Origin of the sequence: Streptomyces sp. NPDC005811, from assembly GCF_040630405.1 — a bacterium.
In the GTDB taxonomy this organism is placed as follows: Bacteria; Actinomycetota; Actinomycetes; order Streptomycetales; family Streptomycetaceae; genus Streptomyces.
Genome location: NZ_JBEXXK010000017.1, coordinates 112,339 through 168,581, shown reverse-complemented (window position 1 = coordinate 168,581; position 56,243 = coordinate 112,339). Strand labels below are relative to the sequence as shown.

The following is a 56,243-nucleotide window of genomic DNA, read 5'->3' as shown; positions in this document are numbered from 1 at the left end:
TCACACGACGCCGTGGCGGTTCGTGCTGCTGGAGTCGCAGGAGTCGCGGACCCGGCTGCTGGACGCGATGCGGGACGCCTGGATCGCGGATCTGCGGCGGGACGGGAAGTCCGAGGAGTCGATCGCCAAGCGGGTGCGGCGGGGGGACGTCCTGCGCAACGCGCCCTATCTGGTGGTCCCGTGTCTGGTGATGGACGGCTCCCACACCTACGGCGATGCGCGCCGGGACGGGGCCGAGCGGGAGATGTTCGTCGTCGCGACCGGGGCCGGGGTGCAGAACTTCCTGGTCGCGCTGGCCGGGGAGCGGCTGGGGTCGGCGTGGGTGTCGTCCACGATGTTCTGCCGGGACGTGGTGCGGGAGGTGCTCGCACTGCCGCAGGGCTGGGACCCGATGGGGGCGGTGGCCGTCGGACACGCGGCCGAGGAGCCCCGGGAGCGGGGCGCGCGTGAGGTGGAGGGGTTCATCGAGGTGAGGTGAGACACGGGGTCGGCGGGCAAGGCTTTCACCGGCTCCCTTCGACTCCCACTGACTCCCATCGGCACTCCGGATTCGGGACGGGCATCGTGGCAGGACGTTTCGCACCCAGGTCCACGCGTACGACCGTGCGCGGCGGCCATGTCCCCGTGCCCGCGCGGACGGTGGCGCGGGATGCCGGCGGGCCGGGGCGGGTGCGGGAGTGGGTGCCGCGGGGGCCGGTCGATCTGGGGCTGGTGCTGGGGCCGTTGCGACGGGGGCCCGGGGATCCGACGTTCCGGGCGATGCCGGACGGGTCGGTGTGGCGGGCCACTCTGACGCCCGCCGGGGCGGGGACCCTGCGGGTGTCGGTGGTGCCCGGCGGGGGTGCCGTACGGGGAGAGGCGTGGGGGCCGGGGGCGGAGTGGCTGCTGGACGGGCTGCCCGCGCTGCTGGGCGCCGGCGACGAGCCGGAGGTGTTCGTGCCGCGGCATCGGGTGGTGGCGCACGCGTGGCACCGGCGGCCGGGGCTGCGGTTGACGCGGACCGGGCTGGTGCTGGAGTCGTTGATACCGTCGATCCTCGAGCAGAAGGTCACGACCGACGAGGCGTACCGGGCGTGGCGATTGCTGGTGCGGAAGTTCGGGGAGCCGGCGCCGGGGCCCGCGGCGGGCGGGCGGCTGTGGGTGATGCCGGCGGCGCGGACGTGGGCGTTGATCCCGTCGTGGGAGTGGCACCGGGCGGGGGTCGACAACAAGCGGGCGTCGACGATTCTGCGGGCGGTGCGGGTGGCGCGGCGGATGGAGGAGGCGGTGGGGATGCCGGCGGAGGAGGCGCGGGCCCGGCTGGAGGTGGTGGCGGGGATCGGGCCGTGGACCTCGGCGGAGACCGTGCAGCGCAGTCATGGGGCGGCGGACGCGGTGACGGTGGGGGATCTGCATCTGCCGGGGATCGTGGGGTGGGCGCTGGCCGGGGACCGGGAGGCGGACGACGCGGCGATGCTGGAGTTGCTGGAGCCGTATGCGGGGCAGCGGCATCGGGCCGCCCGGTTGATCCTGCTGAGCGGGCGGGTGCCGGAGCGGAGGGCTCCGCGGATGCGGCGGGGGGACATCGGGGCGCTGTGAAGGGGCTCCGCCCCGTCGGCCCCGATGCCAGGGGGCTGCGCCCCCTGGACCCCGGTGGAGCCCTCCGCCGCTCGGGTTACCGGTCCGAGGAGAAGCGGACCGCTCCCGCCGGGATGCGGGCGTCGCACCAGACGCGGGCGCCCTCGCGGAGTTCGTTGTCGGGGCCGACGACCGCGCCGTCGCCGATGACCGTGCCCGTGAGGACGGAGCGTTCGCCGACGCGGGCCCGGGTGCCGATGAGGGAGTCGGTGATGACCGCGCCGGGTTCGATGACCGCGCCGGGCAGGATCGTGGAGCCGAAGACCCGCGCGCCCTCCGCCACGAAGGCGCCCTCGCCGACCACCGTGCCGCCGGTGAGCTTGGCGTCCGCGGCGACCCGGGCCGTGGGGAGGATCAGCCGGTCGCCGCAGCGGCCGGGGACCGCGGGGGACGGGGCGCGTCCGAGGACGAGGTCCGCGGAGCCCCGTACGAAGGCCGCGGGGGTGCCCAGGTCCAGCCAGTAGGTGGAGTCCACCATGCCCTGGAGGTGGGCCCCGGCCGCCAGCAGTCCGGGGAACGTCTCGCGTTCCACCGAGACCGGGCGGCCCTGCGGGATCGTGTCGATCACCGAGCGGCGGAAGACGTACGCGCCGGCGTTGATCTGGTCGGTGACGATCTCCTCGGGCGTCTCGGGCTTCTCCAGGAACGCGAGGACCCGGCCCGTCTCGTCCGTGGGGACCAGACCGTAGGCCCGGGGGTCGGTCACCTTCGTCAGGTGCAGCGACACGTCCGCCGCCGTCTCCTGGTGGGTGGTCACCAGCCTGCGGATGTCCAGGCCCGTGAGGATGTCGCCGTTGAACACCAGCACCGGGTCGTCGGGGGCCGAGTGCAGGCGGGACGCCACGTTGCGGATCGCGCCGCCGGTGCCGAGGGGCTCGTCCTCCGTCACGTACTCGATGTGCAGGCCCAGGGACGAGCCGTCGCCGAAGTACGGTTCGAAGACCTCCGCGAGATAGCTCGTCGCGAGGACGATGTGGTCCACCCCCGCGGCCTTCGCCCGCGCCAACTGGTGCGTGAGGAAAGGCACCCCCGCCGCCCTGACCATGGGCTTGGGCGTGTGCACCGTGAGCGGGCGCAGCCGGGTGCCCTTGCCGCCGACCAGGAGGATCGCTTCTGTCACCTTCGTCTCTGCTTCCTGCCGGGACCGGCCGAACTTTCATTCGACCGGCCAGTGTATGCAGACCGTCGTGTGGCGCTTTCCAGGCCGTGCGGTGTTCCGTCCCAGTCCCGAGGAGACTGTCCCCCCGACGGCTGATGAAATATGCCCCCACCTGGATGTGTTCTCCGGCCGTTCGGGTGTGGTTCCGATGCGGTGCGGTGCGGGCCGTCGCGGTCCGTTCCGGGGGCCTCCCCCGACCCCCGGGGCACCCGGCCGCGGTCCCGCCCTCAGCGGCCCTGGTAGGTCGCCGCGGTCGAGCGGGCCGTGCCGAGCTTGCCGTAGAGCTGCTTGCCCGGGCATTCCGTGGCGAACCCGTCACGGTGACCGGAGATCACATTCAGTCGTACGTTCTTTCCCTTGGCGTACAGATTCCCACCTCCGGACTTCAGGTAGGTCTTTCCTTTCGGATTCGCCCCGAAGAGACCGAGTTTCCATGCCGTCAGACGCGCGATGGCCTTGACGGTGGCCGAGTTCGGCTTGGCGGAGGTGAACGTGCCGAGGACGGCGACGCCCATGCTGTTGGTGTTGAAGCCGAGGGTGTGCGCGCCCATGACGGCCTTGGCGACCCCGCCGGCGCGGCCCTCGTAGATGGTTCCGCACTTGTCGATGAGGAAGTTGTAGCCGATGTCCCGCCAGCCCATGCTCCTGACGTGATAGCGGTAGATGCCGCGGATCACGGACGGGGCCTGTGCGCAGGTGTAGTTGTTGCCGGTGGCCGTGTGGTGGACGAAGGCGGCCTTCACCGTGGTGGTGTAGCGGAAGCCCGCCTCCCGCAGGCCCTCGTCCGCGCCCCAGCCCCGGCGGGTGACGATGGCCGGACGGGGGCCGATGTAGGGGGCCGCGCGGCGCTGTTTCGTGGTCAGTTCGCGTCTCGTCCGGTCCCGGTTCAGGGCGGTGATCCTCGTGGCGCCCAGCGGGGCGAGGGGCGCGTTGGCGGCGGAGGCCGACCGCTCGGCCGTGGACAGCGCCGGGGGTGCCGCGGCCGGGAGGGCCCGGCTGCGCGGCGCCACGGGGACGTGCACGGGGGCGGCGGCCCCGGGGTCGACCAGCTCCAGGCGCAGGCCGGCGGGGAGGGAGGCGTCGGGGTGGACGCGGACCTCGACGCCGTCGGAGTCGCCGACCCACAGGGGGGCGGTGGCGCCGTGGACATGGCCCGAGGTGCGTTCGGCGGTGCCCGGGTCGGCTCCGTGGTCGGCGTTGTGGGTCTCCACCTCCTGCCAGCCGGACCAGGCCTCGCCGCCGGCCGGGCGGGTGCGGACCTGGACGCGGCCGTGCAGTTCGGCGTCCGGGTCGTCCCAGACGACACCCAGGAGGGAGAAGCGGTGGACGTCCGTGCGCTGCGTGCCGCGGTCGGCGGAGCCGAGGGCGCGGTCGCGGGTGAGGGGGGTGAGGGGCAGCGACTGGGTGCTGCCGGGGAGGGCGGCCGCTCTGGCGGCCTCGGTGCCGGCCTCCGCGGTCGGCGCCGGTCGCACTGCCGCCGCCGTGGCGGGCGACGTCAGTGGCAGGGCGAGGGCGGCCGCACAGGTGACACCGATCGAAGTAGCTAGCAATCCACGCATGCGAACGATCCTGGACAGAGTCATACATATCTGTCCATCGGGGATGTGACGGGCCGTCGGGAGCGTTCCGCCGAACCGGTGGCGCCCGGGCGCCGGGCGTTCGGCCGAACCGGTGGCACGGCGGCGGGTCCGGGGCCTGGGCGGCGCGTACGCTTGCGCGGGTGAACGTCACCGATCGCACCCCTGCCGACCTGCTGCGTTCCGCGCTCGCCGCGGATCCCGCGCGTCCCCTCGTGACCTTCTACGACGACGCGACGGGCGAGCGGGTCGAATTGTCCGTGGCCACCTTCGCCAACTGGGTGGCCAAGACCTCCAACCTCCTCCAGGACGGGATGTCCGCCGAGCCCGGCGACCGGGTCGCGCTGCTGCTGCCCGCGCACTGGCAGACGGCGGTGTGGCTGCTGGCGTGCGCGTCGGTGGGCGTGGTCGCGGACGTGGACGGGGATCCGGCGCGGGCGGACTTCGTGGTGGCCGGGCCGGGGCGGTTCGAGGCGGGGCTCGCGTGCGGCGGGGAGCGGTACGCGCTCTCGCTCGCGCCGCTCGGGCGGCGGTTCGTGCCGGGGCCGCCGCAGGGGTACGCCGACTACGCCGTGGAGGTGCCGACGTACGGCGACCGGTTCATGGCGTACGCGCCCGTCGATCCCGAGGCGGCCGGGCTGGTCGTGGCCGGGGCGGAGTACAGCGGGGCGGAGATCGTGGAGCGGGCCCGGGACGGGGCGGCGGGGCTCGGACTGACGGGGCCCGGGTCGCGGTTGCTGTCCGGGCTGCCGTACGACACCTGGGAGGGGCTCGCGGCGGGGCTGTACGCGCCGCTGGCCAGTGGGGGGTCCGTGGTGCTGTGCCGGAATCTGGAGCAGGCCGGGGAGGAGACGGTGGCTCGGCGGATCGAGAGCGAGCGGGTGTCTGCGACGGCTCGGTAGGCGGGGTGGTTTCGCCTCCCGTACCAGGGGGCTCCGCCCCCTGGACCCCCGATCGGCCCTGAACGGGCCTCGTCCTCAACCCCCCCAGAGGGGGGACCCCCAGACGGGCTGAAAGACCTACAGGCGCCCCTTCACCCGTTCGGCCCACCCCCGCCCCGCACCCCCGCCCCTCTCGCGTCATCGTCGTAGGAGCGGCACTGCGCTGGAGGGGGTGGGACGGATGAGGCGGCGGCGTCGACGGTGGGTGGCGTACGGGGTCGGGGTGCTCGCCGTGCTGCTGGTGGGCAGCGGTGGGGTCGGGTGGGTGCTCTACACCCAGCTCGACGGGAACATCACGCCCGACGAGGCGGCCGCGGCCGAACTCGCCCGGTATGCGAAGGAGCGGCCCGCCGCCCTCGTCAAGGACGCGCAGAACGTGCTGGTCATCGGGTCGGACTCGCGGGCCGGGGACGGCAACGGGCGGTACGGGACGGACTCGGGCACCGAGCGGTCGGACACCACGATCCTGCTGCATCTGTCGGGCGGGCGGCACCGGGCGACCGCGGTGTCCCTGCCCCGGGACCTGATGGTGGACGTGCCGGCCTGCCGGCGGCCGGACGGGTCGCGGACCCGGCCGGTGTTCGCCATGTTCAACCACGCCTTCGAGACCGGCGGGTCCGCCTGCACCGTGCGGACCGTGGAGAAGCTGACCGGGGTGCGGGTCGACCATCACGTCGTCGTCGACTTCAGCGGGTTCGAGGACATGGTCGACGCGGTGGACGGGGTGAAGGTCTGTGTCGCCGAGCCCATCGTCGACAAGGCGGCCAAGCTGCGGCTGCCGGCCGGGGAGGTGACGCTCGACGGGAAGCAGGCGCTGGGGTACGTCCGGGCCCGCAAGTCCCTCGGGGACGGCAGCGACACCGAGCGGATGGACCGGCAGCAGCGGTTCCTCGCGGCGCTCGTCGACAAGGTGCGCAGCGACGGCGTCCTGCTGAATCCGGTGAAGCTGTATCCGCTGCTGGACGCGGCCACGTCCGCGCTCACCACCGACCCGGAGCTGGCGAGTCTGCGCGGCCTCTATGAACTGGTGCGCGGTCTGGGCGACATTCCTGCCGAACATGTGCAATTCCTGACCGTTCCGCGGGAGTCGTACGTCTACAACGCCAATCGCGACCAACTGGTCGAGCCGGCGGCGGAGAAACTCTTCGAACAGCTGCGCACCGACGGGCCCGTGGCGGTTTCTAAGAAACTTCCCATGAATTCAGGGAGGGTGGAGTCGGGTGAACACGGTCCGTACATCCTGAAGGGCCCGTCCCCCTCCCCACCGGCCCCGACGTTCCGCGGCAGCACCGCCGCCGACGGCGGTTGCGGGTAAAGCGCTTGCCAAGTCGAGGCCCCTGGATGAAGACAGGTCCAGGGAATTGAGGCGGATTGCCCGCTTGTAGGGACGTGGAATGTGTCACGGCCGTCGCCCCATGTCGAACCGGGCGGATAGTGTGAGCGATCCGGTGCACCCGGCCGCTTGGTCTGTCCTGGGGTCGTGCACTGATGTGACCGAGTTGTGACTGAGTGACCGAGACGACCCGAGCGCCTGGAGGGGGAAAGGCGCCGCGTGGCCCCGACGGAGGATTCGACAGACCGTGGACGCGCAAGGCCGTGGGCGGGCGGACAACATCGATCCCGCAGACCAGTGGGTGCTCAATCCGGACACCGGCGAATACGAACTGCGACTGAGTACTTCCGCACCGCAGTCGGCGGTCCCCGGACCCCGTAGAGCGGCCTCCCGTGCGGCGGCCCCGGCCGGCGCGTCCGGCGGGGCGCGCGGCCGGACGGCGGCGCCGGAGCGGGAGTCGCCGGAGGAGGCGCCGGAGCGGGTTCCCGGGCCGCGCCGCAGGCGTGGGGTGCCCGAGGAGCCGGCGAACCGGCGCGGGCGCCGGCCGGTGAAGAAGAAGTCGAAGGCGAAGAAGGTCCTGTTGTGGACCGGCGGTGTCATGGCCTTCGTGCTGGTGGGCACCGCCGCCGCGGCCTACCTGTATCTCGAGCACCTCAACGACAACATCACCGCCGTCTCCGACGACGGCGCGAGCACCGGTGGCTTCAGCAAGGACAAGGCGATCAACATCCTGCTGATCGGCACCGACAAGCGCACCGGCTCCGGCAACAAGGGCTACGGCGACACCGACAGCGTCGGCCACGCGGACACCACGATCCTGCTGCACGTCTCCAAGGACCGTACGAACGCGACCGCGTTGAGCATCCCCCGCGACCTGATCGTGGACGTCCCCGACTGCCCCACCACGATGGAGGACGGCACCAAGAAGGTCATCCCCGGCGAGGACGGCGTGCGCTTCAACACGAGCCTCGGGCAGGAGGACCGCACGCCGAGCTGCACCGTGCGCACGGTCACCGAGCTGACCGGGATCCAGGCCGACAACTTCATGGTCGCCGACTTCAACGCCGTCAAGACGCTGACCACGGCGGTCGGCGGCGTCGAGGTGTGTCTGGCGAAGGACATCGACGACGCGGACTCGCATCTGAAGCTGTCCAAGGGCACGCACACCATCGAGGGCGAGCAGGCGCTGGCCTTCGTGCGGACCCGGCACTCGGTGGGCTTCGGCGGCGACCTGAGCCGGATCGAGATCCAGCAGCAGTTCCTCGGCTCGCTGATGCGCAAGCTGAAGTCGAACGACACCCTCACCAGCCCCACCAAGATGATCAAGCTGGCGGAGGCGGGCACCGAGGCGCTGACGGTCGACTCCCAGCTCGACAGCATCACCAAGCTCAAGGACCTGGGCCTGGAGCTCGGCAAGCTCAATGTGAAGAACCTGACCTTCACCACCGTGCCGGTGCTCGACAACCCGGCGGAGAAGGTCAAGGCGACGGTCGTCGTCAACACCTCCACGGCGCCCACCGTCTTCCAGATGATCCAGGACGACGTCTCCTTCACCGCGGTGAAGCAGAAGGCCAAGGAGTCCAAGAGCGCGGCCGCCGCCGAGGCCGCCGCCCGGCTCAAGGGCACCAAGTCCGCCGCCTCCGAGGTCCGGGTACAGGTCATGAACGGCGGAGCCCCGGCCGGCAGCGCACAGGAGACTCTTAACTGGCTGCAGAATGATGAGGGCGTGACGAAGTCCGAGAACGCGGGCAACGCGCCGGAGGAACTGAGCAACACGACGCTCGAGTACGACCCCGACCAGGCCGATCAGGCCCGCAGGCTGGCCGACATCATGGGGCTGCCGGGCACCGCGCTGAAGCCGGGGAAGAGCGTCACCAACGCCCAGGGGCTGCCGACGATGACGCTGACGCTGGGCAAGGACTTCAAGGGCGCGGGCGTTTCGCTCACGGCAACCACGAAGGTGCCGGACTCGGTCCAGAAGTCCACGGCGGACAAGGTCCAGTGCGCGAAGTAGGTAACCCGAAGTAGGTAACCCTACGGGCCCGTCGTGCGTCTGACTTGACGCGGGACGGGCCCGTGTCAGGCGCACGGCGTGGAGGGGCTGGGGAATTGGCGACGACGAGCGGGGTGCGGGGTGAGGTTCCCGCGGTCGAGGACACGATGTCCCTGACCCCGGTGGACAAGGACGCGTCCGACGACGAGGGCGGGGCCGGAGGCGACGGCGGCAACGGCACGGCCCGGGGGCGCCGCAGACGCAGAGTGCTGCGCTGGTCGGCGACGGTGCTGGCGCTGGTCATACTCGGCGGCGCGGGTGCCGGCTATCTCTACTACGAGCACCTGAACGCCAACATCAAGAGCGACGACCTCAACCTGGGCGACTCCAAGGACCGGGCGGCCAAGACGCAGGCGAACTCGGCCGGCCAGACCGCGCTGAACATCCTGCTGATCGGCTCCGACGCGCGGGACACCGCGGAGAACCAGAAGCTGGGCGGCGCGAAGGACACCTACGGGGGCCTCCCGCTCGCGGACGTCCAGATGCTGCTGCACGTCTCGGCGGACCGCAGCAACATGTCGGTGGTGAGCATGCCGCGCGACACGCTCGTCGACATCCCCAAGTGCACGGACCCCGACACCAAGAAGACGTACGCGGCGAGCACCCGGTCGATGACCAACGAGTCGCTGGGCCGCGGTGGCCCCGGCTGCACGGTGGCCACCTGGGAGAAGCTCACCGACATCCACATCGACCACTTCATGATGATCGACTTCTCGGGTGTGGTGTCGATGGCGGACGCCATCGGCGGCGTCCCGGTGTGCGTGGACGCCAACGTCTACTCGCACACCAGCACGGGCAAGGGTTCCGGTCTGAAGCTGGCGGAGGGCACCCACTCCATCAAGGGCAAGCAGGCCCTCCAGTGGCTGCGCACGCGCTACGGCTTCGAGGACGACACCGACCTCGCCCGCGCCAAGGCGCAGCACATGTACATGAACTCGATGGTCCGTGAGCTGCGCGCCAACGCCAAGCTGACCAACCCCAACAAGCTGCGCAAGCTCGCCGAGGCCGCCACGAAGGCGATCACCGTCGACGACGGCCTGGACACCATCACCAAGATGTACGACCTGGCCACCGAGCTCCAGAAGGTGCCCACCGAGCGCATCACGATGACGACGATGCCGAACGCCTACGACACGGTCCAGACCGGCCGGGTGGTGCCCACCGAGGACGCCACCAAGCTGTTCCGGCTGGTGCGCCAGGACATCGCGCTCGACGGCAAGGACGAGAAGAAGACCACGGCCAGCCCCTCACCGACGGTCACCGACACGGCCGCGGCGGACGACGCGATCGCGGTGCAGGTCCACAACAGCACCCGTACGGGCACGCTCGCGCCGGTCGTCGGCCGGGCGAGCACGGTGACCGACCTGCTGCAGGCCAAGGGCTTCGACGGGGCCGTCGCGGACACCTCCACGGCCACCTCGGAGGAGACCACGGTGATCCGCTACCCGAGCGCCGACCTCCAGGCCGACGCGCTGCGGGTGGCGAAGGTCCTCGGCGTCCCGACGAGCCAGGTGAAGAAGTCCACCGACGTCTCCGGGGTCACGCTCTACGTCGGCGGGGACTGGCGGTCGGGGAACAAGTACACGGCGTCCGCGAAGGAGGAGGACGACGACAAGACGCCCGCGTCGGCGCAGGCGATGAACGGCGCGGACGACTCGCAGTGCATGCACGTGGACCCGAACTACACCTGGTAGTCCGGGTCCGGGCCGGGCGCACAGCGGTGCGTCCGGTGGTGCGTACGGCGGTGCTCAGCTCGACGAGCCGCTGAGGACCGCCGGGCGGCGCGAGGCGATGACCTTCCTGGCCAGCGACTTGGGACTGGTCAGGAAGCCGAACCCCCACGACATGTGCATGGTGGCCAGGGCGACGGGGATCCGGAGCCGCGCCTTGAGCGGCAGCCCCTTGCCGGCCGGCACCGACCCGGCGACGATCGCCGCGAGGTAGCCGCCGGGGACCAGGAACCCGAGCGGGGTGAGCACGGCGCCCACGACCAGGCCGGCGGCTATCGCGCACACCGCGGCGGGTGGGGCGAGGTAGCGCAGGTTGATGGAGCCCTCGTGGTAGCGGGCGACGACGTGCCGCCAGCGGCCGTAGTCCTTGTACTGCTTGGCGAGCGCCTTCACCGAGGGCCGCGGGCGGTACGACACCCTCAGCTCCGGCGAGAACCAGATCAGCCCGCCGGCCTCGCGGATGCGGAAGTTCAGCTCCCAGTCCTGGGCGCGGATGAACTCCTCGTTGTAGCCGCCCTGCTGCTCGAGGGCCTCGCGGCGGAACACCCCGAGGTACACCGTCTCGGCGGGGGCGGCCTGCCCGCCGGTGTGGAAGGCGGCGTTGCCGACGCCGATCTTCGAGGTCATGGCGGCCGCGACGGCGTGCTCCCAGTCGTTCTCGCCCTCGGCGTGCATGATGCCGCCGACGTTCTGCGCGCCGGTCTCCTCAAGGAGGCGGACGGCGGTGGCGATGTAGTTCGGGGAGAGGATGCCGTGCCCGTCGACGCGGACCACGATCGGATGGCGGGAGGCCTTGATCGCGGCGTTGAGGGCGGCGGGCGTACGGCCCGTGGGGTTCGGGACGGTGTGCACGCGCGGGTCTTCGGCCACGAGCTCGGCGGCGATCTCGTCCGTGCGGTCCTTGGACGGACCGAGGGCGATCACGACCTCCATCTCGCCGGCGTACTCCTGCGCGAGGATCGCTTGGACGGCTCCGCGCAGATGCCGCTCCTCGTCGAGGACGGGCATGATGACGGACACGGCGGGGAGCTGCACGTCGGGCTTGGCGTTCATAGGACGCTCACGTTACCGCGAACGGGGGACACCGGTGCGCGCCGCCGGGGGCGCCGCACCGGGCGACAGATCGTACGGGCCTACGGTACTCACGGCTTCCCCCGCCCCGGAGGTGTCCTATGCCCACCCCACCGCCCCGGACCCGGCGCCGTCCGCCGCGCCCCCCGATCCGCCCCGTACGGCGCAGACGTCCGCGCTGGGCCATGCGGGCGGCGACCACGCTCTCGGTGGTCGTCCTGGCCTCCGCCGGGATCGGGCACTCCCTGGTCGCTGGCCTCGACGCGGACATCGCCCGGGTCGATCCGTTCAAGGACATGAAGAACCGGCCGCGGGCCGGGCACGGGATGAATGTGCTGCTGGTCGGCACCGACGGCCGGGACAAGGTCACGGAGACCGAGCGGCGGCGGTTCCGGCTGGGCGGGGCGCCCTGCCACTGCACCGACACGATCATGATCGTGCACATCTCGGAGGACCGGGAGCGGGCCAGCGTGGTGAGCCTGCCGCGCGACTCGTACGCCGAGACGCCTCCGCACACCGAGCAGGTCGGCGGGCGGGAGCACCGGGGGCACCCGATCAAGCTGAACGCGGCGTACGCGGAGGGCGGTCCGCAGCTGACCGTGCGCACGGTGGAGAACATGACCCATGTGAAGATCGACCACTATCTGGAGGTCGACTTCACCAGCTTCATGAAGACCGTGGACGTGCTGGGCGGCGTGAAGATCTGCACCGCGCGGCCGCTGCGGGACACGTACACGGGTCTCGATCTCGGCCCGGGCGAGCACACGCTGAAGGGCGGGGCGGCGCTCCAGTACGTCCGGGCCCGGCACGCGGACGGCTCCTCCGACCTCGGCCGGATGAAGCGTCAGCAGCGGTTCCTGGCCTCGCTGGTGGACCGGGCGACGTCCTCGGGGATCCTGCTGAACCCGCTGAGGTTCCGGGACGTGACCCGCGCGGTGCTGGGGTCGGTCCGGGCGGACCGCGGCTTCGGCACGGACGAACTCCTCGGCCTCGGGCGGGCGATGCGCACCTTCTCGCCCGGGTCCTCCGAGTTCACGACGGTGCCGATCGGCCGGCTCGGGTACGTGGTGCCGGGCATCGGCTCGACCCTGAAGTGGGACCCGGTGCGGTCCGAGCGGGTCTTCCGGGCGCTGCGCGAGGACAAGCCGCTGGAGTCCGCCCCGTCACGGCCGGAGCCGAGCCCGAGCCCGCGGGACCCGCGGGTGGAGGTGGCGCCGCAGCGGATCCTGGTCCAGGTGGAGAACGGCACCTCGACCGAGGGCCTGGGCCGGCGGGTGGACGAGGCCCTCGCGGCGGCCGGCTTCCGCACCACGCACCGCCCGGTCGACTCCGCCACCCGGGACGTACGGCGCACGGTCGTCGTCCACGACCCGCGCTGGGACCGCTCGGCCCGCTCCCTGGCCGCCGCCCTGCCCGGCAGCGAACTGCGGGCCGCCCCCGGCCTCGGCCCGACCCTGAAGGTCGTCGCGGGCACGGACTTCCGGGAGGTGCGCGAGGTCCGCGGTCCGCAGCCGGCGGCCGCGGAACCGGAGGTGGTGCGCGGGAACGAGGTGGGGTGCGCCTGAGGGTGCACCCGCGGGCACAGCCCGGATGGCGGGTAGGGCCGAGGGGGCGTAGGAACGGTAGTGCACGGGGCCTGCCCCGGGCCCCTCAGCCCTCCAGGAGGAGCCATGACCCAGCAGCAGTCGTCCATGACGGCGATGAGCAAGGAGATGCAGGACTGCGTCCAGGCGTGCATGGCCTGCCACACCGTCTGCGAGGAGACCATGAGCTCCTGCATGCAGATGGGCGGCCAGGCCCAGATGCAGATCATGCGCGCGCTGATGGACTGCTCCGAGATGACCCGGATGTGCGCCGACATGATGATGCGGCGCTCGCCCATGTCGGCCGAGATGTGCGCGATGTGCGCCAAGGCCTGTGACATGTGCGCCGAGGCGTGTATGTCCATGCCGGACGATCCGCAGATGATGCGCTGCGCACAGGCGTGTCGCCGCTGCGCGGAGTCCTGTCGGACGATGGCGGGCGCCCGGATGTGATCCCCGCCTGAACGCGGTCGGGGGCGCCCCGCGGGGTGCCTCCGACCGTCGAGGACGCGCTCAGCCGAACAGCGGTGCCAGCTCCCGCTCCAGGTCGGCCGGTCGCCGGTAGTGGACGGCCCGCATGCCGAGCGCGGCGGCCGCCTCCACGTTCTCCGGGGTGTCGTCCACGAACAGACACCGCTCGGGCCGTACGCCGGCCCGTGCCGCCCCGAGTTCCAGGATCCGCGGGTCCGGCTTGACGAGGCCGACGCGGGCGCTGCTCACGACGTCGTCGGCGAGGTCGGTCAGGCCCATCGCGGCGAGGTCGGCCTCCAGGCCGGTCGTGGCGTTGCTGACCAGGACCAGCGGGATCCGGGTGCGGGCCCGGCGCAGCAGGGCGACCACCTCGTCGTCGGCGTGGAACGGCGACTCCAGCAGTGCGGTGCCGAGCGACCAGGCGGTCTCCTCGTCCTCCACCAGGGCGGCGAGCCCCTCGGCGATGGCGGCGACCCACTCCTGCTCGGTGATCTGCCCGAGCAGCAGCGGCCCGTCGACCTCCGGGGAGAACGCCACCTTCTTGGTGGTGCCCTCCGCCAGCCCGGCGGCGCGCTCCAGCGCCTCCAGGTGGGCGGAGTCGAAGTGGCGTATCACGTTGTCGACGTCGCACAGGACGGCGTCGTAAGGACGGCCCGGGGCCGGTCTGTCCCCACCCTGGTCAGTCACTGGTCACCGTGACCTTCTCGTCGTTGTTCAGTTCGTTCACCAGCTGCTTGACCTTGGTCTTGTCCCAGACCAGGTTGCCGCCGGTGGAGCCCGAGATCGGCATGTTCATGGACACGCCGTCGCCGCCGTTGACGCCCTTCATGGCGAAGAACATGGAGCCGAGGTCGTAGAGCCCCATGTCCTTGTCGACGATCAGGGAGTCCAGGCCCGCGCCCATCACCGGGTAGAACTTGAAGGGGTTGAGGATCGTCGACGGGGTGGCCACCTGGTGGGCCAGCGCGGCGAGGAACTTCTGCTGGTTCTTGGTGCGCTGGAGGTCGGAGGCGGCGAAGGCGTGCCGGGTGCGGACGAAGGCGAGCGCCTCCTCGCCGTTCAGCGTCTGCTTGCCCGCCTTGAAGTCGGCGCCCGAGTACTTGTCCTTGAACGCCTTGTCGATGGTGATGTCGACGCCGCCGACCGCGTCCACGATGTTCGCGAAGCCCGCGAAGCCGATCTCGACGTAGTGGTCGATGTGCAGGCCGGTGTTGAACTCGACGGTGCGCACGAGCAGGGTCGGGCCGTCCTCGGCGTAGGCGGCGTTGAGCTTGGTGTGCCGGCCGGTGCCCTTGAAGGTCTTGCCGGACTCCGAGCCGACGTACGTCGGGATCTCCACGTCCGAGTCGCGGGGCAGCGAGATCAGGGTGTCGCCGCTGGACCCGACGTGCAGGATCATCATCGAGTCGGTGCGCTTGCCCTCGGCGGAGCCGGTGTGCAGCTCCTTCTTGTCCGCGGCGGTCAGGCCCTCGCGGCTGTCGGAGCCGACGATGAGGTAGTTGGTGCCGTCGCCCTGGTCGGGGCGGTCGATGACCTTGGAGAGGTCGACCTCGCGGCGCAGCTTGGAGTCGGCCCAGAAGTAGGTGGAGACGGAGGTCACGACGAGGACGACCGCGACGGTGATCGCGGTCCACTTGATCCGGCGGCGCCAGTCCGGCGCGGGGCGGGAGCCCTGCGGGTACGCGCCCGCGGGCCCTCCCGGCTGCCCGGGGCCGCCCGGTTCGCCGTAGACCTGGCCCGAGCTGTAGCCGCTGTCGTACCCGGACTGCTGGGCGTTGGTGTAGTCGCCGTGTCCCTGTCCGTTGACGTACGACGGCTGCTGGGGGACACCGGCGCCCTGCGGCGGGGACGCGGGGCCGCGCCGGACCTGCCGCATGACTCGCGCGCTCTCGGGCTGCGCACCCGCGCTGCCGTTTCCGTACCGGGAGCCTCGGTCGTTGCCGGACCATCCCTCGGGCCAATCGTTCATGCCGAACAGTGTGCAGTCCGCGGCTGTGTCCCTTACAAGGGGTGTCGGAAAATCAGCGCTCCGCTGTTGCCAAGCTGACACAAAGTCCCGGCTTGTCCCCTGCGGCATAAGGTGGAGGCCATGACAGACCAGGTCACCGCAGTGGACTCGGACCTCCCGGACATCCCGGGCAAGCCCACGTCCGCGTCCCGCACCACGCTCAGCCACATCATGACCCACAACGACACCAACCTCCTGGGGACGGTGCACGGCGGTGTGATCATGAAGCTCGTCGACGACGCGGCGGGTGCCGTGGCCGGCCGGCACTCCGGCGGGCCCGCCGTGACCGCGTCCATGGACGAGATGGCGTTCCTGGAGCCGGTCCGGGTGGGCGACCTGGTCCATGTGAAGGCACAGGTGAACTGGACCGGCCGGACCTCGATGGAGGTCGGCGTCCGGGTGCTGGCCGAGCGCTGGAACGAGTCGGCGCCGGCCACCCAGGTCGGCTCGGCCTATCTGGTGTTCGCCGCGGTGGACGCCGACGGCAAGCCGCGCGCGGTCCCACCGGTCCTCCCGGAGACCGACCGCGACCGCCGCCGCCTCCAGGAGGCCCAGATCCGCCGCACCCACCGCCTGGCCCGCCGCCGCGCCATCCGCGAACTCCGGGAGCGCCGCCTGGCAGAGGGCTACGAGGACTGAGGACCGGCCGGCGACCGGGTGGGGCTCGTACGTGGGGGTTGTGGCGGACGGCGGGTGTCTTGACTGGCGGGGGGCCGTGACGCGCGGGCTGTCGTGACGCGTGGGGCTGTCTTGACGCGTGGGGCTGTCTTGACGCGCGGCAGGTGTCGCGACGCACAGCGGTGTCGCGACGCACGGCAGGTTCTTGAGTGACGGCGGGTCCTTGGCGGACGGCCGGTGTCGGGGCGCGCGGGCGGAGGGCGTGAGGCGCGGCGGATGGCGTGCTGCGCGGCGGACGGCATCAGGCACGGCAGATGGCGTCAGGCACAGCGGACGGCATCAGGCACGGCAGATGGCGTCAGGCACAGCGGACGGCATCAGGCACGGCAGATGGCGTCAGGCACGGCGGACGGCATCAGGCACGGCAGATGGCGTCAGGCACGGCGGACGGCATCAGGCACGGCGGGCGGCGTCAGGCACGGCGGGCGGCGTGCTGGGTAACCGGCGGTGAGGCGGGGTGGAGGGCGAGGCCGGTCGGCCGCGGCCCGGAGCGCGCGCCCTCGATGCGGGCCCCAGCCTCATGCGGCTTCCGGGGGCTTCCGGCCGGGAGTCCGGACCCGGACGGCCCCGGCTCGTCGTCGGCGGCTCCCGGAACGGGAACGGCCCCTGGCGGCGAGCCAGGGGCCGTTGTCGTGCACGCAGGGGCACCCGCGCCCCTCGCGGCCCCGCCGAGGGGCGCGCCCGTCCCGTCCTGGAGCGGTAGCGGCCCCCACCGTTGCCGTGGGGAGGGGAGTTACGGCAGGTTGCGGGCCATCACGATGCGCTGGACCTGGTTCGTGCCCTCGTAGATCTGGGTGCTTTACAAGCCATACGGCGCTGACCTGCACGAACAACCCTCTCAGAGGGTCCTGCCCAGCATTTCCCCATGATCGTCAAGAGTCTGCCCAGGTAGGGGTGGCACTGATGGCATCTCCTCCGACCGGTCCGAGGAGTGGCAGGCACCGGGCAGGTTACGCGGTTTCCTGTTCCGTCAACCGTGATCGCTTGACCGGTGCGCCTCACCCTCGGGAGCATCAACCCAGATGCGGGGCACTGGCAGCGGCATGGGAGAGGGGAACCCAGACCATGAAGGTCACCAAGCTGGTCAGCACGTGCGACATCAAGGACTGTCCGACCATCTACGCGACGGACCGAGGCACCTTCCTGGTTCAAGGCGAGACGCCTACCGATCACGGGCTGGAGATTCCCGCTCACGAAACCCTGGTCGAGATCCCCATGGAACTGATTCAGAAGGCCATCCGTGACAACCTCCTCTAAGACCCTCGGCGACCTCTTCGACTCTTTCGAGCGTGAGGCGTTCCGCCTGGAAACCCTGGACGACTACAGCCAGTCCGGGAACGTGGAAGCTTTCCAGGCATTCCAAGCCGGGGAGCCTCAGCCGGAGGACTACAACGCGGGCTGGATCGAAGAACTCCGCTCACACACCGAGAAGGGGAAGCGAGTTTACCGAGTGCACGTTCTGTCGCGCCCGCTCACGGACTATCTTTGCTTCGAACTCGGGTGGGGCTACCGGAAGAACATGACCGGAGGCGAAGAGTTCTTCATCCTCGACACCACCGAGAGGCCCAACCCTCTGGAGAACGTCCCGGATTTCTGGTTCTTCGACTCTTCCTCCGTGGCAGTCATGAACTACGACGAAAACGGGAAGTACCTCGGATCGGAAGTGCTGCCACCGGAACGCACGGCGGAATTCACTCAGTACCGTGACGCGGCGCTCGCACACGCAGAACCATTTAACGAATGGTGGGCCAAGTACGGGGCGTGAACAGAGCACAGCTTGGGGCCGCGCTGCGGGCTCTGCGAGTGGCATCCGGAAAGGAAGCCAAAGCAGTGGCCCGCAGCGCCCTCATGTCTCCGTCCAAACTGTCCAAGATCGAGAATGCCAAGCTGGCACCCAGCGCAACGGACGTTGAGCGCATCCTGACAGCCATCGGCGTGTCGGACGAGGTCAAGGCCGAATACACAGAAGCGGCCCGAGCCTCGGCGACTGAGGCGACAGCGTGGCGACTGCTGAAGCGGATCGGGGTCCACAAGGGCCAGCAGGCCGCCAAGGCCCTGGAAGCCCAGATGTCGACGCTGCGACTGTTCCAACCCGCGCTCGTCCCTGGACTACTCCAGACACCCGAGTACATCCGGGCCGTCCTGAAACGCCACGATCTGAGCGAGGACGCCCTCACGCGAACAATCAACGGGCGACTTGAACGACAAGCGATTCTCTACGACAACGCTAAGTCGCTGCGGTTCGTGATCACAGAGCCAGTTCTACGCTGGCGAATCGTCCCGGCACAGATGATGGCTGCACAGCTGGACCGCATCGTTTCCATATCTCGACTGCCACATGTGGACATCCGTGTAGTTCCGCTGGCGATTCAGCAGCACGACATCGCTAATCACGCGTTCGTCATCCGTGACGACCGAATGGTCACCATAGAAACGGTTCACGCCGAGGTGGTCGTCACAGACCCCCGTGATGTAAGTCTGTACGTTGATAAGTTCGAAAGATTCGAGCAAGTGGCGCTCGTCGGCGCTGATATGCGGAATCTGATCGAGGGAATCCGGAACGACTATTTGCGGGAACAGGAAACAGGCTAGAGATACATCCATGGCGCGCCGAAGATGGCGGCATGGAGAGCGAAGAGAGAACGTCCGGTCCTGCGACCGAACCCACGGCGGGGACGTGCCTGTCGGAGCTGCCGCGCGAACCGTCACCCATGCCCGGCTGCCCCGCGTGCCTTTCTCAATCTGTCGCCCGCGAGAACGCCCGCTCGGCGCGTGACTACAGCGCCGTGTCTGACGCCAACGTGAGGATGCGTCAGCACCAGAGAGACGAGCACGCGGGGAACCAGTCGTGAGCGTCACGGCCGAGGACATCGGTAAGCGGGTCCAGGACGCCTCCGGAAGGATCGGCATCCTCCGCGACGTGATCGGGGACTACGAGGACCCCGGGGAGCTGCCGGGCGAACGGCAGAAGCGCCTCGTTGCCTTCCTGTGGCCCGAGGGTGGCGGAAGAGAGTGGCTGGCCCCTCCGCAGCAAGTAAGGCGCGTCTCAAACCCCTGATCGCTTGGGAGAACTCCGTGTCCGTTCAGGATCTGCTGAACCTGCTTGCGCCGCGAACGGGTCAGGTGGACCCGGCGTCGTGCGTTCAATGCGCAACGCTCCGCAAGCGGGTTCGTGTGGCCAATCGATCCGGGAGTCCGGCCAAGGCTCTGGAAACCGTCGAGGCGATGCGGCTGCACAAGCGCTACGGCCATCCCGAAGACACGCGACAGCTCCCCTCTGACTTCTCCGCGCACGGTCCCCAACTGACTTAGGGGAAACGGACTCCCGCCCGGTATGGGCGGCGGCGGTCAGTCATGGCCGCGATTAGTTGAGCAGGAAGGTGCAGTGATGCAGAACGGAACCGACCTGTACGCGCTCGACATCAACGGGGCCGCGTTCGTCCAGGCGTGCGGCGGCCCCTGTTCCGAGGGGTGTGTGACGCTGGCCCGGATCGGCGAGGACGCCTGGGCCCTCGGTGACAGCAAGCGGCCGGACGCGCAGCCGCTGCGGTTCACCACGGAGGAGCTGGACGCGGCCGGTATCGACCCGGCGCGGTTCGGCCTGAACGTCTGATCCCCCTCCCCCGCCAGTCGGGCCCGACCCAAGAAAGCGGTCGGGCCCGACTGGTCCTCCGACCGCTGACACCGAACGGGAACAACAGGTGCACCACCACGGCTATCTGTGGACCGGACCGAAAGAGCGTTTCGACCAGGAAGCATTGCGACGGCCCCCTCATCCTGAGCCGCCCCCGGCTGGGAGCCGACCGGAACTGATCCAGCGCTATCGGGAAGTGGTGGCGGAGTTCCCCACTGCCGATCTGCCGCCCATCGAAACGGCCTACTGGCTCATCAAGCCCCGCTCCCTCGTTCGTGGAACCTGGGAGGAAGCCAAGGAGGCGGCGGCCTGGCTCGGTGAGCGCCTGGCCGAGCACGCCCCTCGGTTCGCGTCGGAGAAGGACCGAGACACCACGCGTCTGGCCCAGGTGGTGAACGCTGCTGCCGAACGACTGCACTCGGGCAGTGATGTGTCCTACGGCTGCTACCTCGAACGCCCCTCGTATCTGTCCCTGGCGGTGGTGACGTGTTCCCCGAATCATGCGATTCCTGAACTGGCCTGCCCAGTCGCGTAGTCGAAGCAACAAAGAAGCCCCGGCTATTCGGCCGGGGCTTCGTTTGGTTGGTTAGAGCAGTGCCCGGAAGGGGTTGAAGTCTGCGAGCGGTTCCGTCCGCTTCGGTTCCGGCGCGGGCTCGGGGGCCTGGCTGGGTGCCGGGCGGTAGGCGTCCAGGCGGACGACGCGCGCACGGTTCTCCTCACGCTCCGCGCTGGCCGGCTGCACCTCAGCGTGACGGGAAGTGTTCCGGTTCTTGTTGCTGTCCGTGCTGGCCGGCTGCGGCACAGAGTCACCGGAAGCGTCACCGCGGAGTGAGAAAACGGTGGCCGGTCGGCCGGTCTTCCCCGCCCGTTCCACGGTGACGACGATTCCGGACAGTTCCTTGACCTCTGCGGCCGTCGCTCCGACGTACGGGAGTACCTGAGAGGAAGTGGCCCGACCGCCGTGCATTTCGATCCGGGCCCGCACCTTGTCCTCAAGGCTGAGCGGCTGCCGCTTCACCTTCGGAGAGGTGGCCCCCTTGGTGATGCGCACGGCGTCCTGTACAGACCGACGGACCAGGGTGAAGGCGGCCGACAGCATCTCTTCCGTGACTGTCTCCGAGCACTCGGACGCTGCCAGGCAGGCCGCAACCCTGAGCGTCTGCTCTGCCGTCCGCTCGATGAACACGGCCTGTCCCTCCGGCAGGGACTCACCCAGGATGCGGGCGTATCGGCGCACGATCCGCCACAGCGGCCGGGCGTCCTCTGCAAGCGTGATCACGCGCGGCCGGGCAGTGGCCCAACCGTAGGCGTCGGACAGGTCCCGCCCGTCCACCTCGGGCAGGCTCATCCGGTCGTCATCCAGCAAAGGCACCGACCCCAGCAGGAAGGGAAGGATGCGGTTGTACGAGCCTCCGGCCGCTTCGGACTCGCCCACGTACTTAGCCCAGTCAGAGGGCGTGACGTGGCAGTGCAGGACCATGGCAGGGTCGCGTACTTCCTGCGCCACATCCTTGGTGGTGTTCCGCAGCGTTGCCCCATCCCATGCGCTCCGCAGCTTGGTCGTGAACGAGGCATCCCGCTTCACTCTGCGCAGTACCTCTGACCACTCTTCCTCACACACGAAACTGCGGACGTCCCGCCCATGCTCGGTCTCGGCGGTCGCTTCCTGCTGCTCCCAGAGGTGATTCACCATGCTCGCCCCGGACGTGATCCCGGATGTGGTGTGCGTGGCCACAAAGCGGCCCAAAGCCTTGTCCAGGACGTGATGCGCGGCCCGTAGCGCGGTTCCCTTGCCTCTGCCCGTTCCAGCCACCAGGGCCGACCACAGCAGCACGGGCCGACCGCTGCCACGGGACGAGACCTTGACCGTGCCACCAATAGCGGCCGACCACATCGACAGGGCGGCCACGTACACCCCCAATGCATCCGCTTCCAGGAACGGGGCGATCCTGCGGACCGCACGACCGATCGGACCGTACAGAACAGGGGTGTTCATGCTGCCTCTATCTCGAAAAGAGTTGGTTGGTTGGCCTCTGGCCGGGGAGGCCGGGCGCACTCCGCGCCCGGCACGGCGGGGGCGGCACTCAGGCCGCTGCCGCTTTTCCCTCCGACGCGTCCCGGTGCGTCAGTTCATAGGCGTGGCGCACGTGCATGGGGATGCGTCCCTTGGTGGGAACTGCGTAGCCGTTCTCTCGCGCCCATGCCCGCACGGCACGGTTCCGCTCCCGTTCGCTCATCCCGGAACGGTCGAGCTTGGCAGGCTCCGGAAGCGGGTCACCACCGACCAACTCACCCGAGCGAACAGCCGACTTGAAGCGTCCAGGTTCCCGCACGTCCATCACGGGAATGGCCCGCTCGGATGCGTCTCGCAGCTTGGTGGCGTTCCGGTCGCCACCCTCCCCCAGGATCAACAGAACCGTGCTGTCATCGGCACGGCCGACCACCTCATAGCCAAGGTTGCGGACCGCTTCCCGCGCGTCGTCCCACTCGTAACCCGGCACCTCACCGGCGATCATCACGGACAACACAGGTTCAGGGTCGGTCGACACTTCCGGCTCCGGCTCCGGCTCCGGCTCCGGCTCCGGCTCCGGCTCCGAGACAGGCTCAGCAACCGGCACGCGCTCAACCGGCGCACCCTTGGCAGTCTCAGGCACACCAAGAGCGTCCATCAGGTACCTGCCGAACAGGATGTCGTGCTCAAGGCAGAGGTCCCACGTATGCGCGCCCAGGGTAAGAGTCGTGCCCGCTTCTTCCTCACTGCCATCACGCGCTATGTGGGCGTCGCACAGAACCTTTTCCACGGGCATGAGCATGGTCTTACGCATAGCGCTGCATTCCTTTGTTAGGGCGGAGGTCTCAGCGAGCGTCCGGAGCGTTGCTCTACGGCTGCCTGCTTGATCTCCATTCTCCGCCACACCTATCACGGAACGGTAACTAACGAATAACTGAAGCATTACTCAATTATTTATGAATGACGGGGGTAATCGTAATTAGATAAAGAATAGGACCCACCGGGGGTGCTGTCCTTCCATCGCGTTTGCCAATCAAATCCCCAAAGCCCGGCAGTTCACATCTGGCGGCATCCATAACACTTCTTCGGCTGATGCTTCAGTTTGTCACCCCAGGGATGCATTTCCCCGGACAGTTCCCACCCGACGTGAATAGCGAACTCCTCGACACATTCCGAGCACTGGGGCTCACCCCATGGGCACTCATAGCCAGCCCGATGCGTGCCGTCGTGGGTTCCTGCTGCCCCGGCCTTGGCCGCTCGTCTGCTCACTCGTCCCCCTCGAAGGCCCAGCCCAGCCGCTTCATGCCGTCGGCCGTCAAGCCAAGGGCAGTAGCCAACTGGCGGAACTCGGTGAGGTGATCGCGGGTAGCGGTGCCGTCAAGGATCTTGCCGTAATAGGTCAGCATGACTGCCACAGTCGGGACGTAGGACTCATCCCAGCGCGCGGACTGAGGACTGCTCCACCATTGATGCCATTGCTCGGATTCGGCATCTGACCAATCCCTTACCGATGGCAGATCAGGAACGGGCAGGCCGTGATCGTTCGGCAGCACGTCCAGTCCCTTGTATCGAGAGTGCGGCGAATCTGGGTTACGCATTTTCGGCATGGTCCCTCCATTTTCCGTTACGCGCCGTCGACGGCCGGCGCAGGCTTCTGATCCACGGACAGTGAGAAGAACGGGCCCCCGCTGGTTGGCAGGGGCCCGAACTAATCAAGGGTTAGGCAGTAGGCCAAGTGACAGCAGCCTTGGCAATTCCCTTGGTCGGCTTCGACTCATCAAAGGTGTTGTCAGTCTTCTTGGTATCCAGCTCCGGGTATCGCACGATCTTGCCGCCGTACAGATGCAGGGTGTCGATGTAGTCAGCCCTGTACTTCTCCGACTGTCCCTCACGGAAGCCCGTGAACTGGCTTGCGTAGGTGGCGAACTCCGAGTGACCGGCCACGATGTCCACACCGGCGGGCATGGCCGTAGTGGTCAGGATCGTGAACCCGGCGAGGCGGGCGACAACGCCATTGGCGGTCACGCCACCTTCGCCGTAGGCAGCAGCATTAGCCACGGCCGGATGCTCGATGAGGTATCGCTTCACGCGCGGCGAGACCACCACGTAACGGCCTGCCGGGATGTCGTTGTCATCCAGGGCCAGCATCATGTCCAGAATCGCGCTGTACAGGATCTGAGGGATGTTGTCGGCGGTCGGCGCGATGGCCGGAAGCGCCGTCGCCCCGGTGGCGATGATGTTGCCCATGAAGGTGTCGGCCTCACGGGCCAGGGCTCGAATCATCTGCTGGTTGATCGGCGAGTCAAGGCCCCCAGCGAGCTGGACCCGTTCCGCATCTTCGACAAGAACCTGAAGGTACTTCGCCTCAGTAATTGTGAGCTTCTGATCCACGGTTTCCGGCCGCTGTGCGGTCATACCGTCGGCGATCGTGTAATCACCCACGGTCGGCCGAAGAAGGCTGTTGATGTGAACCACATCGCCCTTCTTGCGGATCTCTCCTTCGTACTTGTTATTCGCCACGAACGGAGACGCCCAGACCAGAAGCGGGTCAAATGCTACGAGAAGTTCGGCATCCCAGATCTCGGGAATAAAAGTGGTGGTTCCGGGCTGCTGGTAGGCAAGAGTCATACAAGTACTCCTAATTATCGCTTACGAACATCGAGAGAAACACGGCGACGCTCCGGAATCGGGCCGCCGTCGCGGTTGTGACCGGCCCCGACAAGTTGGGGAAACGTCGGGCCCTTGGGCTTGAAAGGCACCAGGGCCTTATCCATGGCATCAGTCGATGGCTTGCCATCTTCACCAAGCAATTTGGAAGCGTCGAGGTAATCCGTGAATCCGTCAGGGAGATTGATTCCGACCTGGGCGGCATGATTCTTGAGTTCAGCCCGCGCCAACTGCCCCGCATATTCCCGCTCGACCTCGGCCCGAATGGAATCGGAAGGGTCGGCCGGCGTGGCCTCGAAAATCCGTTCCGCGTCGCTCATGGCGACACCTCCTAGAGAACTAATAAACGTGAAGGGAAGAAGTAGAGAGAAGGGCCGCCTAAGAGCGGCCCTATACCTCACAAGAGGACAACGTAAGAGAAGACACTGCCCCCCTTACCCCCCACTGTGAACGATGCAAGTAGGAAGTAAAGGGAGGAGTGTTTCTCTACGTTGTCCCTCTCACAGGGAGGTGTCCGCAGAGCCTCATAACGACTTAGGAACTGCCCAGCCCGCAGGCCGTGCCAGAGGCACACCGCCGAGTGTGCATGGCCCCAGAGGATCGCTCCTCCACTGTTCTGAATTAATGCGACACAGGAGGAGGCCGCCCGGAGGTGGCTTCCCCCACGTCACGTCCCTGTGGTGTTGATACGGCCCCACACTTCCCGGTAGCCCGACAGATCTTGTTCCGTCAGGCCATCGAAGTCGTACACAAGGTTTCTGTTCCGGCTCACCTGGATGCCCGCATACCTCAAACGCCGCGTACGGGCCTTGGCGGGCTTTTGGTGGGTCTCGCAATACCTCCGGGGGCGTCCACGTTTCCGTGTCGCCTGCGAGGCGTACAAAGGCTCACGGCATCCGACCCATCGGCAGGACTCTGGGGGATAGTTCCTACGTTCCACCACGTAGCCGGAACCGTGCCGCGCACCCGCCTCCTCTGCTGCGGAGAGCAGAGAAAGCAATTCGCCATAGTGGTCCGGATCATCCAAACCGGGGCGCTGTTGCATGACGGATTGCATCTCTCGTTGGCTCGACTCAGGATCAAATGTGGGAAGAGTCGCCACGATGGGAGCCCAGCACAGGGAGACCATCCCGGTATGAGCTATCGCTATCCGCTCGAACTCCGTTTCCGTCTGCTCGACCCAGAGGCTCGGCCATTCCTCGAATGCTTCTTCACCGGCAACCTCTAGTAGTGCATCCGCGCGGCGCTCCAGCTCGGCCTGGCCAGGTTCGTCCACAGGTGGAATCGTCTTGGTCACGTGGTCCTCTCAGCAAACAAAAAGCCCCCGAATTCCCTCGGGGGCGTTCACTATTGGCAATTCTTCAGTTCTGTTCGTCCAGCCATTTTTCCAAGTCAGCCGGTCGACAGCGGAGGGACTGACCCACCTTCCGGAACGGGATCTGTTCGTCCTTCCAATTCCCGTACACCCACGACCGGGGCTTGTTCAAGTAATCGGCAACATCACCAACGGTCATCAGCTTGGTCAATCGACTCTCCAGAAAAAGAAAGCCCCCGAGTCGCCTCGGAGGCCCAATTTTGATATGCAATTAAGAGCTAGCGGTGGCGCAGGCTAGTCCTCTCCGCTCCCCATGGATTCCAAGACCCTCAATGTCTTCTCGGTCAGGTCTCCTCCAGCTTTCCCTGCCACAGTGCTGAGGTAGCCTTCGCGCCGAGCTTTCTTCAAGTGGTCCTTAATGGTCTCCGGCTGACGGCCGATCATGACTGCCAATTTTCGCACTGGGGCCACCGCTCCTGTGTCCGCCATCGCCTTGTATGTAGACGCGAGCATGGCCAAGTACCTCTCCGAGACGCCTTCACTGGCCAACAGCAGCCCAGCCGCCTCACCCGACTCGGTGAGCTTCTTGGCTGCGGTCTCCAGGGTGCTCTGAGCCTCCGGTGCCATCTTGGCCAGGTTCAGGGCCGCCGCGAGGTCCAGCCTGCGCAGCACGGTCGTGGAGATGCCCCGCGCCACGTCGCGCGCGGGTGCGTCGGCGGCCGACTCGATGGTGATGCGTTGAGGCCCGCCAGCCACGGGCCCTGTGGGCCACCACATCCGAATCGTCCACCCCCCTTGCTGCTGCTCGATCTCGAAGCCGCTCTCATCTGCTCGCATACCCTCAGAGTACACCACCCTGGGTGTTCCACCTAGGGTTGACAACACAGGGTGGACAGGCTCAGCCTGAAGTTAGGTGCTCCCGGCGCATCGGCGAGCACTCCCCTTGGACAGAAAGGCCAGCACCTCCGTGGCTAGAGCTTGGGTTGCGCGTTCGAAGGACGACCCGAAGAAGTGGACGGCGTACTGGTACGACCCAGACGGCAAGCAGCGGCAGAAGACCTTCGAGACCAAGAAGCGAGCCGACGACCAGCGCAAGCGCAAGGAACAGGAACTCGACGCCGGGACCTACCTGGACGACCGGTTGGGCAAGCAGCCCGTGACGGCCGTGTGGGAGCAGTGGACGAATCAAAGGAAGCTGGAGAACAGCACCAAGAAGCAGTACCGGTCCATCCAGAAGACGACTCTTGAGCCGTTCTTCAAGGCCCGTTCCATCGTGTCCCTGAAGGTCGCTGACGTTGAGCAGTGGCTCTTGTGGATGGAGCAGGACCGGAGGCTGTCCGCCCGCACACGGCGTCAGCGGTTCTCGTTCTTCTCAGGGATGATGGACTGGGCTGTTGCCAACGAGATCATCGGCCGGAACCCGTGCAAGAGGGTCAAGGGCGCAGGAAGCCGCGCCAAGGAGATCCGGGAGCAGAAGAGCACCGCAAGGCGGCTCACGACGCGGGAAGTTCTGGCGATGCTGGATGCCGCTCCTCCGCGATACCGCGCGATGCTGTGGCTCATGGCCGGGTGCGGCCTGCGGCTGGGTGAGGCCATGGCGGTGTCCCGCGATCAGATCGACTTCAAGGCCGAGACGCTTCGCGTCGACTTCCAGATTGCGGAGGACGGAGACACCGAGTCGGGGAAGAACAGCGCGATCCAGCGTCGGCACATCAAGGCTCGTGACGAAGGCGAGCCAGGGCGTTCCGTCCCCCTCCCGCCGAACGTCGCATTCGAGTTGCGGCGGCACATCAGGAACCACGGCGTTTGGGGGCCGGAGCGACTTCTCTTCCCCAACGTGACGCGGACTGGCTACCTCTACGCGTCGTACTTCTACCCGAAGATCTGGATGGAGGCTTTGGGCAAGGGACAGGTGAAGTACTGCAAGGCGCACTCACTCCGGCACTACTACGGGTCGCGGCTGCTGTACGCCGGAATCCCTGAGAACGACGTGGCCGACTGGATGGGCCACAGCAGTACGGACGTGCTGAGGGAGCACTACCACTACATCTTCGAAGGAGCCGAGCAGCGTGGCCGGGCCGCCATCGCAACGATGCTGACGCCCGGCGCCGACGACCCGACGGAGGCGTCAGAGGTCGCCTGATCCGCGTACGACAACAGCCCCCGGCGTCATGCCGGGGGCCGTGTTGTTTGTGCAGGTCAGTAGCCGTTTTCAGCCCGACGTCTGCCCAGGATTCCCCCAGCATGACGCCCAGGAACGGCCCTGATCGGGCCGCAACGGACGGAAACCCGAGGGTGCCCCTCCGGACCGTCGAAACAGCTCCTGACCTGCAAAAACCCTGCTAGGGAAGGTTCCTTGCCATCACGATCCGCTGGACTTGGTTCGTGCCCTCATAAATCTGGGTGATCTTGGCGTCGCGCATCATGCGCTCGACCGGGTAGTCGCGGGTGTAGCCGTAGCCGCCGAGGAGCTGGACCGCGTCCGTGGTGACCTCCATCGCGACGTCCGAGGCGAAGCACTTGGCGGCGGCGCCCTGGAAGGTGAGGTCGCTGTCGCCGCGCTCGGACTTGGCGGCGGCCGCGTAGGTCAGCTGGCGGGCGGCCTCGATCTTCATGGCCATGTCGGCGAGCATGAACTGGATGCCCTGGAAGTCGGCGATCGGCTTGCCGAACTGCTTGCGCTCCTGGACATAGCCCTTGGCGTAGTCGAAGGCGCCCTGGGCGACGCCGAGGGCCTGGGCGGCGATCGTGATGCGGGTGTGGTCGAGGGTCGCCATCGCCGTCGCGAAGCCGGTGCCCTCCTCGCCGATCATGCGGTCGGCGGGGATGCGGACGTTGTCGAAGTAGACCTCGCGGGTCGGGGAGCCCTTGATGCCCAGCTTCTTCTCCGGGGCGCCGAAGGAGACGCCCGGGTCGGACTTCTCGACCACGAAGGCCGAGATGCCCTTGGAGCGCTTGGTGGGGTCGGTGACCGCCATCACGGTGTAGTACTCGCTGACGCCCGCGTTGGTGATCCAGCGCTTCACGCCGTTGAGGATCCAGTGGTCGCCGTCACGGACCGCCTTGGTCTTCATGCCGGCCGCGTCCGAGCCCGCGTCCGGCTCGGAGAGGCAGTACGAGAACATCGCGTCGCCCTTGGCGAGCGGTGTCAGGTACCTCTTCTTCAGGTCCTCGGAGCCGGAGAGGATGACGGGGAGCGAGCCCAGCTTGTTGACCGCCGGGATGAGGGAGGAGGACACGCACGCGCGGGCCACCTCCTCGATGACGATCACGGTCGCCAGGGCGTCGGCGCCCGCGCCGCCGTACGACTCGGGTACGTGCACCGCGTGCAGGTCGCTCGCGACCAGCGCGTCCAGCGCCTCCTGCGGGAACCGGGCCTCCTCGTCCACCGCCGCGGCGTACGGCGCGATCTTCGCCTCGGCCAACGAGCGGATGGCGTCCCGGAGCATGTCGTGCTCCTCGGACAGGCGGTACAGGTCGAAGTCAGCCGATCCGGCCACGATTGCTCACGCTCCAAAGACGCTAGCGCTACCGACGCTAATTACCGTTAAGTAACTCAAATTTTAGAGGCCCGACCGCGCGTCTGACACGTGAGCTGGACAACAGGGGGAAGCCTGGGAGGGAAAGCGTCCGGCGAGGGGCTCCGACCCGCCCGGATATGCTCGGGCGCGCACCCCCGGCTTACTTTCCTGGAGCATCCATGAGCCTCAAGATCACCGTGATCGGCACCGGCTATCTCGGGGCCACCCATGCCGCCGCCATGGCCGAGCTGGGCTTCGAGGTGCTCGCCCTGGACGTGGTCAAGGAGAAGATCGAGAAGCTGGAGCGCGGCGAGACCCCGATGTACGAGCCGGGGCTGGAGGAGCTGCTGCGCCGGCACGTCGCCGGTATCGAGGGCTCCACCGGCCGGCTGCGCTTCACCATGGACTGGGCCGAGGTCGGCGCCTTCGGCGATGTGCACTTCGTCTGTGTGAACACCCCGCAGAAGCACGGCGAGTACGCCTGCGACATGTCGTACGTCGAGGCCGCGATCGGCTCCCTCGCCCCGCACCTGTCCCGGCCGGCCCTGGTCGTCGGCAAGTCGACGGTGCCGGTCGGCTCCGCGGAGCGCCTCGCCCGCACCATCGCCGAGCTGGCCCCCGTCGGCGCGGACGCCGAGCTGGCCTGGAACCCGGAGTTCCTGCGCGAGGGCCTCGCCGTCCAGGACACCCTGCACCCCGACCGGATCGTCGTCGGCGTGCGCAGCGAGCGCGCCGAGAAGCTGCTGCGGACGGTGTACGCCGCCCCGGTGCAGGAGGGCTCGCCGTTCGTCGTCACCGACTTCCCGACCGCCGAGCTGGTGAAGACCGCCGCGAACTCGTTCCTCGCGACGAAGATCTCCTTCATCAACGCGATGGCGGAGGTGTGCGAGGCCGCCGGCGGCGATGTCGCCAAGCTGGCGGAGGCCATCGGGCACGACGACCGCATCGGGAGGAAGTTCCTGCGGGCCGGGATCGGCTTCGGCGGCGGCTGTCTGCCCAAGGACATCCGTGCCTTCATGGCCCGCGCCGGTGAGCTGGGCGCCGACCAGGCGCTGACCTTCCTGCGGGAGATCGACTCCATCAACATGCGCCAGCGCGGGCAGATGGTGGAGCTGACCCGGGAGGCCCTCGGCGGCGGGCCCTTCCTGGGCCGGCGGGTCGCGGTGCTCGGCGCCACCTTCAAGCCCGACTCGGACGACGTCCGGGACTCCCCCGCGCTCAACGTGGCGGGGCAGATCCACCTCCAGGGCGCCCAGGTGACCGTCTACGACCCCAAGGGCATGGAGAACGCCCGGCGGGTCTTCCCGACGCTGGGTTACGCCGACTCGGCCCTGGAGGCCGTACGGGGCGCCGACATCGTCCTGCACCTGACGGAGTGGCGTGAGTTCCGGGAGCTGGACCCGGCGGCGCTGGGCGAGGTGGCGGCGGCCCGGCTGGTCCTCGACGGGCGCAACGCGCTGGACCCGGTGGTGTGGCGCGCGGCGGGCTGGACCTACCGGGCGATGGGCCGCCCCACGGCGTGAGCGGGCCGGCCTGAACGCAGGGTGACGCCGGTTCGGCCGAGGCTCAGTCGGCCGAACCGGCGTCTGTGTGCATTCTGCCGTACCCGGGTGCCGTCTGCGGCGTGAACTCCCCCTGCGACCGCCTGTCGATCTCCTGTGAGTTACGCCGGGCGACGGTGCGGGCACCTGTCCCCCATGGCATCCGTCGTACGTTTCCGTTCCGTCGTGCTGGACTGTCCCGACCCGCGCGCCCTCGCCGAGTTCTACGCGGGGCTCCTGGGCGGCACCCCCTGGGCCGAGGAGGGCGAGGAGGACTGGTACGTCCTCCAGGTCCCCGGCGGTCCCCGGCTCGCGTTCCAGGAGGTCGAGGGGTACACGCCGCCCGAGTGGCCGCGCCCCGACCGCAACCCCCAGCAGTTCCACCTCGACCTCGACGCCGGCGCCACCTGGGCGGAGGTCGACGCGGCGCACGAGCGCGTGCTGGCGCTGGGGGCGCGTCCGCTGGACCTGGAGGACCGGGAGAAGAAGGACTTCCAGGTGTACGCCGATCCGGCGGGCCATCCCTTCTGCCTCTGCCGGATCGAGCATCCCTGAGATCGAGCATCCCTGAGATCGAGCAACCCTAGGGAGCCTTGCGTTCCTGGGTCGCGCGGGCGGTGAAGTCGGCGGTGCGCAGGGCGCGCTGGACGTTTCCCCAGGTCAGCAGGGCCAGGTCGGGCTCCGGCCAGCCGCGGTCGAGGAGTTCCGCGATCAGATGGGGGTAGCCGGAGGCGTCGGCGAGGCCCCGGGGGTGGGCGGCGCCGGAGTCGTACGCGCCGGACAGGCCGACGCTCCCGGGGCCCGCGACGGCGCGGACGTGGTCGAGGTGGTCGGCGACGTCCCGCAGGGCCGGCCCGGTCTGCTCCTCGCTCATCGGCACCATGCACACGCCCCCGGCCGCGCCCAGCTCGGCGAGCAGTGCGTCGGGGAGGTTGCCGGGGTGCGGGCGCAGGGCGCGGGCGGCGGAGCGGGTGGCCAGCACCGGGGTGCGGGAGAGGGCGAGGGCGCGGCCGGCCGTGGCGTCGGAGGCGCCGGAGAGGTCGGCGAGGACGCCGAGCCGGTTCATCTCCCGGATCGCCTCCTCGCCGAACCGGGTCAGCCCCGCCTCGCCCGCCCACGAGGTGCCGGCGAGGGTGAGGACGCGCAGTCCCAGGGAGTGCAGCACGCGCAGGACGGCGAGGGAGTCGTCCAGGGCCGCCGCGGTCGCCGGGCCGAGGACGACGGCGACCCGGCCGCAGTTGCGGGCGTCGAGGACCTCCCCCGCGGTCCGGGCGAGCCGCAGCCCCTCCGGGTGGGCGGCGACCACCGCGCGGGCGAGGTCGAGCTGCTCCAGGGTGGCACCGAGGGCCCGGTCGGAGGCGAGCCCGTCGGGCAGGTGCAGGGCGCAGAACAGGGCCCCCACCCGGCCGCGCCGCAGCCGCGGCACATCGGTGTCGACGGCGCTCTCCCCGAGCTGGAGGTCGTACCGGGGCAGCTCCCGCAACGCCCGCGGCAGCCCGCTGTAGCCGTCGGCGACGGGCCACCGGGCCAGCAGGGCGTGGGCCCGCTCCAGGGGGTCGGCGGGAGCGGCGTCCGGCGGCGGGTGCGGCGGGCGGGGCCCGGGATCGGCGCCGGGGGTGTGCGGATCGGTGCGGGGGACCGGTGGTTCCTGGACCTCGGGCGGGTCGTGCAGTTCGTCCTGGAGGTCGGCCATGACGGTCTCCGTACGTCGCTCGGCGGTACGGCCACCGTCGCACGGGGGCGGGGAGGCTTCCTGGTGGGCGGGGCGTTCGGGGGTACGGCCCGCCCACCGGGGTACGGCTCAGCCGTCGAGGGACTCGATCGTCGCGTTGGACGGGCCCCGCGTGGCGCGCAGCTCGCGCGAGACGTCCTCCGCCGCGCCCAGTACCCGTACGGCGTTCTGCCAGGTCAGCTTGGCGAGGTCGGCCCTGGACCAGCCGCGGTCGAGGAGCTCCGCGATCAGGTTGGGGTAGCCGGAGACGTCGTTCAGGCCGTCGGGCGTGAAGGCCGTGCCGTCGTAGTCGCCGCCGATGCCCAGATGGTCGATGCCGGCCACCGCGCGCATGTGGTCGAGGTGGTCGGCCACGGTCGCGGCCGTGGGGACCGGCCGGGGGTGCGACTCCTGGAAGGCCTGGTGGACCTTCATCGCCTCGGGGGTGGTGGCCAGGTCGTGGAAGCCGTGGGCGCGCAGGTTCTCGCTCGCCGCCGCGGTCCATTCGACGGCGGCCTGGAGCACGAACTTCGGGACGAACGTCACCATGGCGACGCCCCCGTTGGCGGGGAGGCGCTCCAGGACGTCGTCGGGGATGTTGCGGGGGTGGTCGCAGACCGCGCGCGCCGAGGAGTGCGAGAACACCACCGGCGCGGAGCTGGCGTCGAGCGCGTCGCGCATGGTGGTGGCGGCCACGTGCGAGAGGTCGACGAGCATGCCGAGCCGGTTCATCTCGCGCACCACCTCGCGGCCGAACGCCGTGAGGCCGCCCGCCCTCGGCTCGTCGGTCGCGGAGTCCGCCCAGTCCACGTTGTCGTTGTGGGTGAGGGTCAGATAGCGCACGCCGAGCGCGTACAGGCCGCGCAGGGTGCCCAGCGAGTTGGCGATGGAGTGGCCGCCCTCGGCGCCCATCAGGGAGGCGATACGGCCCTCCGCGCGCGCCGCCTCCATGTCGGCGGCGGTGAGCGCGGCGCGCAGGTCGGCCGGGTGCCGGTCGATCAGCTGCCGTACGCAGTCGATCTGCTCCAGGGTCGCCGGGACCGGGTCGGGCTGGTCCGCGCGGACGTACACCGACCAGAACTGCGCGCCGACGCCGCCCGCGCGCAGCCGGGGCAGGTCGGTGTGCAGATGGGCGGCCTGGGAGACGGCGAGGTCGCGGGCGTCGAGGTCGTAGCGGACCTGCTCGCGCAGGGCCCAGGGCAGGTCGTTGTGGCCGTCGACGACGGGGAAGGCGGCGAGGAGGTCCCGGGCTGCCTCGAGTGAGGTCAAGGCGGTCACTTCCCGAAGCCGAAGCCGGCGCCCGCGCCCTCGACCTTGGCGCGCAGGCGCTTGCCCTTCTCGGTGGCCTGGTCGTTGAGTTCCTGCTGGAAGTCGCGCATCCGGGCGAGGAGGTCCTCGTCGTGGGTGGCGAGGATCCGGGCGGCGAGCAGTCCGGCGTTGCGGGCGCCGGCGACGGAGACCGTGGCGACGGGGACGCCGGCCGGCATCTGCACGATGGACATCAGGCTGTCCATGCCGTCCAGGTACTTCAGCGGGACGGGCACGCCGATGACCGGGAGCGGGGTCACGGAGGCGAGCATGCCGGGCAGGTGGGCGGCGCCGCCGGCCCCGGCGATGATCACCTTCAGCCCGCGGTCGGCGGCCTGTTCGCCGTACGCGATCATCTCGCGGGGCATGCGGTGCGCGGAGACGACGTCGACCTCGTAGTCGATCTCGAACTCGTCCAGGGCCTGGGCGGCGGCCTCCATGACGGGCCAGTCGCTGTCCGAACCCATCACGATGCCAACAACGGGGCTCATTCGGTGATCGTGCCTCTCAGGTAGCCGGCTGCGTGACGGGCGCGCTCGAGCACGTCGTCGAGGTCGTCGCCGTAGGTGTTGACGTGGCCGACCTTGCGGCCCGGCTTCACGTCCTTGCCGTACATGTGGATCTTGAGTTGGGGGTCGCGGGCCATGCAGTGCAGGTACGCGGAGTACATGTCGGGGAAGTCGCCGCCGAGGACGTTGACCATGACCGTCCAGGGCGCGCGCGGGCGCGGGTCGCCGAGGGGGAGGTCGAGGACGGCGCGGACGTGGTTGGCGAACTGGGAGGTGATCGCGCCGTCCTGGGTCCAGTGACCGGAGTTGTGCGGGCGCATCGCGAGTTCGTTGACGAGGATGCGGCCGTCGTGGGTCTGGAACAGCTCGACGGCGAGATGGCCGACGACGCCGAGTTCCTTGGCGATGCGCAGGGCCATCTCCTCCGCCCGCAGGGCGAGGGCGCGGTCCAGGTCGGGGGCGGGCGCGATGACCGTGTCGCAGACGCCGCCCACCTGCTGGGACTCCACGACCGGGTAGGCGACGGCCTGGCCGTGCGGGGAGCGCACGACGTTGGCCGCGAGTTCGCGGACGTAGTCGACCTTCTCCTCGGCGAGGACGGGGACGCCGGCGCGGAACGGGTCGGCCGCCTCCTCGGCGGTCTCCACCACCCATACGCCCTTGCCGTCGTAGCCGCCGCGGACCGTCTTCAGGACGACGGGGAAGCCGTCGCCCTCGGCCGCGAACCGGACCACGTCCTGTGGGTCGGTCACGATGCGGTGCCGTGGGCAGGGCACGCCGATCGCGTCGAGCCTCGCGCGCATCACACCCTTGTCCTGGGCGTGCACCAGCGCGTCGGGGCCGGGGCGGACGGGGATGCCGTCCGCCTCCAGCGCCCTGAGGTGCTCGGTGGGGACATGTTCGTGATCGAAGGTGATCACATCGCACCCGCGCGCGAAGTCGCGCAGCGTGTCGAGATCGCGGTAGTCGCCGATGACGACATCGCTCACGACCTGCGCCGCGGAATCCTGGGGGGTGTCACTGAGGAGCTTGAACCTGATGCCCAACGGAATGCCCGCCTCGTGTGTCATACGAGCGAGCTGGCCTCCGCCGACCATGCCGACTACCGGGAACGTCACGCCCCCAGGGTATCGGCCGCGTCACCTGGGCCGGAGCCCGCGCCCGCCGGGACGGGCGTCCGGCGCTCCCACCGGTCTCTTGCCCGGCTCATACCCGTTGTTTGCCGCGTTCTTCCCGACCCGTTCCCGACCCGTGAGGCGGAGCACAGGAAACCGACAAGAGTGGTGGTTAGCATGGCTGGGTTGACGCAATCGAGACCCGGACGGGGGCCTGTACGACCATGGCGCATGGTTCCTCGGGGCAAGGACGGCTGCGGGCGGTAGCCCGTGAGCTGGTCAAATTCGGGGCTGTGGGCGGTGCCGGGGTGCTGGTCAACCTCGGCGTGTTCAACCTCGTGCGGCACCTCACGGACCTGCCCGTGGTGCGGGCCAGTGTCATCGCGACCGTCGTGTCGATCGTCTTCAACTACGTCGGGTTCCGGTATTTCACCTACCGTGACCGCGACAAGAGCGGGCGTACGAAGGAACTGACGCTGTTCCTGCTGTTCAGCGCGGTCGGCCTGGTGATCGAGAACGGTCTGCTGTTCGCGGCGACCTACGGGTTCGGCTGGGACAGCCCGCTGCAGAGCAACGTGTTCAAGTTCCTCGGCATCGGGGTCGCGACGCTGTTCCGCTTCTGGTCGTACCGGACGTGGGTGTTCCGTGCCCTGCCCGCGAAAGAGACCGTGGCCAGCGCCGAGTCCTTCCTCACGGAGGAGTCCCTGATCGGGGAGCAGGCCCGCAAGGCGAAGGCCCGCCAGCGCGTCGGCTGACGCCCCCGCACCGGGTACCGGCCACCGGCCACCCGTTGCCGGGTCCTACCTGACCATCGGTTCCTCGTCCTGCGACGTCCGCTTGCGGGGCGCCGTGCGGGAGAGGAAGAGGCCGAAGACCGCGGGCTGGGCCTGGAGCATCTCCAGCCGGCCGCCGTCGGCCTCGGCGAGGTCCCGGGCCACCGCGAGGCCGATGCCCGTGGAGTTGCGGCCGCTGATCGTGCGCTCGAAGATGCGGGCGCCGAGGTCGGCGGGGACGCCGGGGCCCTCGTCGGTGACCTCGATGACGGCCTGGTTGCCGGTGACCCGGGTGCGCAGGGCGACCGTGCCGCCGCCGTGCATCAGGGAGTTCTCGATCAGGGCGGCGAGGACCTGGGCGACCGCTCCCGGGGTGCCCACCGCCCGCAGGTGACGCTTGCCGGAGCTGACGATGGCGCGGCCGACGCTGCGGTAGGCGGGGCGCCATTCGGCGAGCTGCTGCTGGATGACCTCGTCGAGGTCGAAGGAGACGGCGGAGCCGGTGCGGGGGTCGCGGGCGTTGGTCAGCAGGCGCTGCACGACGTCCGTGAGGCGTTCGACCTGCGTCAGGGCGATCGTCGCCTCCTCCTTCACCGTGTCGGGATCGTCGGTGAGGGTGATCTCCTCCAGACGCATCGACAGCGCCGTGAGGGGGGTGCGCAGCTGGTGGGAGGCGTCGGCGGCCAGACGGCGCTCGGCGGTGAGCATCCGGGCGATGCGTTCCGCGGAGGAGTCCAGGACGTCCGCCACCCGGTCGAGCTCCGGGACGCCGTAGCGCTTGTGGCGGGGTCGGGGGTCGCCCGAGCCGAGGCGTTCGGCGGTCTCGGCGAGGTCGGTGAGGGGGGAGGCCAGTTTGTTCGCCTGGCGGATGGCCAGCAGGACCGCCGCGACGACCGCGAGCAGCGCGACCAGGCCGATGATCAGCAGGGTGCGGCCGACCTCGCGGGTGATCGTGGAGCGCGGCTCCTCGACCCGGACGGTCTCGCCGCCCTCGCCGCGCTCCTCGGCGTGGATGACGTCACCGCTGGGCTTCTCGCCGACCGCGATCGGCTTCTGTCCCGGGATGCGGATCACGGCGTAGCGGTCCTGGGTGACCTGGTCGCGCAGGATCTCCGCGGTGACGTCCTCGCGGCCGAGCAGCCGGGTGTCCACGATGCCGACCAGCCGCACCGCCTCGGAGTCCACCCGCTCCTGGGCGCTGTTGCTGATCGTGCGGCTCTCGACGATGACGAGGGAGACGCCGAAGACGGCGATCACCACGAGCACGACGGCGAGGGTGGACTGGATGAGACGGCGACGCAAGGGAGCCCTCCGGACAGCGGCTTTTCAACGACCAGTGTGCACGCACCCCGAAGGGGCGCGGGGAACTGCGCGACCGGCCTCCGACGGCCCGCGGCCACGCACCCGGCACAGGCCACGCCGGCCGGATGCGCCTGGTCGGTCAAGCCCCGGCGGCAGCCTTCAGCTCTTCTCGAAGCGGAAGCCCACACCGCGCACGGTGGCGATGTAGCGGGGGTTCGCCGCGTCGTCGCCGAGCTTCTTGCGCAGCCAGGAGATGTGCATGTCGAGGGTCTTGGTGGAGGACCACCAGGTGGTGTCCCAGACCTCGCGCATCAGCTGGTCGCGGGTGACGACCCGGCCCGCGTCCCGGACGAGGACCCGCAGCAGGTCGAACTCCTTGGCCGTGAGCTGGAGTTCCTCGTCGCCCATCCAGGCGCGGTGCGACTCGACGTCGATGCGCACCCCGTGGGTGGCGGGCGGCTGCGCGGGCTCCGCGGCGCCGCGCCGCAGCAGGGCCCGTACGCGGGCGAGGAGTTCGGCGAGACGGAAGGGCTTGGTGACGTAGTCGTCCGCGCCCGCGTCGAGGCCGACGACGGTGTCCACCTCGTCGGCGCGCGCGGTCAGGATGAGGATCGGCACGGCGTGGCCCTCGGAGCGCAGCCGGCGGGCGACCTCGAGGCCGTCCATGCCGGGCAGGCCGAGGTCCAGCACGACCAGGTCGACGCCGCCCTGCATCCCGGCGTCGAGCGCGGTCGGTCCGTCCTCACGCACCTCGACCTCGTACCCTTCCCGGCGCAGTGCGCGGGCCAGCGGCTCCGAGATGGACGCGTCGTCCTCGGCGAGCAGTACACGGGTCATGAGCTGATGGTAGTCCGCGGGGGGCACGGGTCGAAGTGTGATCGGCGCGGCTGTTTCTTACCCAGGGACATGCCGGACAATCGGCCCGCCGGACCGGGGGCGATCTTGGTACGTACCTACGGTCGGCGGGTGGCAGGATAGTACAGACCTTCGAAAGGTCACTGCGGTTCCTTGATCACCTGTGATCCGTGTCTCAAACCTATTCATTTCCGACACTGTGCTGACGTATGGTGAAACAACGCCTGTAGCACCGCGGGGACCTTTGGCGCACTTGACGCCGAAGGTCTCTTTTGTGTGCGGGCCGGTGCGGGCCACGTCCCCGCCGGCCTCGAAAGGAATGACCTCTGGCCGGGCCTCTGCTCGCGCAACGCGCGTAGAGGCGTGGATCCCGGTGGTCGCCGTCCACCGCTCCGCGACCCGGGGCGGACTCCCCGAGGGCGTGGGGGCGGACGGACCGACCCGCCGGTGCCGGCCGCCCCCACCGGGCGCGTGACCGCTCAGGCAAGCCCGCTGAAGCAGCGCGTCCCGACCAGCAAGGAACGACCATGGCGTCCAGCCTGACGAAGGACTCGGTCCGTCCGGGCACCCCCGGCTCCGGGAAGACCTTCTTCGGCCACCCCCGCGGACTGGCCACTCTCTTCATGACCGAGATGTGGGAGCGTTTCTCCTACTACGGCATGAAGGCCCTGCTCCCGCTGTACCTGGTGGCCCCGGGCGGCCTGCACCTGAGCGCGGCCACCGCGACCGCGATCTACTCGGTGTACCTGTCGCTCGTCTACCTGCTCGCCCTGCCCGGCGGCTGGTTCGCGGACCGTGTCCTCGGCCCCCGCCGGACGGTCGCCGTGGCCGGCGCGATCATCATGCTCGGCCACCTCACCCTGGCCCTGCCGAACTCCGGCACCTTCTACGCCGGCCTCGGCCTGGTCGCCGTCGGTTCCGGTCTGCTGAAGGCCAACATCTCCACGATGGTCGGCCACCTCTACGACGGCCCGGACGACCCGCGCCGCGACGGCGGCTTCACCGTCTTCTACATAGGCATCAACCTCGGCGCCTTCGCCGCCCCGCTGGTCATCGGCACCGTCGGCGAGAACGTCAACTGGCACCTGGGCTTCGCCCTCGCCGCGCTCGGCATGGCCCTCGGCCTCGCCCAGTTCCTGCTCGGCAGCCGTCATCTGAACTCCCGCTCGGACGTCGTGCCCACCCCGATGACCGCGGCCGAGAAGTCCGCCACGCTGCGCAAGGCCGGTCTGTGGGCCGCCGTCGCCGCCGTCTTCTACACGGTCGTGGTGGTCTCCGGCCACTACACCCTGAACTGGCTGCTGGTCCCGATCACCATCGCCGGTCTGGTCATCCCCGTCCTGGTCATAGGCCGCATCAAGCGGGACAAGGACCTCGACCGCGCCGAGCAGTCGAAGATGTCGGCGTACATCTGGTTCTTCGTGGCCGCGGCCGTGTTCTGGATGATCTACGACCAGGGCGGTTCGACCGTGTCCCTGTTCGCGGACTCCTCCGCCGACAACACGATCTTCGGCTGGGAGTTCCCGGTCTCCTGGTACCAGTCGGTCAACCCGGTCATGATCATGGCGCTGGCGCCGGTCTTCGCCTGGGCCTGGCTGGCGCTGGCGCGGCGCGGCAAGGAGCCCAGCACCGCGGTGAAGTTCGCGATGGGCCTGGTGCTGATCGGCGCGTCCTTCTTCCTGTTCCTCGCCCCGCTGGCGATCGCCGACGGCGGTCACAAGGCGGCCGCGATGTGGCTGGTCGGCATCTACTTCGTCCAGACCGTGGGTGAGCTGACGCTGTCCCCGGTGGGTCTGTCGGTCACCACGAAGATGGCGCCCGCGAAGTACGCCTCGCAGATGATGGGTGTCTGGTTCCTGGCGGTCACCGCGGGCGACGCGACCACCGGTCTGCTGGCCATCGCCGGGGTCGACCTGAACAAGACGGGGATCGTCGCGCTCCAGGCGGTGCTGGCGGTGATCGCCGGTGGAGCGGTGTGGATGTACCGGAAGAGGGTCCGGGAGTTGATGGGGGACGTTCACTGATCGTCTTCTGAAGAGGGCCACCCTTGTCTCTTTGAACAGGGGTGGCCCTCTTGTATGTCGGCTGTCTGTCCGTCTTGGGTTGCTCGCGCAGTTCCCCGCGCCCCTAGGGCCGGGTCACCTCAGATGTCTGCGGCCCGGCATGAAGGTGAACACCGCCGCGCCCAGGAGGACCGCCGTGCCGGCCACCAGGCCCAGGGCCTTGAGGGAGGCGTGGTTCTCGGCGCCCGTTTCCGCCAGGCCGCCACTGGTCGACGTGCTCGACGAGGACGAACCGCCGGAGGCCCCGCTCGCCTGTTCCTCGGTGTTCAGGGTGAGGGAGACGGCGGTGCTGTCGGGGGTGCAGGTGGTGGTCGTGCCCATGGCCTCGATGGTGAGGACGCCCGGGGAGAGCGTGGACTCGCCGGTCGCGCCCGGCTTGTAGGTGCCGGTGAGGTCCGGGATCTCGATCGGGTCGCCCTGCGGGATCGTCTCGGTGTTCAGCGGGCCCTCCACCGTCACCGAGCCCGTGTCCGAGCCGCCCAGCACGACCTGCATGGTCGGCTTCACCTTGCCGGCCGGGATGTCGATCGGGCTGTCCATCACCGACTTCTTGAACTGCACGGTGAGGTCGTAACTCCCGCCGTCCTTCTTGGCGTTGATCTGGATCGGCGAGGTCGCCTTCTTCACCCCGAGCGGGGAATCGCAGGTGTAGGGGATGTCCACGACCTTGCCGGTGAAGTCGGTCTGGCCGTCGTCACCGGTCGCGCTCGCCGAGACGCTCGGGGACGCGGACGTACTGGCGGACGCGCTCGCCGAGGTGCTGGCCGACGCCGACGAGGACTGGCTGGCGCTCGCGCTCCCCGACGGATCGGAGGACGCGCTCGCACTGCCCTCCCCCGCCGTCACCGTGATCGTCGCGGCCGGCTGGACGGTCTCGGACGGGGTGCAGGTGGTGTTCGTCCCCAGCGCGTTGACGACGTACGCGTTCGGCGTCAGCGTCACCTGGCCCGCCGCCGTCAGTTTCAGCGTGCCCTTCATGGCGGACAGCACCATGGCGCCGCCCTTGGGGATCGCCGGGTTCTCGCGCGGGCCCGTCATCGCGATGTCCGCGCTCTGCGCGCCGGCCGCCTTCAACGTGCCCGACGGCTGGACCGAGTTCGCGGGCAGATCGATGATGTCGGGGTTCTTCGACGCGGCCTGGGTGAACGTCCAGACGATGTCGACGGTGTCGCCGACCTTCGCCGTGGCCGGTGCGCTGACGTCGACCTTGGTGGTGCCGTCGATCTCGGGCAGGCCCACGCCCGAGGGCGGCACGCAGTGGGTGGCGTAGGAGACCTCGGCGGCCTGGGCCTGCCCCGCGGTCACGCCGAGCAGCGCGGCGGCCCCGGCGAGCAGGACGGCGGCGCCCGCCGCGGCCGCGCTCCTCCGCCCGGCCCCGCGCGGGGGTGGTACGGCTCTCTCACTCACTTGGTTCCCTTCCTGCCGGGAGTCGAGGACTCGTCGGATGGTCGTCGTGCGGTGCGGAGAGCCGGTCCGCCGTGACCGGAGCGGTGTCCGGGGTGAACCACGGCAGGATCGCGGAGGTACTGGCGGGGACCGGTGAGGGGTCCCGGCCGCCGGGCCCGTGCCTCCCGCGGGTCCGGCGGGCGGGCCGGTTCCGCGGACGTACCCGGTCCACCACCGCCATCCCGATCCGGAACACCGCGGCGGGCACCACCAGGCAGAGCAGGATCCAGAACAGGGTCACGCCCCAGGGGCGGCCCACGCCCCAGGGCTGCTCCGCGAGGACCTTGCCGCCGTACTTCAGGGAGACGGTGTAGTCGCCGTGGGCGCCGGCGGAGAGTTCGACGGGCAGCTTCACCCGGGCCTTCCCGCCGGGCGGGATCGTGCCGCGCCACTGCCGCTCGTCCCACTGCGGGGCGAACACCCCGTGCGCGGTGCCGACCTGGAACACCGGGTCCTTCACGGTCGTGGTGCCGAGGTTGCCGACGGTGAGGACGAGGGTGCGGTCGGGCGGCGCGCCGAACCAGGTGAGCAGACCGCCCGAGCCGTCCAGCCGGGTGTCGGTGAGCACGGCGAGCCGGCCGCCGGACGAGGACGCCGCGGGCAGCGGTTCGACGGGGTGCCCGGCCACCTGGAAGACCACGTCGACCTGCGCCTTCGCCCCGGTCGCGGTGGCCACGTGCACCACACAGGGGCAGGGGTCGGGCGGCTCGGCCACCGGGAGCGCGTGGGTGAACCGTCCCTCGGCGTCGGTGGTGACGGCCCTGCCGTCGGCGTTGACGCAGGAGTTGGTGCCACCGGTCAGTCCCCGGGCCGGGCTGGCCCGCCCGCAGATCAGCAGCATCAGCAGGGTGCGCGGCCGCCACCCGCTGCCGCTGACGGTGACCGAGGCGCCGGTCCCGGCCTGGGCGCTGGAGAGGGTGACGGCGGGTTTCCCGGCCGCCGCCGCGATACCGGCCGGCGCGAGCGGCGACACCAGGAACAGGAGGAGGGCGACGAGCACCGGTGCGGCGCTCCGCAGTCTGCCGTTCACGTACCCGCTCCCCTCGCGCGTCTACGACGTCGTACGACCGCCAGGGCCCCCGCCCCGACGGAGAGCGCGCCCGCCCCGGCCCCCGCCGCGCTCCACGGCACGAACCGCGCCCGGGTGCGGCCGGTGGCGCGGGCGGCGCCGGGGGCGGTGACCGTCAGGCGCACGGTCACCGCGTCCAGCGCCGGGCGGTCGGGCCACGGCTCGTCGAGCCGCAGCCGGCGGCCCGGCGGCAGCCGGACGGGCAGGGTGCGCGGGGCGCGGTCCAGTACGGTCCCGAGGACCCCGTCCGCGCGCACCGCGAGCCGGGGCACGAGGTCCGTCGTCCCCCGGTTGACCAGCTCGTACGTGATCCGGTCGCCGCGCACGGCCACGTGCTCGACGGTCAGCGCGGGCAGCCGAGGACCGTCGGCCCGTACCAGCAGCGGCACGGTGACCCGTCGGCCCGTGGAGTCCTGGACGGCGATCGCACCGGAGCGGTCGCCCGGGGGTGTGTCCGCGGGGAGCGTCACCGTGAACGGCACCTCGGCGCGGGTGCGGGCGGGCACCCGGACGGCCGCCCGGGCGAAGGTGACCGGGAGTCCGCCGAGGCCGGTGCCGCGCAGCCGTACGGTGAGCGGCCGGGTGCCCGGGTTGGTGACGGCGACCGTGTCCTGGAGCACCGTGCCGGGTGCGCCCTCCGCGTAGAAGGAGGGCCGCCCGCCGCCCGAGGGCGCGGCCGACCAGCCGCCGGCGGTGGCGCCGGGAGCGGCGGCCACGAGCAGGGGCAGGGTCAGCAGCAGGGTGCGGGCGGCACGGGCGGCGCAGGCGTACGGCATCGGCGGCTCCGGTGACGAGGGGTGGGCGGGGCGGCGGTCAGCGGGGCTGCCGCTGCCGCCGGGTCAGCCACAGGACGCCCGCCGCGCCGGCGAGCAGGACGGTTCCGCCGAGGGTGCCGAGGGCGATCGCCGAGTCCTCGGGCCCGGTCTGCGGAAGCTCGCCGCCGCCGTCGCCGCCGGTGCTTCCGCTGCCGCCCGACGCGGTCACGTCGAGGGTGAGGGAGGGGCCGGGGCTGTTGGTGGGCGTGCAGGTGGTCGTCGTACCGAGCGCCTTGATGGTGAGGACGGCGGCCGTGAAGGTGACCTTGCCGGTCTTCTTCGGGGTGTACGTGCCGCTCAGATCGTTGATCTTGATGGGGGTGTTCTCGGGGATCGCGGCCTGGTTGGCGGGGCCGGTGACGCTCATCGTGCCGCTGTCCGCACCGCCGAGCTTGATGGTGGCGCTGGGGACCATCGAGCCCGCGCCGAGCTCCACCGGGCTGGAGGAGACGCCCTTCTGCCAGGACATGGTGATCTTGTAGCCGCTGCCGCTCTTGACGCCCTTGATGTCGATCGGCGAGACCGCGCTCTTGTCGCCGATGGGGGTCTTGCAGGAGTAGTCGACGTCGACGACCTCGGCCGTGGCCACGGGGGCGGACACCCAGACCGCCGCCCCGGCCAGGGCCGCGGCGGTCATGAGCGCGGCACTTCGCTTCCGGTTCGACACGGTCCCCTCATTCCTGCCGGTCGCCTGCCGGCCCTTCCCGGCCATTCCTGACGAGCCATCAGATCGAGCCGTCAAGGTACGCCGGGCGGGTTGAGGAGGGAAGAGAAGGGGAGGGCCGGAGTTGTGGGGATCCGGGGGGGGGTGGGGGTGGGGGGTTCGGGGGAGACGGGATCACGGTGGGGCGGATGGGGGGGCACGGCCCGAGCAACCGGGTCGGCCCAAGCAGCCCGCAGCCCGCAGCCCGCAGCCCGCGCAAGTGCCGTCCGCGGGCCGACCGTCAGGCCGGGGCCTCCGCGGGCCGGCCGTCAGGCCGGGGCGCCCAGTTCCGCCCAGACCGTCTTGCCGGCCAGGCCCGGGGTGCGGACGACCCCCCAGTCCAGGCAGAGGCGCTGGACGATGAACATGCCGTGGCCGCCGGGGCGGCCCGCGCGGTGCGGGGTGCGGGGGGCCGGCTGGCCGGTGCCGCGGTCGGAGACCTCGACGCGGATCACCTTCTTGTCGCAGCCCAGGACCATCCGCTCCGGCCCCTCGGCGTGCAGACAGGCGTTGGTGACCAGCTCGGAGACGACGAGCAGCACATCCTCGGCGGCGGCCCGCTGGTCGGCGGTGGCCGCGGGCAGCCAGCCCCACGCGTACAGCGCCTGCCGGGCGAAGTCGCGGGCCGCCGGGACGACCCCGCTGACGCCGTCGAAGCTCAGCCCGCGGACCTGGCGACCCGCAGGGGCCCCGGAGCGACTCGCCGGGCCCCCGGAAGCGCCGTCGGCCTCCGGCTCCTGCTCCGGACCGCGGTCGCCCGGCGAGTAGGGCCGGGTGGTGCTCATCAGCGCTTCACCTCACCGATTCACCGGTTCACAATGCAACATTCAACATTCAGTTCAGCACAGAGTGCCGTACAGGGTTCAGTACGCGGCGCACCGGCGTTTCCGTCGAACGTGCCGCCGACATGTTCAGGTCCAGGATGTCTCCTGCCCGGCGGAACGGGTGGAACACCCCCCGTTCCCGTCGTACCGGGCGCCCGCAACCGCGGACGGCCGGGACGGCTCAGCCGTCCTCGTCGGCGAGCGCGGCCGCGAGGCTGTCGTGCACGGTGAACACCGCGTCCGCCCCGGTGATCTCGAAGACCCGGGCCACCACGGGCTGCATCCCCGCCAGATGGACCCCGCCCCCGGCCGCCTCCGCCTTCAGCCGGGCGCCGAGCAGGACGTTCAGCCCGGTGGAGTCGCAGAACTCCAGCCGTGAGCAGTCCACGACCAGCCTGCTGAACCCCCTGGCGAGACAGTCCTCGAGCGGGTCACGCAACAGATCGGCGGTGTGGTGGTCCAACTCACCCGCCGGGGTCACGACGGCGCTGGAGCCCTCTTCCCGCACCTCGACCAGAAGCCGGCCCGACTGTGCGCTGCCGACCGTCCCGCGGTCCATGCGTCTCTCTCCCGGGTTCGCTCACTGCTGGGTGATCACCTGCGGACGGCCTGCGGAATTCCCCGTCGGCCGCCCTCGAACACTACGCCTTCGTCACGTGCTCCAACACCCGAACAATCACACACAAACGGACATAAGGCACCAATTCGCACTTGCGGATGGCTCTGTACTGCCGGTAGGGCTAGTAAGGAACACACAACCGACACGGCCGGCTTTGGAGGCGCCGCACACCGTAGTGCGCTCACTGGCTTCGGCAGCCTTGTGCCGAGAACGATGGAGGACATCATGTCACCCCGGCTCGACGGATCGCCTACCCCGACTGCGACGTCGACACCCCCACCGGTACAGGACCAGCTGAATCCCATCGCGGAGCTCCCCGGGCCCCGTCACCCCGACGCGCCCCCTCCGTACGACGAGCTGATCCCTCCGCAGGAGGAGATCGCACAGATCGGGGCCGTCGACGCACGGGCCCTGTCCAAGACGCTGTTCGAGCGGCTGGAGTCCCTCGACGAGGGCACACACGCGTACTCGTACGTCCGCAACACCCTCGTCGAGCTGAACCTCGCCCTCGTGAAGTTCGCCGCCTCCCGCTTCCGCTCGCGCAGCGAACCGATGGAGGACATCGTCCAGGTCGGCACGATCGGGCTGATCAAGGCGATCGACCGCTTCGAGCTGTCCCGCGGCGTCGAGTTCCCCACCTTCGCGATGCCGACCATCGTCGGTGAGATCAAGCGGTTCTTCCGGGACACGTCCTGGTCCGTGCGCGTCCCGCGCCGGCTCCAGGAGCTGCGGCTCGACCTGGCCAGGGCGGGCGACGAACTCGCCCAGCAGCTGGACCGCTCCCCCACCGTGGCGGAACTGGCGGAACGTCTCGGCCTCACCAACGAGGAAGTCGTGGAGGGCATGGCGGCCTCCAACGCCTACACGGCGTCCTCCCTGGACGCCCAGCCGGACGAGGACGACGCGGAGGGGGCCCTCGCCGACCGCATCGGCTACGAGGACCACGGGCTCGAAGGCATCGAGTACGTCGAGTCGTTGAAACCCCTGATCGCCGAACTCCCGCCGCGCGAACGCCAGATCCTCTCCCTCCGCTTCGTCGCGGGCCTGACCCAGTCGGAGATCGGCGAGGAACTGGGGATCTCGCAGATGCATGTGTCCCGCCTGCTGTCGCGGACGCTGGTGCGGCTGCGCAAGGGACTGACGGTCGAGGAGTAGGCTCCGCCGGCCCAGGGGGTCCAGCCCTCCGGAACCCCCTGGGTTCAGCCCCGGGGCCGGGAACCTTACCCTCGGAAACCCTCCCCCCGACCCCCTCTCGCCACTAGGGTCACCCCCACCACAGACTGACCAGTACGTCAGCAACGGCGAGGAGGCGGGTGTCGTGGTGCGTGCGGACGAAGAGAGCGGAGAGGATCCCACCGCTTCCGATGATTCCGATGCCTCCGACGCCCGCCTGACGAACCTGCTGCGCGGCGCGCCCGCCGGCGCCTACCCGGCGCTGCGCGCCCTCCGCACCCGCCACGAGCCCGCCGTCCTGGCCTACGCCCGCCTCTGTACGACGAGCGAGCCGGCCGCGCGCCGGCTGGCGGCGGAGGCGTTCACCCGCACGGCACGGGAGACCGCGCGCGGCAGCGAACCCGGCGGCGCCTGGCGGCACCGGCTGCTGCTCCAGGTGGGACGCGTGGCGGCGGAATGGGCGGGGGACGACCGGGCGAGCGGCCTGGACGCGGGCCTGCTGCTGGTCCTCCGCACGGCACCCGCCCCCCACGCCCCTCTCCCTCCCCTCTCTCCCGCCTTCCACTCCCTCCCGCCCCGCACCCAGGGTCTGCTCTGGTACGGCGTGGTGGAGCGGGAGTCGCCGACGCGTATCGCCGTACTCCTCGGTCTGACCCCCGAGGACGTGTCGTACGGGATCGCCCCCGCCCTGCACGCGCTGGCGGGGGCGGCGCTCCGGCTGCGCCTGGCCGCCTCCGACGATCCGAGCTGCGGGGACTTCCGGCGGCTGATCGAGGAGTCCGTACGACCCGAGGGCGCCCGGCGCAGTCCCGACCTGGAGGCCCACCGGGCGCGCTGCCCGCACTGCGCGACGGCGTACGAGGAACAGCGCGCGCTCCGGGACGCGCCCCGCACGGCGCTGGCGGAGGGGTTGCTGCCGTGGGCGGGGACGGCGTACGTGCGGGAGGAACGGGAGCCGGCGCGTGAGGCGACGGCGCCGGTACGACGACTCCCGCGACGCCGTGTGCTCCTGGGCTCGACGGTGGCGGCACTGGCCCTGATACCCCTGTGGCTGACCCTGATGCCCTCGGACGACGCCGGAGCCCCGACGGGGCCGGCAGCCGCAGCCCCGTCGACGGCCCCTCAGGTGACGGTGACGACGACGGTATCGGCGCCCCCGCCCTCCCCCACGCCAAGTACCAAGCCCCCGACACCGAGCCCGACGCCGTCCCCCTCACGCACCACCCCGACACCGTCTCCCTCCCCCACCCCGACCCGCGCGCCGGGCGGGACGTACGCCCAGGTGGTGAACGTCGCGACGGGCCGCTGCCTGGAGGTGGCGGGCGACTTCGACAACGGCACGGACGTGGTGACGGTCCCCTGTTCCGCCTCACCGAGCCAGCGGTGGCGGGTGGACGCGGGGCGCGGGGTGGTGCAGTCGGCCGCCGACACCGACTTCTGCCTGGACAGCCGGGGCTCCGTGGACAAGGGCGTCGGCGTCTGGCAGTGCGCCTCGGTGGAGGGCGACAACGGCGACAACCTCCGCTTCACGGTGGACACGGACGGCACGATCCGCCCACGGATCGCGATCCTGACGGGCCTGACGGCGGACCCGGAGGGCGGAGTGTCCCTGGAACCCCTGGACGAAGCCGGAGACCAGCGCTGGCGAGCGGGATCCCGCTGACGGAAGGTCGCGCTTGCCGTGCACGCGCGCCGGTCCTACGACGAGGCATGGCCGCCGCCCGCACGAGCCGATCCCGGTGAGCGGGGGGATGTCCGACGGCGCGAGATCTTCGACCGCGCGAACGGGCGGCCGTGGGGTCGGCCGACCTGCGGCGCGCGCCCCTCAGACCACCCGCACGCCCCTCTTCCACACCCCCGAGACCAGGGGTACGCCCGGGCGGTAGGCCAGGTGGACGTGGCTCGGGGCGTCGAGGAGGGTCAGGTCGGCGTGGGCGCCGGGGGTGAGGTGGCCGACGTCCGTGCGGCGGAGGGCTGCCGCGCCGCCGGCCGTTGCCGACCAGACCGCCTCGTCCGGGGTCATGCCCATGTCCCGGACGGCCAGGGCGATGCAGAAGGGGACGGAGGAGGTGAAGGACGAGCCTGGATTGCAGTCCGTGGACAGGGCCACCGTGACGCCCGCGTCCAGGAGGCGGCGGGCGTCCGGCCACGCGGCGCGGGTGGAGAACTCGGCGCCCGGGAGGAGCGTGGCGACCGTCGTCCCATTCGCCAGCGCGTCCACGTCCGCGTCCGTGAGGTGGGTGCAGTGGTCGGCGCTCGCCGCGTCCAGTTCGACGGCGAGCTGGACGCCGGGGCCGTACGAGAGCTGGTTGGCGTGGATGCGGGGGTGCAGGCCCTTCGCCTTGCCGGCCGTGAGGATCGCGCGGGCCTGGTCGCCGTCGAAGGCGCCCTTCTCGCAGAAGACGTCGATCCAGCGGGCGTGCGGGGCGCAGGCGTCCAGCATCTCGCCGGTGACCAACGCGACGTAGGCGGCCGGGTCGTCGGCGTAGTCGGGGGAGACGATGTGGGCGCCGAGGTAGGTGACCTCGTCGGTGTGGGCGGCCGCGATGCGCAGGGCGCGGGCCTCGTCGGCGACCGTCAGGCCGTAGCCGGACTTGGTCTCGAAGGTGGTCGTGCCCTGGTGGAGGGCCTCGGACAGGTAACGGGTGAGGTTCGCCTCGAGTTGCTCGTCGCTCGCGGCCCGGGTGGCGGCGACCGTGGTGCGGATGCCGCCCGCGGTGTAGCCGCGGCCGGACATCCGGGCGTTGAACTCCTCGGTGCGGTCGCCCGCGAAGACCAGGTGGGAGTGGGAGTCGACGAAGCCGGGGAGGGCCGCCCGGCCGTCGGCGTCGACCCGGTTGTCAGTGGCGGGTGCTTTGCTGGAGTCACCGGTCCACACGACGCGGTCGCCCTCGATGACGACGGCCGCGTCCCGGACCAGACCGAGGGGAGAGCCGTCACCGAGGGAGGGGTCGTTGGTGACCAGCGTGGCGATGTTGGTGATGACGGTGCTGCTGCTCATCGTCGTGTCCTCGTGGCTGACGGGTGCGGGGGCGCGGGCGGTGGCGGGGGCGGGGGTCAGGCGTGCAGGGCTTCCACCGCCCGGGCCAGCGCCTGCGGTACGTCCGGTACGAGCGTGTGGGCCCCGTCGCGTACGACGTGCCGGCCCGCGACGACCGTATGCCGTACGTCCGCCGCGGTCGCCGCGAATACGGCGGTCTCGGCGCCGAGCCGGGGCAGCGGGCCCGCTGTCCTGACGGAGTCGAGGGCGATCGTCGTGAAGTCGGCGGGGGCGCCGGTCTCCAGGGTGCCCGCCTCGGGGCGGCCGAGGGCCGCGTGGCCGTCGGCGGAGGCGGCGCGCAGCAGGGCGGCCGCCGTCCAGTGACCGCGGGTGCGGGTGCGCAGGCGTTCGTTCAGCTCCATCGCGCGGGCCTCCTCCAGGAGGTCGATGACGGCGTGGCTGTCGGAGCCCAGGGAGAGCGGTGAGCCCTCGTTCTGGAGGGCGACGGCCGGGCCGATGCCGTCCGCGAGGTCCCGCTCGGTCGTGGGGCACATACAGGTGCCCGTGCCGCTGCCGCCGAGCAGGGAGATGTCCTCGGCGGTGAGGTGGGTGTTGTGGACGCCGGTGGTGCGCGGACCGAGGACCCCGTGCAGGGCGAGGAGCTGGGTCGGGGTGCAGCCGTGGACCTCGTGGCAGGCCTCGTTCTCGGCGGTCTGCTCGGAGAGGTGGACGTGCAGCGGCGCGCCGCGCTCCTCCGCCCAGCCCGCCACGGTCGCCAGCTGCTCGGCGGGCACGGCCCGCACCGAGTGGATCGCGGCCCCGATCCGTGCGTGATCCCGTTCCTTGAGAAGTGAAGAGCGTTCGGCCCAGGCGTCCGCGCTCCCGTCAGAGAAGCGGAGCTGGTGGGCGGTGGGGGGCTGTCCGAAGCCGGAGGACAGGTAGGCGGTGTCGAGGAGGGTGATGCGGATGCCGGCTTCGGCGGCGGCCTCGATCAGGGCCTCGCCCATGGCGTTGGGGTCGGCGTACGGGGTGCCGCCGTGGGCGTGGTGAAGGTAGTGGAACTCGCCGACGGCGGTGATCCCGGCGAGCGCCATCTCGGCGTACACCGCGCGCGCCAGGGCGTGGTAGGTGTCGGGGGTCAGCCGGTCCGCGACGGAGTACATGGTCTCGCGCCAGGTCCAGAAGGTGCCGGAGCCGACCTGGACGGTGCCGCGCAGGGCGCGGTGGAAGGCGTGCGAGTGGGCGTTCGCCAGGCCGGGGAGGGTGAGGCCGCGCAGGATCTCGGCGCCCGGGGGCGGGGTGTCGACGCCCGTGCGGACGGCGGTGATGCGGCCGTCCGTGACGTCGAGGGCGACGCCCGGCTCCACCCGCGGGTCGAGCCAGGCGTGCTCCAGCCAGTAGGTCCGTGTCCGCTGCGTGGAGGTCACCTGCAGGCCAGTCCTTCCAGTACGTCGGCGAGGGCGTGCACCCCGGCCACACAGTCGTCCTCGGCGGCGGACTCGGCCGGGGAGTGCGAGACGCCCGTGGGGTTGCGCACGAACAGCATGGCGGTCGGGATGCGTCCGGAGAGGATCCCGGCGTCGTGTCCGGCACCGGTGCCGAGGACGGGGACCCTGAGGTCGGTGTCCCGGCCCAGGATGCGGGCGAGTTCGTCGCGCAGGGCGTGGTCGAACTCGACGACCGGGGTGAAGGACTCCCGGACCACGTCGAGGTCGACGCCGTGCTCCTCGGCGTAGGCGCGGGCGGCCTTCTCGATGCCGCCGACGACGGTGTCGAGGGTGGCCTGGTCCTCGGCGCGGGAGTCGAGCCAGCCGCGCACCAGGGAGGGGACGGCGTTGACGCCGTTCGGCTCGACGGAGATCTTGCCGAAGGTGGCGACGGCACCGGCGAGCGCGGCCTCGCGGCGGGCGGCGAGGACCGTCTCGGCGTACGACAGCATCGGGTCGCGGCGGTCGACGAGGCGGGTGGTGCCCGCGTGGTTGGCCTCGCCGCGGAAGTCGAACCGCCAGCGGCCGTGCGGCCAGATGGCGCTGGCGATGCCGACCCGGTCGCCGGACAGGTCCAGGGCGCGGCCCTGTTCGACGTGCAGTTCGACGAACGCGCCGATACGGGCCAGCCGCTCGGGGTCGGGGCCGATGGCGTCGGGGTCGTGACCGGCGGCCTCCATGGCCTGCGGGAGGGTGGTCCCGTCGGCGTCGGTGAGGCGGTGCGCCTGCTCGGCGGTGAGCGCTCCGGAGGTGAGGCGGGAGCCGACACAGGCGAGACCGAAGCGGGCGCCCTCCTCGTCGCCGAAGTTGACGATGGCGAGGGGCTTGGTGAAGTCGGCGTCCCGGGCGCGCAGTTCGTCCAGCGCGGCGAAGGAGGAGACCACCCCGAGCGGCCCGTCGAAGGCGCCGCCGTCGGGCACGGAGTCCAGGTGCGAGCCGGTGACGACGGCGTCCCCGGCGGCCGGGTCGCCGAGCCACGCCCACTGGTTGCCGTTGCGGTCCACCTCGTAGGCCAGACCGCGCGCGGCGGCCTGCTCCTCGAACCAGGTCCGGCAGTCGGCGTCGGCGGCGGTCCAGGCGAACCGGCGGTAGCCGCGGGAGGCGGAGTCACGGCCGACGGGCAGCAACTCCGCCCACATGCTGTGGAACGTCACGCGTCGTCACCCTCGCGCATCGGCACCCGCACGCCGCGCTCGTCGGCGACGGTCTCCGCGATGTCGTAGCCGGCGTCGACGTGCCGGATGACGCCCATGCCGGGGTCGTTGGTCAGGACGCGGCGGATCTTCTCGCCGCCGAGCTTGGTGCCGTCGGCGACGGTGACCTGGCCGGCGTGGATCGAGCGGCCCATGCCGACGCCGCCGCCGTGGTGCAGGGAGACCCAGGAGGCACCGGAGGCCACGTTCACCATGGCGTTGAGCAGCGGCCAGTCGGCGATCGCGTCGGAGCCGTCGAGCATGGCCTCGGTCTCCCGGTAGGGGGAGGCGACGGAGCCGCAGTCGAGGTGGTCGCGGCCGATGGCCAGCGGGGCGGCCAGCTCGCCGGACGCCACCATGTCGTTGAAGCGCTCGCCGGCCTTGTCGCGCTCGCCGTAGCCGAGCCAGCAGATCCGGGCGGGCAGGCCCTGGAAGTGGACGCGCTCGCCGGCCAGCTTGATCCAGCGGGCCAGGGACTCGTTCTCGGGGAAGAGGTCGAGGATCGCCTTGTCGGTCTTGGCGATGTCGGCGGGGTCGCCGGACAGGGCCGCCCAGCGGAAGGGGCCCTTGCCCTCGCAGAACAGGGGGCGGATGTAGGCCGGGACGAAGCCGGGGAAGGCGAAGGCCCGGTCGTAGCCGGCGAGCTGGGCCTCGCCGCGGATGGAGTTGCCGTAGTCGAAGACCTCGGCGCCGGCGTCCATGAATCCGACCATGGCCTCCACGTGGCGGGCCATCGACTCGCGGGCCCGGGTGGTGAAGCCGGCCGGGTCCTTGGCGGCCGCGTCGGCCATGTCCTCGAAGGCGACCCCGACCGGCAGGTAGGCCAGCGGGTCGTGGGCGGAGGTCTGGTCGGTGACGATGTCGATGGGGGCGCCCATCGCGAGGAGCTGCGGGACCAGCTCGGCGGCGTTGCCGAGGACGCCGATGGACAGCGGGCGGCGGGCGTCACGGGCCTCGACGGCCAGCTGGAGGGCGTGGTCGAGGGAGTCGGCCTGCACATCGAGGTAGCGGTGCTCGATGCGGCGCTCGATGGCGCGCGGGTCGCAGTCGATGCACAGGGCGACACCGTCGTTCATGGTGACGGCGAGGGGCTGGGCGCCGCCCATGCCGCCGAGGCCGGCGGTGAGGGTGATCGTCCCGGCGAGGGTGCCGCCGAACTTCTTCGCGGCGACGGCGGCGAAGGTCTCGTAGGTGCCCTGGAGGATGCCCTGGGTACCGATGTAGATCCAGGAACCGGCGGTCATCTGGCCGTACATGGTCAGGCCGAGGGCCTCCAGACGGCGGAACTCCTCCCAGTTGGCCCAGTCGCCGACGAGGTTGGAGTTGGCGATGAGGACACGCGGGGCCCACTCGTGGGTCTGCATGACGCCGACGGGGCGGCCGGACTGGACGAGCATCGTCTCGTCCTGCTTGAGCCCCTTCAGGGTGCGCACCATGGCGTCGAAGGAGCGCCAGTCGCGGGCGGCCTTGCCGGTGCCGCCGTAGACGACGAGCTTGTCGGGGTGTTCGGCGACCTCGGGGTCGAGATTGTTCTGCAGCATCCGCAGAGCGGCTTCCTGCTGCCATCCCAGGGCGCTCAGTTCCGTACCGCGCGATGCTCGTACGGGGCGGGGTCCTGACATGGTCTGCCTCCTTGCGGACGGTGCGTCCCGACGGACTGTTGCTCTCTCTATTCACATCCTGGACCTCTGAATAGAACTAGTCAATACACCGGAGGGAAGCGGGGCGGGAACGGGCAGGGGACGAGCAGGGGGCGGGCAGAGGGAGGGCGGGCCCGGAAGGGGCGCGGGAGGCCCGGAAGGGGCGCGCGGCACCGGGTTCACCACCCCGGGCGGGGAGTGCGCGCCGTTGACGTAAACCGTGCTCACGGTGTTGATAGGGACGCATGGGGCGTCGCGTCCCCAAACGGGGCCAGCCGACCCACGTTAGTCACTCGGTCGCATGTTCCGCTGGAAAATGCCAGATCCCTCACCCGCGACGCATACGTTGCGTAGCGTCTCCCTCACTCATCCGAACCGCGGGCGGGAGGGGAGCCGAACGGTGCCCGGAATCGACGAGTGCCTACTGGAGGCCATGCGGCTGCCCGGGGCCCGGGGAGCAGCGCTGGTCGACTGGACCAGCGGGCTGGCGCTGGGCGCCGTCGGGGAGTTCCCGGGCGGCGACCACGAGGCGGCCGCGGCCGAGGCCGCCGAGGTCGCCCGGCTCACGGCCGAGCAGCGGGCGTTCACCCCCGAGGGCTACGACGCCACCGGCCAGGGCGTGACGGAGGAGGCGGCCGAGCCTCCGGTGGAGGATCTGATCATCAGCAACCGGGACAGTTACCACCTGCTGCGGTTCGTACCGACGTCCTTCGACAGCAGTGTCTTCCTGCACGTGTGGCTGAGCCGGTCGGACGGCAATCTCGCGCTGGCCCGCATCCGGCTGGGCGAGATGGCCGGACGGCTGGTGCTGGGATGACGCTCGTGGGGACGACACCGAAGGGCACGACCCCGCCGCCCCGGCTGCCGGTGCGGGAGAGATCGGCGGCCCGGGAGGCGGGAGGCGGGCTGTCGCCGATGCTGACCCGGCTCGCCGCGGACCGGGCCACCGGCGTCCTGGAGCGCGAGCGCGGCTCGCTCTACCTGGCCGAGGGCCGTGTGGTGCACGCCGAGAGCCCCTTCGCTCCGGGCCTCGACGTGCTCCTCCTGACCCACGGCACCCTGGACGGCGCCTCCTGGCAGCAGGCGCTGGACCGGGCCGGCCCGGAGCAGGGCGCGCTGCGGCTGCTCCTGGACGCCGACCGGATCCCGCGCGGCGCGCTGGAGCTGTGCCAGCTGGCGGCGCTGTACGACGCGGCGTACTTCGTGCTCGCGCCCAGCAGCGCCCCGGGCCGCTTCCGCTACGGCGCCGCGCATCCCCTGGGCGGGCTGCGGTCGGTGCCGGTGGGTTCGCTGGAGCGCGAGACGCTGCGCCGCCGCGAGCTGCTGGACCGGCTGTGGCCGGACCCGCTGGCCGACGGGGCGCCGCTGGTGCGGGCCGAGGCGTTCGCCGCCCCGGCGCCGACCGCGCGCCAGCGCGCCGTGCTGGCGCTGGTGGACGGGGTGCGCACGGCGTCGGACATCGCCCGGGAGCTGGGCCGGCAGGCGTTCCACACCCTGGTGGACGTCCGCCGGCTCGCCGCGGCGGGGCTGCTGACCGGGCTGTTCCCGCCACCACCGCCACCGCCGCCACCACCGCCGTACGTCCAGACAGGAACGCCCGGCGCGCCACCGGCGGGCGGCCCCGGCGGAACCGGCTCGTCCGGTGGACCGGGGGCGGCGGGCACGGCCGGTGCGCCCGCCCTGCCCGGTGCTCCCGGTGCTCCCGGGGTGCCGCCCCCCGCCAACCCCCCGCACGCGGCCTCGCTGCC

54 protein-coding genes (2 of these 54 only partly in view) are annotated in these 56,243 nt (G+C 70.5%); 24 read left to right on the top strand and 30 right to left on the bottom strand.

The window, feature by feature from the left end; genetic code table 11:
- Positions 1-478, top strand: the 3' portion of a protein-coding gene (locus ABZ490_RS20310) for a coenzyme F420-0:L-glutamate ligase (protein ID WP_358991830.1). Its footprint begins 863 nt before the window's first position; 478 of the gene's 1,341 nt are visible here — the last part of the coding sequence; its start codon lies off the left edge, out of view; it ends in the stop codon at positions 476-478.
- An 86-nt stretch (positions 479-564) separates the two neighbouring features.
- On the top strand, positions 565-1,578 hold the full coding sequence (locus ABZ490_RS20305; RefSeq protein WP_358991828.1) for a DNA-3-methyladenine glycosylase 2 family protein: 1,014 nt from the start codon (positions 565-567) through the stop codon (positions 1,576-1,578).
- A 76-nt stretch (positions 1,579-1,654) separates the two neighbouring features.
- On the opposite strand, the gene ABZ490_RS20300 is transcribed toward ABZ490_RS20305, so the two are convergent.
- A complete protein-coding gene (locus ABZ490_RS20300) occupies positions 1,655-2,737 on the bottom strand; it encodes an NDP-sugar synthase (RefSeq protein WP_358991826.1) in 1,083 nt (360 codons plus the stop codon).
- Positions 2,738-3,003: 266 nt separating this feature from the next.
- The gene (locus ABZ490_RS20295) at positions 3,004-4,335 is read right to left on the bottom strand and encodes a peptidoglycan recognition protein (protein ID WP_358991824.1); all 1,332 of its coding nucleotides are present in this window, start codon (positions 4,333-4,335) and stop codon (positions 3,004-3,006) included.
- A gap of 161 nt (positions 4,336-4,496) precedes the next feature.
- Between ABZ490_RS20295 and ABZ490_RS20290 the strand changes: the two genes are divergently transcribed.
- The 4 genes from ABZ490_RS20290 (at position 4,497) to ABZ490_RS20275 (ending at position 10,374) form a co-directional block, all read left to right on the top strand.
- Entirely contained in the window at positions 4,497-5,255 is a 759-nt protein-coding gene (locus ABZ490_RS20290; protein ID WP_358991822.1) for a TIGR03089 family protein, read from the top strand.
- Between the two features lie 220 nt (positions 5,256-5,475).
- Positions 5,476-6,609, top strand: a complete 1,134-nt coding sequence (locus ABZ490_RS20285; RefSeq protein WP_358991819.1) for an LCP family protein — start codon at positions 5,476-5,478, stop codon at positions 6,607-6,609.
- Between the two features lie 265 nt (positions 6,610-6,874).
- Positions 6,875-8,641 (top strand): LCP family protein, encoded by a 1,767-nt coding sequence (locus tag ABZ490_RS20280; RefSeq protein WP_358991817.1) that lies wholly within the window; start codon positions 6,875-6,877, stop codon positions 8,639-8,641.
- A 146-nt stretch (positions 8,642-8,787) separates the two neighbouring features.
- On the top strand, positions 8,788-10,374 hold the full coding sequence (locus ABZ490_RS20275) for an LCP family protein (RefSeq protein WP_358991878.1): 1,587 nt from the start codon (positions 8,788-8,790) through the stop codon (positions 10,372-10,374).
- Between the two features lie 54 nt (positions 10,375-10,428).
- Here ABZ490_RS20275 and ABZ490_RS20270 read toward each other — a convergent pair whose 3' ends face one another.
- Positions 10,429-11,463 carry a glycosyltransferase family 2 protein gene (locus ABZ490_RS20270; protein ID WP_358991816.1) on the bottom strand — a complete coding sequence of 345 codons (1,035 nt, stop codon included), beginning with the start codon at positions 11,461-11,463 and terminating at the stop codon, positions 10,429-10,431.
- Positions 11,464-11,582: 119 nt separating this feature from the next.
- On the opposite strand from ABZ490_RS20270, the gene ABZ490_RS20265 reads away from it, so the two are divergent.
- A complete protein-coding gene (locus ABZ490_RS20265) occupies positions 11,583-13,046 on the top strand; it encodes an LCP family protein (protein ID WP_358991814.1) in 1,464 nt (487 codons plus the stop codon).
- Positions 13,047-13,151: 105 nt separating this feature from the next.
- Positions 13,152-13,517, top strand: coding sequence for a four-helix bundle copper-binding protein (locus ABZ490_RS20260; protein WP_055634408.1), 366 nt, complete (start codon positions 13,152-13,154; stop codon positions 13,515-13,517).
- Between the two features lie 60 nt (positions 13,518-13,577).
- Here ABZ490_RS20260 and ABZ490_RS20255 read toward each other — a convergent pair whose 3' ends face one another.
- Complete coding sequence (locus ABZ490_RS20255; RefSeq protein WP_358991812.1) at positions 13,578-14,222, bottom strand: HAD family phosphatase; 645 nt, start codon at positions 14,220-14,222, stop codon at positions 13,578-13,580.
- Positions 14,215-15,504 (bottom strand): LCP family protein, encoded by a 1,290-nt coding sequence (locus ABZ490_RS20250; protein ID WP_358991810.1) that lies wholly within the window; start codon positions 15,502-15,504, stop codon positions 14,215-14,217. The genes ABZ490_RS20255 and ABZ490_RS20250 overlap by 8 nt, the downstream gene beginning before the upstream one ends.
- A gap of 120 nt (positions 15,505-15,624) precedes the next feature.
- On the opposite strand from ABZ490_RS20250, the gene ABZ490_RS20245 reads away from it, so the two are divergent.
- The 7 genes from ABZ490_RS20245 to ABZ490_RS20215 all read left to right on the top strand — a co-directional run bounded on the left by ABZ490_RS20245 (position 15,625) and on the right by ABZ490_RS20215 (position 20,390).
- Positions 15,625-16,182 (top strand): acyl-CoA thioesterase, encoded by a 558-nt coding sequence (locus ABZ490_RS20245; RefSeq protein WP_358991809.1) that lies wholly within the window; start codon positions 15,625-15,627, stop codon positions 16,180-16,182.
- Positions 16,183-17,286: 1,104 nt separating this feature from the next.
- On the top strand, positions 17,287-17,478 hold the full coding sequence (locus tag ABZ490_RS20240) for a hypothetical protein (protein WP_358991807.1): 192 nt from the start codon (positions 17,287-17,289) through the stop codon (positions 17,476-17,478).
- On the top strand, positions 17,462-17,986 hold the full coding sequence (locus ABZ490_RS20235; RefSeq protein ID WP_358991805.1) for a DUF6879 family protein: 525 nt from the start codon (positions 17,462-17,464) through the stop codon (positions 17,984-17,986). Before ABZ490_RS20240 ends, ABZ490_RS20235 begins: the two co-directional genes overlap by 17 nt.
- Entirely contained in the window at positions 17,983-18,813 is an 831-nt protein-coding gene (locus tag ABZ490_RS20230) for a helix-turn-helix transcriptional regulator (RefSeq protein ID WP_358991803.1), read from the top strand. The genes ABZ490_RS20235 and ABZ490_RS20230 overlap by 4 nt, the downstream gene beginning before the upstream one ends.
- Before the next feature lie 256 nt (positions 18,814-19,069).
- On the top strand, positions 19,070-19,279 hold the full coding sequence (locus tag ABZ490_RS20225; protein WP_358991801.1) for a hypothetical protein: 210 nt from the start codon (positions 19,070-19,072) through the stop codon (positions 19,277-19,279).
- A gap of 330 nt (positions 19,280-19,609) precedes the next feature.
- On the top strand, positions 19,610-19,834 hold the full coding sequence (locus ABZ490_RS20220; RefSeq protein WP_358991799.1) for a DUF397 domain-containing protein: 225 nt from the start codon (positions 19,610-19,612) through the stop codon (positions 19,832-19,834).
- Between the two features lie 88 nt (positions 19,835-19,922).
- Positions 19,923-20,390, top strand: a complete 468-nt coding sequence (locus tag ABZ490_RS20215; RefSeq protein ID WP_358991797.1) for a hypothetical protein — start codon at positions 19,923-19,925, stop codon at positions 20,388-20,390.
- 51 nt (positions 20,391-20,441) lie between these two features.
- Here the strand turns inward: ABZ490_RS20215 and ABZ490_RS20210 are convergent, their stop codons facing one another.
- The 8 genes from ABZ490_RS20210 to ABZ490_RS20175 all read right to left on the bottom strand — a co-directional run bounded on the left by ABZ490_RS20210 (position 20,442) and on the right by ABZ490_RS20175 (position 26,685).
- Positions 20,442-21,851: a DUF3987 domain-containing protein gene (locus ABZ490_RS20210; RefSeq protein WP_358991796.1), complete on the bottom strand. Its 1,410-nt coding sequence runs from the start codon at positions 21,849-21,851 to the stop codon at positions 20,442-20,444.
- Positions 21,852-21,939: 88 nt separating this feature from the next.
- Positions 21,940-22,680: a histone-like nucleoid-structuring protein Lsr2 gene (locus ABZ490_RS20205; protein WP_358991794.1), complete on the bottom strand. Its 741-nt coding sequence runs from the start codon at positions 22,678-22,680 to the stop codon at positions 21,940-21,942.
- A 451-nt stretch (positions 22,681-23,131) separates the two neighbouring features.
- Positions 23,132-23,473, bottom strand: coding sequence for a hypothetical protein (locus tag ABZ490_RS20200; RefSeq protein ID WP_358991793.1), 342 nt, complete (start codon positions 23,471-23,473; stop codon positions 23,132-23,134).
- A 112-nt stretch (positions 23,474-23,585) separates the two neighbouring features.
- Positions 23,586-24,494 (bottom strand): hypothetical protein, encoded by a 909-nt coding sequence (locus ABZ490_RS20195; RefSeq protein WP_358991791.1) that lies wholly within the window; start codon positions 24,492-24,494, stop codon positions 23,586-23,588.
- Between the two features lie 14 nt (positions 24,495-24,508).
- Positions 24,509-24,853, bottom strand: a complete 345-nt coding sequence (locus ABZ490_RS20190) for a hypothetical protein (RefSeq protein WP_358991789.1) — start codon at positions 24,851-24,853, stop codon at positions 24,509-24,511.
- A gap of 347 nt (positions 24,854-25,200) precedes the next feature.
- Positions 25,201-25,830 (bottom strand): hypothetical protein, encoded by a 630-nt coding sequence (locus ABZ490_RS20185; protein ID WP_358991787.1) that lies wholly within the window; start codon positions 25,828-25,830, stop codon positions 25,201-25,203.
- 64 nt (positions 25,831-25,894) lie between these two features.
- Positions 25,895-26,047, bottom strand: coding sequence for a helix-turn-helix domain-containing protein (locus ABZ490_RS20180; protein WP_266409313.1), 153 nt, complete (start codon positions 26,045-26,047; stop codon positions 25,895-25,897).
- 95 nt (positions 26,048-26,142) lie between these two features.
- Positions 26,143-26,685: a hypothetical protein gene (locus ABZ490_RS20175; protein WP_358991785.1), complete on the bottom strand. Its 543-nt coding sequence runs from the start codon at positions 26,683-26,685 to the stop codon at positions 26,143-26,145.
- A 130-nt stretch (positions 26,686-26,815) separates the two neighbouring features.
- On the opposite strand from ABZ490_RS20175, the gene ABZ490_RS20170 reads away from it, so the two are divergent.
- Positions 26,816-27,991: a site-specific integrase gene (locus tag ABZ490_RS20170; RefSeq protein WP_358991876.1), complete on the top strand. Its 1,176-nt coding sequence runs from the start codon at positions 26,816-26,818 to the stop codon at positions 27,989-27,991.
- 199 nt (positions 27,992-28,190) lie between these two features.
- Here ABZ490_RS20170 and ABZ490_RS20165 read toward each other — a convergent pair whose 3' ends face one another.
- A complete protein-coding gene (locus tag ABZ490_RS20165) occupies positions 28,191-29,348 on the bottom strand; it encodes an acyl-CoA dehydrogenase (RefSeq protein ID WP_358991783.1) in 1,158 nt (385 codons plus the stop codon).
- A 200-nt stretch (positions 29,349-29,548) separates the two neighbouring features.
- Here ABZ490_RS20165 and ABZ490_RS20160 point away from each other — a divergent pair, with 200 nt between their 5' ends.
- Positions 29,549-30,892 carry a UDP-glucose/GDP-mannose dehydrogenase family protein gene (locus ABZ490_RS20160; protein WP_358991781.1) on the top strand — a complete coding sequence of 448 codons (1,344 nt, stop codon included), beginning with the start codon at positions 29,549-29,551 and terminating at the stop codon, positions 30,890-30,892.
- Between the two features lie 174 nt (positions 30,893-31,066).
- A complete protein-coding gene (locus tag ABZ490_RS20155; RefSeq protein ID WP_358991779.1) occupies positions 31,067-31,465 on the top strand; it encodes a VOC family protein in 399 nt (132 codons plus the stop codon).
- Between the two features lie 28 nt (positions 31,466-31,493).
- Here ABZ490_RS20155 and ABZ490_RS20150 read toward each other — a convergent pair whose 3' ends face one another.
- The 4 genes from ABZ490_RS20150 to ABZ490_RS20135 form a co-directional block, all read right to left on the bottom strand.
- Positions 31,494-32,603 (bottom strand): dipeptidase, encoded by a 1,110-nt coding sequence (locus ABZ490_RS20150; protein WP_358991776.1) that lies wholly within the window; start codon positions 32,601-32,603, stop codon positions 31,494-31,496.
- Positions 32,604-32,711: 108 nt separating this feature from the next.
- Positions 32,712-33,899 carry a dipeptidase gene (locus ABZ490_RS20145; RefSeq protein ID WP_358991774.1) on the bottom strand — a complete coding sequence of 396 codons (1,188 nt, stop codon included), beginning with the start codon at positions 33,897-33,899 and terminating at the stop codon, positions 32,712-32,714.
- Positions 33,896-34,420: a 5-(carboxyamino)imidazole ribonucleotide mutase gene (purE, locus tag ABZ490_RS20140; RefSeq protein ID WP_358991772.1), complete on the bottom strand. Its 525-nt coding sequence runs from the start codon at positions 34,418-34,420 to the stop codon at positions 33,896-33,898. The genes ABZ490_RS20145 and purE overlap by 4 nt, the downstream gene beginning before the upstream one ends.
- Positions 34,417-35,556, bottom strand: a complete 1,140-nt coding sequence (locus ABZ490_RS20135) for a 5-(carboxyamino)imidazole ribonucleotide synthase (RefSeq protein WP_358991769.1) — start codon at positions 35,554-35,556, stop codon at positions 34,417-34,419. The genes purE and ABZ490_RS20135 overlap by 4 nt, the downstream gene beginning before the upstream one ends.
- Before the next feature lie 221 nt (positions 35,557-35,777).
- Between ABZ490_RS20135 and ABZ490_RS20130 the strand changes: the two genes are divergently transcribed.
- Positions 35,778-36,308: a GtrA family protein gene (locus ABZ490_RS20130; RefSeq protein WP_358991766.1), complete on the top strand. Its 531-nt coding sequence runs from the start codon at positions 35,778-35,780 to the stop codon at positions 36,306-36,308.
- Positions 36,309-36,353: 45 nt separating this feature from the next.
- Here the strand turns inward: ABZ490_RS20130 and ABZ490_RS20125 are convergent, their stop codons facing one another.
- Together ABZ490_RS20125 and ABZ490_RS20120 are read right to left on the bottom strand one after the other, a co-directional pair.
- Positions 36,354-37,628: an ATP-binding protein gene (locus tag ABZ490_RS20125; RefSeq protein WP_358991763.1), complete on the bottom strand. Its 1,275-nt coding sequence runs from the start codon at positions 37,626-37,628 to the stop codon at positions 36,354-36,356.
- Between the two features lie 159 nt (positions 37,629-37,787).
- Positions 37,788-38,465 (bottom strand): response regulator transcription factor, encoded by a 678-nt coding sequence (locus ABZ490_RS20120; protein WP_067251025.1) that lies wholly within the window; start codon positions 38,463-38,465, stop codon positions 37,788-37,790.
- Positions 38,466-39,010: 545 nt separating this feature from the next.
- Between ABZ490_RS20120 and ABZ490_RS20115 the strand changes: the two genes are divergently transcribed.
- Positions 39,011-40,507, top strand: a complete 1,497-nt coding sequence (locus ABZ490_RS20115) for an oligopeptide:H+ symporter (RefSeq protein WP_358991759.1) — start codon at positions 39,011-39,013, stop codon at positions 40,505-40,507.
- Positions 40,508-40,621: 114 nt separating this feature from the next.
- On the opposite strand, the gene ABZ490_RS20110 is transcribed toward ABZ490_RS20115, so the two are convergent.
- The 6 genes from ABZ490_RS20110 to ABZ490_RS20085 all read right to left on the bottom strand — a co-directional run bounded on the left by ABZ490_RS20110 (position 40,622) and on the right by ABZ490_RS20085 (position 45,962).
- A complete protein-coding gene (locus ABZ490_RS20110; protein ID WP_358991873.1) occupies positions 40,622-41,881 on the bottom strand; it encodes a hypothetical protein in 1,260 nt (419 codons plus the stop codon).
- Between the two features lie 64 nt (positions 41,882-41,945).
- A complete protein-coding gene (locus ABZ490_RS20105; RefSeq protein ID WP_358991756.1) occupies positions 41,946-43,022 on the bottom strand; it encodes a hypothetical protein in 1,077 nt (358 codons plus the stop codon).
- Positions 43,019-43,837: a hypothetical protein gene (locus tag ABZ490_RS20100; RefSeq protein WP_358991753.1), complete on the bottom strand. Its 819-nt coding sequence runs from the start codon at positions 43,835-43,837 to the stop codon at positions 43,019-43,021. Before ABZ490_RS20100 ends, ABZ490_RS20105 begins: the two co-directional genes overlap by 4 nt.
- A 37-nt stretch (positions 43,838-43,874) precedes the next feature.
- Entirely contained in the window at positions 43,875-44,543 is a 669-nt protein-coding gene (locus tag ABZ490_RS20095) for an LPXTG cell wall anchor domain-containing protein (RefSeq protein WP_358991750.1), read from the bottom strand.
- Between the two features lie 305 nt (positions 44,544-44,848).
- Positions 44,849-45,364, bottom strand: coding sequence for an ATP-binding protein (locus tag ABZ490_RS20090; protein ID WP_358991747.1), 516 nt, complete (start codon positions 45,362-45,364; stop codon positions 44,849-44,851).
- Between the two features lie 220 nt (positions 45,365-45,584).
- The gene (locus ABZ490_RS20085; protein ID WP_067251031.1) at positions 45,585-45,962 is read right to left on the bottom strand and encodes an STAS domain-containing protein; all 378 of its coding nucleotides are present in this window, start codon (positions 45,960-45,962) and stop codon (positions 45,585-45,587) included.
- A 285-nt stretch (positions 45,963-46,247) separates the two neighbouring features.
- Here ABZ490_RS20085 and ABZ490_RS20080 point away from each other — a divergent pair, with 285 nt between their 5' ends.
- Positions 46,248-47,177, top strand: coding sequence for an RNA polymerase sigma factor SigF (locus tag ABZ490_RS20080; RefSeq protein WP_358991743.1), 930 nt, complete (start codon positions 46,248-46,250; stop codon positions 47,175-47,177).
- Positions 47,178-47,343: 166 nt separating this feature from the next.
- The gene (locus tag ABZ490_RS20075; RefSeq protein ID WP_358991871.1) at positions 47,344-48,858 is read left to right on the top strand and encodes an RICIN domain-containing protein; all 1,515 of its coding nucleotides are present in this window, start codon (positions 47,344-47,346) and stop codon (positions 48,856-48,858) included.
- A gap of 162 nt (positions 48,859-49,020) precedes the next feature.
- Here the strand turns inward: ABZ490_RS20075 and hutI are convergent, their stop codons facing one another.
- Genes hutI through hutU form a run of 4 tightly spaced genes read right to left on the bottom strand, consistent with a single transcriptional unit; the run spans position 49,021 to position 54,477 of the window.
- Positions 49,021-50,196 (bottom strand): imidazolonepropionase, encoded by a 1,176-nt coding sequence (gene hutI / locus ABZ490_RS20070; RefSeq protein ID WP_358991740.1) that lies wholly within the window; start codon positions 50,194-50,196, stop codon positions 49,021-49,023.
- 56 nt (positions 50,197-50,252) lie between these two features.
- The gene (locus ABZ490_RS20065; RefSeq protein WP_358991737.1) at positions 50,253-51,602 is read right to left on the bottom strand and encodes a formimidoylglutamate deiminase; all 1,350 of its coding nucleotides are present in this window, start codon (positions 51,600-51,602) and stop codon (positions 50,253-50,255) included.
- Positions 51,599-52,816: an allantoate amidohydrolase gene (locus tag ABZ490_RS20060; RefSeq protein WP_358991734.1), complete on the bottom strand. Its 1,218-nt coding sequence runs from the start codon at positions 52,814-52,816 to the stop codon at positions 51,599-51,601. The genes ABZ490_RS20065 and ABZ490_RS20060 overlap by 4 nt, the downstream gene beginning before the upstream one ends.
- On the bottom strand, positions 52,813-54,477 hold the full coding sequence (hutU, locus tag ABZ490_RS20055; protein ID WP_358991731.1) for a urocanate hydratase: 1,665 nt from the start codon (positions 54,475-54,477) through the stop codon (positions 52,813-52,815). Before hutU ends, ABZ490_RS20060 begins: the two co-directional genes overlap by 4 nt.
- Before the next feature lie 418 nt (positions 54,478-54,895).
- Between hutU and ABZ490_RS20050 the strand changes: the two genes are divergently transcribed.
- Together ABZ490_RS20050 and ABZ490_RS20045 are read left to right on the top strand one after the other, a co-directional pair.
- A complete protein-coding gene (locus ABZ490_RS20050) occupies positions 54,896-55,312 on the top strand; it encodes a hypothetical protein (protein WP_358991728.1) in 417 nt (138 codons plus the stop codon).
- On the top strand, positions 55,309-56,243 hold the 5' portion of the coding sequence (locus tag ABZ490_RS20045) for a transcriptional regulator (protein ID WP_358991724.1). It continues 64 nt past the right edge of the window; only the first 935 of its 999 coding nucleotides appear in the window; it begins with the start codon at positions 55,309-55,311; the stop codon falls past the right edge of the window. Before ABZ490_RS20050 ends, ABZ490_RS20045 begins: the two co-directional genes overlap by 4 nt.

What these genes read in the sequence shown, in the direction of transcription:
- ABZ490_RS20295 (WP_358991824.1), bottom strand. Translation starts at nt 4,335, where the DNA reads ATGCGTGGATTGCTAGCTACTTCGATCGGTGTCACCTGTGCGGCCGCC.
- ABZ490_RS20285 (WP_358991819.1), top strand. Translation starts at nt 5,476, where the DNA reads ATGAGGCGGCGGCGTCGACGGTGGGTGGCGTACGGGGTCGGGGTGCTC.
- ABZ490_RS20275 (WP_358991878.1), top strand. Translation starts at nt 8,788, where the DNA reads ATGTCCCTGACCCCGGTGGACAAGGACGCGTCCGACGACGAGGGCGGG.
- ABZ490_RS20270 (WP_358991816.1), bottom strand. Translation starts at nt 11,463, where the DNA reads ATGAACGCCAAGCCCGACGTGCAGCTCCCCGCCGTGTCCGTCATCATG.
- ABZ490_RS20265 (WP_358991814.1), top strand. Translation starts at nt 11,583, where the DNA reads ATGCCCACCCCACCGCCCCGGACCCGGCGCCGTCCGCCGCGCCCCCCG.
- ABZ490_RS20260 (WP_055634408.1), top strand. Translation starts at nt 13,152, where the DNA reads ATGACCCAGCAGCAGTCGTCCATGACGGCGATGAGCAAGGAGATGCAG.
- ABZ490_RS20250 (WP_358991810.1), bottom strand. Translation starts at nt 15,504, where the DNA reads ATGAACGATTGGCCCGAGGGATGGTCCGGCAACGACCGAGGCTCCCGG.
- ABZ490_RS20245 (WP_358991809.1), top strand. Translation starts at nt 15,625, where the DNA reads ATGACAGACCAGGTCACCGCAGTGGACTCGGACCTCCCGGACATCCCG.
- ABZ490_RS20240 (WP_358991807.1), top strand. Translation starts at nt 17,287, where the DNA reads ATGAAGGTCACCAAGCTGGTCAGCACGTGCGACATCAAGGACTGTCCG.
- ABZ490_RS20220 (WP_358991799.1), top strand. Translation starts at nt 19,610, where the DNA reads ATGCAGAACGGAACCGACCTGTACGCGCTCGACATCAACGGGGCCGCG.
- ABZ490_RS20210 (WP_358991796.1), bottom strand. Translation starts at nt 21,851, where the DNA reads ATGAACACCCCTGTTCTGTACGGTCCGATCGGTCGTGCGGTCCGCAGG.
- ABZ490_RS20205 (WP_358991794.1), bottom strand. Translation starts at nt 22,680, where the DNA reads ATGCGTAAGACCATGCTCATGCCCGTGGAAAAGGTTCTGTGCGACGCC.
- ABZ490_RS20200 (WP_358991793.1), bottom strand. Translation starts at nt 23,473, where the DNA reads ATGCCGAAAATGCGTAACCCAGATTCGCCGCACTCTCGATACAAGGGA.
- ABZ490_RS20195 (WP_358991791.1), bottom strand. Translation starts at nt 24,494, where the DNA reads ATGACTCTTGCCTACCAGCAGCCCGGAACCACCACTTTTATTCCCGAG.
- ABZ490_RS20190 (WP_358991789.1), bottom strand. Translation starts at nt 24,853, where the DNA reads ATGAGCGACGCGGAACGGATTTTCGAGGCCACGCCGGCCGACCCTTCC.
- ABZ490_RS20180 (WP_266409313.1), bottom strand. Translation starts at nt 26,047, where the DNA reads ATGACCGTTGGTGATGTTGCCGATTACTTGAACAAGCCCCGGTCGTGG.
- ABZ490_RS20175 (WP_358991785.1), bottom strand. Translation starts at nt 26,685, where the DNA reads ATGCGAGCAGATGAGAGCGGCTTCGAGATCGAGCAGCAGCAAGGGGGG.
- ABZ490_RS20160 (WP_358991781.1), top strand. Translation starts at nt 29,549, where the DNA reads ATGAGCCTCAAGATCACCGTGATCGGCACCGGCTATCTCGGGGCCACC.
- ABZ490_RS20155 (WP_358991779.1), top strand. Translation starts at nt 31,067, where the DNA reads ATGGCATCCGTCGTACGTTTCCGTTCCGTCGTGCTGGACTGTCCCGAC.
- ABZ490_RS20150 (WP_358991776.1), bottom strand. Translation starts at nt 32,603, where the DNA reads ATGGCCGACCTCCAGGACGAACTGCACGACCCGCCCGAGGTCCAGGAA.
- purE (WP_358991772.1), bottom strand. Translation starts at nt 34,420, where the DNA reads ATGAGCCCCGTTGTTGGCATCGTGATGGGTTCGGACAGCGACTGGCCC.
- ABZ490_RS20130 (WP_358991766.1), top strand. Translation starts at nt 35,778, where the DNA reads ATGGCGCATGGTTCCTCGGGGCAAGGACGGCTGCGGGCGGTAGCCCGT.
- ABZ490_RS20120 (WP_067251025.1), bottom strand. Translation starts at nt 38,465, where the DNA reads ATGACCCGTGTACTGCTCGCCGAGGACGACGCGTCCATCTCGGAGCCG.
- ABZ490_RS20115 (WP_358991759.1), top strand. Translation starts at nt 39,011, where the DNA reads ATGGCGTCCAGCCTGACGAAGGACTCGGTCCGTCCGGGCACCCCCGGC.
- ABZ490_RS20100 (WP_358991753.1), bottom strand. Translation starts at nt 43,837, where the DNA reads ATGCCGTACGCCTGCGCCGCCCGTGCCGCCCGCACCCTGCTGCTGACC.
- ABZ490_RS20090 (WP_358991747.1), bottom strand. Translation starts at nt 45,364, where the DNA reads ATGAGCACCACCCGGCCCTACTCGCCGGGCGACCGCGGTCCGGAGCAG.
- ABZ490_RS20085 (WP_067251031.1), bottom strand. Translation starts at nt 45,962, where the DNA reads ATGGACCGCGGGACGGTCGGCAGCGCACAGTCGGGCCGGCTTCTGGTC.
- ABZ490_RS20080 (WP_358991743.1), top strand. Translation starts at nt 46,248, where the DNA reads ATGTCACCCCGGCTCGACGGATCGCCTACCCCGACTGCGACGTCGACA.
- hutI (WP_358991740.1), bottom strand. Translation starts at nt 50,196, where the DNA reads ATGAGCAGCAGCACCGTCATCACCAACATCGCCACGCTGGTCACCAAC.
- hutU (WP_358991731.1), bottom strand. Translation starts at nt 54,477, where the DNA reads ATGTCAGGACCCCGCCCCGTACGAGCATCGCGCGGTACGGAACTGAGC.